The 57671-nt window shown below is 42.5% G+C and carries 53 protein-coding genes, 1 tRNA gene, 1 pseudogene and 1 riboswitch (1 of these 56 running past the window's edge); of the genes and pseudogenes, 26 read left to right on the top strand and 29 right to left on the bottom strand.

Features of this window, described 5'->3' with window-relative positions; all coding sequences use genetic code 11:
* From BA1DRAFT_RS09820 to BA1DRAFT_RS09800, 5 genes are all read left to right on the top strand, one after another.
* Nucleotides 1–1437 carry the 3' portion of an aldehyde dehydrogenase family protein gene (locus BA1DRAFT_RS09820; RefSeq protein ID WP_051560735.1) on the top strand. It extends 1446 nt beyond the left edge of the window, so 1437 of the gene's 2883 nt are visible here — the last part of the coding sequence; its start codon lies off the left edge, out of view; it ends in the stop codon at nt 1435–1437.
* Between the two features lie 218 nt (nt 1438–1655).
* A complete protein-coding gene (rdgC, locus tag BA1DRAFT_RS09815) occupies nt 1656–2567 on the top strand; it encodes a recombination-associated protein RdgC (protein ID WP_036778374.1) in 912 nt (303 codons plus the stop codon).
* A gap of 691 nt (nt 2568–3258) precedes the next feature.
* On the top strand, nt 3259–4110 hold the full coding sequence (locus BA1DRAFT_RS09810; RefSeq protein ID WP_036778372.1) for a class I SAM-dependent methyltransferase: 852 nt from the start codon (nt 3259–3261) through the stop codon (nt 4108–4110).
* Between the two features lie 134 nt (nt 4111–4244).
* Nucleotides 4245–5273: a Fic family protein gene (locus BA1DRAFT_RS09805; protein WP_036778370.1), complete on the top strand. Its 1029-nt coding sequence runs from the start codon at nt 4245–4247 to the stop codon at nt 5271–5273.
* Between the two features lie 261 nt (nt 5274–5534).
* Nucleotides 5535–5828, top strand: coding sequence for a hypothetical protein (locus tag BA1DRAFT_RS09800; RefSeq protein WP_072164789.1), 294 nt, complete (start codon nt 5535–5537; stop codon nt 5826–5828).
* Nucleotides 5829–5912: 84 nt separating this feature from the next.
* Here BA1DRAFT_RS09800 and BA1DRAFT_RS09795 read toward each other — a convergent pair whose 3' ends face one another.
* The 5 genes from BA1DRAFT_RS09795 to BA1DRAFT_RS09775 all read right to left on the bottom strand — a co-directional run bounded on the left by BA1DRAFT_RS09795 (nt 5913) and on the right by BA1DRAFT_RS09775 (nt 12453).
* Nucleotides 5913–6206 (bottom strand): helix-turn-helix domain-containing protein, encoded by a 294-nt coding sequence (locus tag BA1DRAFT_RS09795; RefSeq protein WP_088776123.1) that lies wholly within the window; start codon nt 6204–6206, stop codon nt 5913–5915.
* A gap of 2 nt (nt 6207–6208) precedes the next feature.
* Nucleotides 6209–6538, bottom strand: a complete 330-nt coding sequence (locus BA1DRAFT_RS09790; protein ID WP_036778366.1) for a type II toxin-antitoxin system RelE/ParE family toxin — start codon at nt 6536–6538, stop codon at nt 6209–6211.
* A 600-nt stretch (nt 6539–7138) separates the two neighbouring features.
* Nucleotides 7139–8893: a GH39 family glycosyl hydrolase gene (locus BA1DRAFT_RS09785; RefSeq protein ID WP_036778364.1), complete on the bottom strand. Its 1755-nt coding sequence runs from the start codon at nt 8891–8893 to the stop codon at nt 7139–7141.
* A gap of 533 nt (nt 8894–9426) precedes the next feature.
* Complete coding sequence (locus tag BA1DRAFT_RS09780) at nt 9427–10983, bottom strand: GH39 family glycosyl hydrolase (RefSeq protein WP_235201010.1); 1557 nt, start codon at nt 10981–10983, stop codon at nt 9427–9429.
* A 576-nt stretch (nt 10984–11559) separates the two neighbouring features.
* Complete coding sequence (locus tag BA1DRAFT_RS09775) at nt 11560–12453, bottom strand: LysR family transcriptional regulator (RefSeq protein ID WP_036778360.1); 894 nt, start codon at nt 12451–12453, stop codon at nt 11560–11562.
* A gap of 181 nt (nt 12454–12634) precedes the next feature.
* Between BA1DRAFT_RS09775 and BA1DRAFT_RS09770 the strand changes: the two genes are divergently transcribed.
* The 3 genes from BA1DRAFT_RS09770 (at nt 12635) to BA1DRAFT_RS09760 (ending at nt 15391) form a co-directional block, all read left to right on the top strand.
* The gene (locus BA1DRAFT_RS09770; RefSeq protein ID WP_036778359.1) at nt 12635–13825 is read left to right on the top strand and encodes an MFS transporter; all 1191 of its coding nucleotides are present in this window, start codon (nt 12635–12637) and stop codon (nt 13823–13825) included.
* A 138-nt stretch (nt 13826–13963) separates the two neighbouring features.
* Nucleotides 13964–14254, top strand: a complete 291-nt coding sequence (locus BA1DRAFT_RS09765) for a helix-turn-helix domain-containing protein (RefSeq protein WP_036778355.1) — start codon at nt 13964–13966, stop codon at nt 14252–14254.
* Nucleotides 14255–14275: 21 nt separating this feature from the next.
* Nucleotides 14276–15391, top strand: a complete 1116-nt coding sequence (locus tag BA1DRAFT_RS09760; RefSeq protein ID WP_036778353.1) for a helix-turn-helix domain-containing protein — start codon at nt 14276–14278, stop codon at nt 15389–15391.
* A 107-nt stretch (nt 15392–15498) separates the two neighbouring features.
* Here BA1DRAFT_RS09760 and exbD read toward each other — a convergent pair whose 3' ends face one another.
* Complete coding sequence (gene exbD, locus BA1DRAFT_RS09755; RefSeq protein ID WP_015835631.1) at nt 15499–15924, bottom strand: TonB system transport protein ExbD; 426 nt, start codon at nt 15922–15924, stop codon at nt 15499–15501.
* Between the two features lie 3 nt (nt 15925–15927).
* The gene (gene exbB, locus BA1DRAFT_RS09750) at nt 15928–16890 is read right to left on the bottom strand and encodes a tonB-system energizer ExbB (RefSeq protein WP_036778379.1); all 963 of its coding nucleotides are present in this window, start codon (nt 16888–16890) and stop codon (nt 15928–15930) included.
* 481 nt (nt 16891–17371) lie between these two features.
* On the opposite strand from exbB, the gene metC reads away from it, so the two are divergent.
* Nucleotides 17372–18562: a cystathionine beta-lyase gene (gene metC / locus BA1DRAFT_RS09745; protein ID WP_036778351.1), complete on the top strand. Its 1191-nt coding sequence runs from the start codon at nt 17372–17374 to the stop codon at nt 18560–18562.
* Nucleotides 18563–18711: 149 nt separating this feature from the next.
* Nucleotides 18712–19062 (top strand): type II toxin-antitoxin system PrlF family antitoxin, encoded by a 351-nt coding sequence (locus BA1DRAFT_RS09740; RefSeq protein WP_036778350.1) that lies wholly within the window; start codon nt 18712–18714, stop codon nt 19060–19062.
* A gap of 61 nt (nt 19063–19123) precedes the next feature.
* Here BA1DRAFT_RS09740 and BA1DRAFT_RS24800 read toward each other — a convergent pair whose 3' ends face one another.
* Nucleotides 19124–19456, bottom strand: a complete 333-nt coding sequence (locus BA1DRAFT_RS24800) for a hypothetical protein (protein WP_036778348.1) — start codon at nt 19454–19456, stop codon at nt 19124–19126.
* Nucleotides 19457–19692: 236 nt separating this feature from the next.
* On the opposite strand from BA1DRAFT_RS24800, the gene BA1DRAFT_RS09730 reads away from it, so the two are divergent.
* A complete protein-coding gene (locus BA1DRAFT_RS09730) occupies nt 19693–20364 on the top strand; it encodes a DedA family protein (protein ID WP_036778346.1) in 672 nt (223 codons plus the stop codon).
* A gap of 398 nt (nt 20365–20762) precedes the next feature.
* A complete protein-coding gene (gene dkgA, locus BA1DRAFT_RS09725) occupies nt 20763–21641 on the top strand; it encodes a 2,5-didehydrogluconate reductase DkgA (protein WP_036778345.1) in 879 nt (292 codons plus the stop codon).
* 98 nt (nt 21642–21739) lie between these two features.
* On the opposite strand, the gene ftsP is transcribed toward dkgA, so the two are convergent.
* The 7 genes from ftsP to nudF form a co-directional block, all read right to left on the bottom strand.
* Nucleotides 21740–23161 (bottom strand): cell division protein FtsP, encoded by a 1422-nt coding sequence (gene ftsP, locus BA1DRAFT_RS09720; protein WP_036778344.1) that lies wholly within the window; start codon nt 23159–23161, stop codon nt 21740–21742.
* 388 nt (nt 23162–23549) lie between these two features.
* Complete coding sequence (locus BA1DRAFT_RS09715) at nt 23550–24293, bottom strand: 1-acylglycerol-3-phosphate O-acyltransferase (RefSeq protein WP_036778343.1); 744 nt, start codon at nt 24291–24293, stop codon at nt 23550–23552.
* A gap of 30 nt (nt 24294–24323) precedes the next feature.
* Complete coding sequence (gene parC / locus BA1DRAFT_RS09710) at nt 24324–26573, bottom strand: DNA topoisomerase IV subunit A (protein WP_036778342.1); 2250 nt, start codon at nt 26571–26573, stop codon at nt 24324–24326.
* A 43-nt stretch (nt 26574–26616) separates the two neighbouring features.
* Nucleotides 26617–28512, bottom strand: a complete 1896-nt coding sequence (parE, locus tag BA1DRAFT_RS09705; protein ID WP_036778340.1) for a DNA topoisomerase IV subunit B — start codon at nt 28510–28512, stop codon at nt 26617–26619.
* A gap of 72 nt (nt 28513–28584) precedes the next feature.
* Entirely contained in the window at nt 28585–29193 is a 609-nt protein-coding gene (gene yqiA, locus BA1DRAFT_RS09700; RefSeq protein WP_036778338.1) for an esterase YqiA, read from the bottom strand.
* Nucleotides 29194–29324: 131 nt separating this feature from the next.
* Nucleotides 29325–30164: a 3',5'-cyclic-AMP phosphodiesterase gene (gene cpdA, locus BA1DRAFT_RS09695; RefSeq protein ID WP_036778337.1), complete on the bottom strand. Its 840-nt coding sequence runs from the start codon at nt 30162–30164 to the stop codon at nt 29325–29327.
* A gap of 99 nt (nt 30165–30263) precedes the next feature.
* Entirely contained in the window at nt 30264–30905 is a 642-nt protein-coding gene (gene nudF / locus BA1DRAFT_RS09690) for an ADP-ribose diphosphatase (RefSeq protein WP_036778335.1), read from the bottom strand.
* A gap of 359 nt (nt 30906–31264) precedes the next feature.
* Here nudF and tolC point away from each other — a divergent pair, with 359 nt between their 5' ends.
* Complete coding sequence (gene tolC, locus BA1DRAFT_RS09685) at nt 31265–32653, top strand: outer membrane channel protein TolC (RefSeq protein ID WP_036778334.1); 1389 nt, start codon at nt 31265–31267, stop codon at nt 32651–32653.
* A 122-nt stretch (nt 32654–32775) separates the two neighbouring features.
* On the opposite strand, the gene BA1DRAFT_RS09680 is transcribed toward tolC, so the two are convergent.
* Nucleotides 32776–33177: a DUF2628 domain-containing protein gene (locus BA1DRAFT_RS09680; protein ID WP_036778332.1), complete on the bottom strand. Its 402-nt coding sequence runs from the start codon at nt 33175–33177 to the stop codon at nt 32776–32778.
* Between the two features lie 426 nt (nt 33178–33603).
* Here BA1DRAFT_RS09680 and BA1DRAFT_RS09675 point away from each other — a divergent pair, with 426 nt between their 5' ends.
* The 3 genes and pseudogenes from BA1DRAFT_RS09675 to BA1DRAFT_RS23065 all read left to right on the top strand — a co-directional run.
* A complete protein-coding gene (locus BA1DRAFT_RS09675; protein WP_036778331.1) occupies nt 33604–34308 on the top strand; it encodes a DUF1190 family protein in 705 nt (234 codons plus the stop codon).
* A 6-nt stretch (nt 34309–34314) separates the two neighbouring features.
* On the top strand, nt 34315–35475 hold the full coding sequence (locus tag BA1DRAFT_RS09670) for a glutathionylspermidine synthase family protein (protein WP_036778329.1): 1161 nt from the start codon (nt 34315–34317) through the stop codon (nt 35473–35475).
* Nucleotides 35476–35576: 101 nt separating this feature from the next.
* Nucleotides 35577–35657, top strand: a pseudogene (locus BA1DRAFT_RS23065) (type VI secretion system tube protein Hcp); the annotation flags it as partial.
* A gap of 130 nt (nt 35658–35787) precedes the next feature.
* Here the strand turns inward: BA1DRAFT_RS23065 and BA1DRAFT_RS23530 are convergent.
* Nucleotides 35788–35946, bottom strand: coding sequence for a hypothetical protein (locus BA1DRAFT_RS23530; RefSeq protein ID WP_160169999.1), 159 nt, complete (start codon nt 35944–35946; stop codon nt 35788–35790).
* A gap of 328 nt (nt 35947–36274) precedes the next feature.
* On the opposite strand from BA1DRAFT_RS23530, the gene BA1DRAFT_RS09665 reads away from it, so the two are divergent.
* On the top strand, nt 36275–36523 hold the full coding sequence (locus BA1DRAFT_RS09665; protein WP_036778328.1) for a CopG family ribbon-helix-helix protein: 249 nt from the start codon (nt 36275–36277) through the stop codon (nt 36521–36523).
* 2 nt (nt 36524–36525) lie between these two features.
* A complete protein-coding gene (locus BA1DRAFT_RS09660; RefSeq protein WP_011148093.1) occupies nt 36526–36801 on the top strand; it encodes a type II toxin-antitoxin system RelE/ParE family toxin in 276 nt (91 codons plus the stop codon).
* Nucleotides 36802–36814: 13 nt separating this feature from the next.
* On the opposite strand, the gene BA1DRAFT_RS23525 is transcribed toward BA1DRAFT_RS09660, so the two are convergent.
* The 3 genes from BA1DRAFT_RS23525 to ribB all read right to left on the bottom strand — a co-directional run bounded on the left by BA1DRAFT_RS23525 (nt 36815) and on the right by ribB (nt 38674).
* Nucleotides 36815–36973, bottom strand: a complete 159-nt coding sequence (locus tag BA1DRAFT_RS23525; RefSeq protein ID WP_160169998.1) for a hypothetical protein — start codon at nt 36971–36973, stop codon at nt 36815–36817.
* Between the two features lie 66 nt (nt 36974–37039).
* A complete protein-coding gene (gene ygiD / locus BA1DRAFT_RS09650; protein WP_036778325.1) occupies nt 37040–37825 on the bottom strand; it encodes a 4,5-DOPA-extradiol-dioxygenase in 786 nt (261 codons plus the stop codon).
* 195 nt (nt 37826–38020) lie between these two features.
* Nucleotides 38021–38674 carry a 3,4-dihydroxy-2-butanone-4-phosphate synthase gene (gene ribB / locus BA1DRAFT_RS09645; protein WP_036778323.1) on the bottom strand — a complete coding sequence of 218 codons (654 nt, stop codon included), beginning with the start codon at nt 38672–38674 and terminating at the stop codon, nt 38021–38023.
* 154 nt (nt 38675–38828) lie between these two features.
* Nucleotides 38829–39005: riboswitch (FMN riboswitch) on the bottom strand.
* A gap of 136 nt (nt 39006–39141) precedes the next feature.
* Between ribB and ubiK the strand changes: the two genes are divergently transcribed.
* Complete coding sequence (gene ubiK, locus BA1DRAFT_RS09640) at nt 39142–39429, top strand: ubiquinone biosynthesis accessory factor UbiK (protein WP_036778321.1); 288 nt, start codon at nt 39142–39144, stop codon at nt 39427–39429.
* A 68-nt stretch (nt 39430–39497) separates the two neighbouring features.
* Here ubiK and BA1DRAFT_RS09635 read toward each other — a convergent pair whose 3' ends face one another.
* The 6 genes from BA1DRAFT_RS09635 to BA1DRAFT_RS09610 form a co-directional block, all read right to left on the bottom strand.
* Nucleotides 39498–40160, bottom strand: a complete 663-nt coding sequence (locus BA1DRAFT_RS09635) for a DUF799 domain-containing protein (RefSeq protein ID WP_036778320.1) — start codon at nt 40158–40160, stop codon at nt 39498–39500.
* Complete coding sequence (locus tag BA1DRAFT_RS09630) at nt 40157–40516, bottom strand: DUF4810 domain-containing protein (RefSeq protein ID WP_036778319.1); 360 nt, start codon at nt 40514–40516, stop codon at nt 40157–40159. The genes BA1DRAFT_RS09635 and BA1DRAFT_RS09630 overlap by 4 nt, the downstream gene beginning before the upstream one ends.
* 21 nt (nt 40517–40537) lie before the next feature.
* Nucleotides 40538–41209, bottom strand: a complete 672-nt coding sequence (locus BA1DRAFT_RS09625) for a CsgG/HfaB family protein (RefSeq protein ID WP_036778318.1) — start codon at nt 41207–41209, stop codon at nt 40538–40540.
* A gap of 473 nt (nt 41210–41682) precedes the next feature.
* On the bottom strand, nt 41683–43107 hold the full coding sequence (hldE, locus tag BA1DRAFT_RS09620) for a bifunctional D-glycero-beta-D-manno-heptose-7-phosphate kinase/D-glycero-beta-D-manno-heptose 1-phosphate adenylyltransferase HldE (RefSeq protein WP_036778317.1): 1425 nt from the start codon (nt 43105–43107) through the stop codon (nt 41683–41685).
* Between the two features lie 75 nt (nt 43108–43182).
* A complete protein-coding gene (gene glnE, locus BA1DRAFT_RS09615) occupies nt 43183–46026 on the bottom strand; it encodes a bifunctional [glutamate--ammonia ligase]-adenylyl-L-tyrosine phosphorylase/[glutamate--ammonia-ligase] adenylyltransferase (RefSeq protein WP_036778316.1) in 2844 nt (947 codons plus the stop codon).
* Nucleotides 46027–46041: 15 nt separating this feature from the next.
* A complete protein-coding gene (locus BA1DRAFT_RS09610; protein ID WP_036778314.1) occupies nt 46042–46980 on the bottom strand; it encodes a CYTH domain-containing protein in 939 nt (312 codons plus the stop codon).
* A gap of 262 nt (nt 46981–47242) precedes the next feature.
* Between BA1DRAFT_RS09610 and BA1DRAFT_RS09605 the strand changes: the two genes are divergently transcribed.
* Nucleotides 47243–47863, top strand: a complete 621-nt coding sequence (locus BA1DRAFT_RS09605) for a TIGR04211 family SH3 domain-containing protein (protein WP_036778313.1) — start codon at nt 47243–47245, stop codon at nt 47861–47863.
* Nucleotides 47864–47881: 18 nt separating this feature from the next.
* Nucleotides 47882–49147: a multifunctional CCA addition/repair protein gene (locus tag BA1DRAFT_RS09600; RefSeq protein WP_036778310.1), complete on the top strand. Its 1266-nt coding sequence runs from the start codon at nt 47882–47884 to the stop codon at nt 49145–49147.
* A 59-nt stretch (nt 49148–49206) separates the two neighbouring features.
* Here the strand turns inward: BA1DRAFT_RS09600 and bacA are convergent, their stop codons facing one another.
* Both bacA and folB read right to left on the bottom strand, forming a co-directional pair.
* A complete protein-coding gene (gene bacA / locus BA1DRAFT_RS09595) occupies nt 49207–50025 on the bottom strand; it encodes an undecaprenyl-diphosphate phosphatase (protein WP_036778308.1) in 819 nt (272 codons plus the stop codon).
* Nucleotides 50026–50201: 176 nt separating this feature from the next.
* Nucleotides 50202–50552 carry a bifunctional dihydroneopterin aldolase/7,8-dihydroneopterin epimerase gene (folB, locus tag BA1DRAFT_RS09590; protein WP_036778306.1) on the bottom strand — a complete coding sequence of 117 codons (351 nt, stop codon included), beginning with the start codon at nt 50550–50552 and terminating at the stop codon, nt 50202–50204.
* Between the two features lie 106 nt (nt 50553–50658).
* On the opposite strand from folB, the gene plsY reads away from it, so the two are divergent.
* Nucleotides 50659–51306, top strand: coding sequence for a glycerol-3-phosphate 1-O-acyltransferase PlsY (gene plsY / locus BA1DRAFT_RS09585; RefSeq protein WP_036778305.1), 648 nt, complete (start codon nt 50659–50661; stop codon nt 51304–51306).
* 68 nt (nt 51307–51374) lie between these two features.
* Here the strand turns inward: plsY and tsaD are convergent, their stop codons facing one another.
* Nucleotides 51375–52388: a tRNA (adenosine(37)-N6)-threonylcarbamoyltransferase complex transferase subunit TsaD gene (tsaD, locus tag BA1DRAFT_RS09580; RefSeq protein ID WP_036778303.1), complete on the bottom strand. Its 1014-nt coding sequence runs from the start codon at nt 52386–52388 to the stop codon at nt 51375–51377.
* A 294-nt stretch (nt 52389–52682) separates the two neighbouring features.
* Here tsaD and rpsU point away from each other — a divergent pair, with 294 nt between their 5' ends.
* The 4 genes from rpsU to BA1DRAFT_RS09560 all read left to right on the top strand — a co-directional run bounded on the left by rpsU (nt 52683) and on the right by BA1DRAFT_RS09560 (nt 57330).
* Nucleotides 52683–52898: a 30S ribosomal protein S21 gene (gene rpsU / locus BA1DRAFT_RS09575; RefSeq protein WP_001144069.1), complete on the top strand. Its 216-nt coding sequence runs from the start codon at nt 52683–52685 to the stop codon at nt 52896–52898.
* Between the two features lie 120 nt (nt 52899–53018).
* Nucleotides 53019–54764 (top strand): DNA primase, encoded by a 1746-nt coding sequence (gene dnaG, locus BA1DRAFT_RS09570; protein ID WP_036778302.1) that lies wholly within the window; start codon nt 53019–53021, stop codon nt 54762–54764.
* A gap of 170 nt (nt 54765–54934) precedes the next feature.
* A complete protein-coding gene (rpoD, locus tag BA1DRAFT_RS09565) occupies nt 54935–56785 on the top strand; it encodes an RNA polymerase sigma factor RpoD (RefSeq protein ID WP_036778300.1) in 1851 nt (616 codons plus the stop codon).
* A gap of 468 nt (nt 56786–57253) precedes the next feature.
* Nucleotides 57254–57330 (top strand) — tRNA-Ile (locus BA1DRAFT_RS09560).
* Nucleotides 57331–57671: the final 341 nt, after the last annotated feature.

Raw genomic sequence — 57671 nt, 5'->3', positions numbered from 1 at the left:
TTAGATTTAAATTGCATGCAGCATATTCTAACCCATTTTAACAATCCATATAAAAACCCATCCCCAAAAAATGAGGAGAATATCGTTAATAACGAAATTAATAGACATCAAAAAGAGAGATTAATAAACAATAGCATCGAGGAGGACCAAATATATATGACTAAGTTATACAGTAAAATTAACTTCACCGAAATCAGAAAAAAATGTGATGAACTTTCCTCAGCTTTACAGAAGAATCGCGAGGCGCTAGTTGAAGCACTCTCTGGCTATCAATGTAAAAACGTCACCGAAGATGAAATTCTCCGTTCAATAGACGTCTTGAATAATATTGAGAACAACAGAGCGTATTTCAAAAAGAAAATTTATGGTGTGACATCATTCCTCCCACTTAATCAACCCATTTACGCTTCGGTATGTTTTGGTTTTATCCCTTCACTGATGGCAGAAAACGTGTGCATACGCCCCCCAACAGCAATGCACATACATTACAAAAAACTTGAGGAGGTGATTAATTTATCCGAATTTTCTCCGACATTATCTATTTCTTATGAAGATAAAGAGTTATTTTTAAGTCAACGAGTAAAAATAACGGACGCGGTAATCTTTACGGGAACGCCAGAGAATGCTCTCAAAGTCCGTAAACATTTTAGAAAAAATACCTTATTTATTCTTAATGGCGCCGGTCATAATCCACTTATTATCTCAAAAGATGCGGACATTAATCTGGCCGTTGAAAGTGCAAAACGAGTCGTTCTTTACAATCAAGGGCAGGATTGCGCGGGTCCAAATGCTATATTAGTACACAATGATATATACGATTTATTCAAGCAACGATTAATCTCTGACTTGAAGAATATTGAAGATAGAGTTGGACCTTATAGTGACTATAAAAATATCGTCGGCCCCAATAGCGATATCGATCACAGTATAAAAATTGCTTCAGTATTTAAAGTAAATAGACCCTACTGCACCTATGGAGGAGAAGTTAATCCCATCAATGGCATGATAAAACCGACAGTTTTCGAGAAAGAATTATCGTTAGGAGGTAATTATAAAGAGTTTTTCGCCCCTGTTTTCTTCTTACAAAGATATTATCAGGATCAAGACCTCATCCATTATTTTTCTGACCCTTTGTATTCAGCTAATGCCATGTATATATCTTTGTTTGGCACCAGTGACTATATCCATCATCAACTCAGTGAACGCCTTCACCTGCCAGATAGTATTCTTAATAATACTGACTTACATCTGGAAGAACACGGTTATCTTCCCTATGGTGGTCAAGGCCCGGCGGCTTCATGCCTTTGGTATGAAGGTAATCGGATTAGCGGCAGTACATTGCCACAGCGTGATATATACCACTATTTAATTGAACCCTTTGATCCCCTTCCCACGCCAAAAGGTGAAAAACGTCACTGCGTTCAAGCGGGAATTTAAACTACTCCGGTGAATCTTCACTTCAACGGATGACCTGACCGCGCCGTACTTTCCACAAATAAGCACGGCGTGTCTTAGCTAGCGCTTAATATAATCACGAAACCATCAATCAAGATAATTGACACAATATACTAGGGCTTATCCCTGTGATTCGCTATCATGCTACCTTATGTTGGTCATGCTCACCGATTCATTGAGCAAAAATATGGGGTAATTTTATGTTGTGGTTCAAAAATTTAATGATTTACCGTTTAAACCGGGAAATTTCACTTTCTGCGGATGAACTGGAAAAACAATTGAGTCCGTTAGCATTCACCCCATGTGGTAGTCAAGATATGGCGAAAACAGGTTGGGTGCCGCCAATGGGTTCACACAGTGACGCCTTCACCCATGCCGCGAATAATCAAATTCTGATTTGCGCCCGTAAAGAAGAAAAGATGTTGCCTTCACCTGTTATCAAACAAGCACTACAGGCAAAAATTGAAAAACTGGAAGGAGAACAACATCGCAAACTTAAAAAAACAGAGAAAGACTCTCTGAAAGATGAAATATTGCATACTCTGCTACCACGGGCATTTAGCCGATTCAGCCAAACTTATATTTGGATCGATATCGCCAATAATCTGATCGTTGTTGACGCTGCCAGTGCTAAACGGGCCGAAGATAATTTGGCATTATTGAGAAAAAGCCTGGGTTCTTTACCTGTCGTTCCCCTGACATTTAAAGACCCAATAGAATTAACCCTGACAGAATGGGTACGTTCCGGTGATCTGCCAGCAGGTTTTGCTTTAATGGATGAAGCCGAATTAAAAGCTATTCTGGAAGAAGGCGGCGTGATCCGTTGTAAAAAACAAGATTTGGTTTCTGATGAAATCGCTACTCATATAGAAGCTGGCAAATGTGTCACCAAATTAGCGCTCGATTGGGAAGAGCGTATTCAATTTATGTTGTCAGATGATGGCGCTTTCAAGCGCATAAAATTCAGTGATACTCTGCGTGAACAAAATGATGACATTGATCGGGAAGATTTTGCCCAACGGTTTGATGCTGACTTTATTCTAATGACCGGCGAATTGAGTGCGCTGATTAAAAGCACCATTGAAGCGCTGGGTGGTGAAGCGGAAAAATAACCTCAATTTTTAATACTATTTGCCGCTTTGAACTATTTTTCAAAGCGGTATTTTATGCCTTCCTCAATTCAAGGCCAGATATTTTTTAAAAAGATCCCCTTTTCATACTACCAGCAATATCTTCTTTAATTTACTCTGAAAAAATCATTTGGAGAACAATCAATTCAAAATTGGAAAGTAAGCCATCGCACTAATCAACGAAATAAAGGAAGCACGTAACGTTATTTCAGCAAAAAACGCCATCCATCCTAGTACAATACGAAGCTACCGCAAAAGTTAACCTTTATCAGCTAAGATCTATGTTCCCATGCCAAGCGTATATCCTCCATAACTCCATATTGATTTATCCGTTTAACCACGCTTATCTCTATAAAAAATTATAGTAAACAATATTATTAAATGTAACATGCAACTAAAGTTATATTATTCACCGATAATTTATCAAAAGTAGTTTTTTTAATTGTTATTAAAATATATACAACAATTTTAATTTTTTTATGGCAATATTGTTTTGACAATAAACAAACTTTAATATAAAAATAAATAATTACATGAAGTTACATTACTATTATATATCGAAATACAACTCTCATTTTAGTCAAAAACGTCTTAATTCTCCCTCATCTAACACAGGCAGGATATCTTGACGAAAAACTTGAGTTTATCCTCAATCTGACACAGGTAAAAACAGATGAATAAAAAATTTCATGAGGCAAATCGTTTATCGTGGAATGCCGCTACTGTTGCCCATAATAGTCATAAAGGTGATCAAGCCGCTTTTTTCAGGCAAGGCGGCAACACACTCTATCCAGAGGAACTATCACTACTAGGTGATATAAAAGATCTAAATATCTTACACCTGCAATGTAATTCTGGTCAGGATACTTTAAGTCTGGTGAAATATGGTGCCAATGTAACTGGGGTTGATATTTCTGATGAAGCAATTAATTTCGCCCGTCAGCTATCCAGCGATAGTGGCATTCCGGCCCTATTCCACCGAGCTGATATTTTTGATTGGATGGAACAAGCCATTACAGAAAATTTGAAATTTGATCGGATTTTCTGTTCTTATGGTGTATTAGTTTGGATTTCTGACCTAAAAAACTGGGCCCGACTTATTTCACAATTATTAACACCAGAGGGAAAATTTGTATTGATTGAATTTCATCCGTTCTCCCTCTATTTTAATGCGCAATGGAAGCCTCATTATGACTATTTCAGGGAAGGCGCAGTCATTGATGAAGGCGGAGTTCACGATTATGTCGCTAAATCCGTCGAAACCCTCTATCCAGATGAAGTGATAGAAGAAGGTGTTAAAGATTTCCAGAACCCTCACTATACTTATGAATTTTACTGGGGAATCAATGAAGTACTCAATGCTCTGATACAAGCAGGATTACGAATTGAACAGTTCAATGAATACCCTTACTCAAATGGATGGAGTGGATTTGAAGGCATGCGTAATATCGGTGGCGGAAAAATGGTACAGCCGGAAGGAATGCCTCGTATGCCATTAATGTATGGTGTGCTTGCAGGGAAATAATCAGACAACCCTCGTAACAATCGCCAGTCTGTTGCTCAGTATCACCTTACTGGCGATAATACCGACGCATTCCAAAACTAAATAACAGAATTAAAGCTATTTACCGTAATCCTACAAATCCAATTAGGTATTCAATGAATTCAGCGAAAAAAGGCTATCAACCTCCTTTCTCAATTACAGCTAAAATGATCCAATTAGTTGCCGAAATCAGTGAGAATATCGGGCGATTAAGCACAGAGCAGGAACAAATAAAAGCTTTGCGATTGAGACGAATCAATCGGATACGTACAATTCACGGTTCACTGGCAATTGAAGGTAACTTACTTGATGCAAGCCAAATCACAGCCATTATTGAAGGCAAGCGAGTTATTGCACCGATCAGTGAAATACAAGAAGCACGTAACGCTATCTTGGCTTACGAAAAACTCAACTATTGGCATTTCACATCAGAGCAAAACTTACTGGAAGCCCATTATGTTCTAATGAAGGGATTGCTAGATAATGCCGGCAGTTATCGACACAGCGGCGTCGGGGTGATGGATGGAGAAAAAGTCATTCATATGGCTCCACAGGCAAACCGGATTCCAAAGCTGATGGGTAATCTTTTTCACTGGTTAGGCTCTACTGATATTCACCCACTTATTGCCAGTTGCATTTTCCATTATGAATTTGAATTCATTCATCCATTTGCCGATGGAAACGGCAGAATGGGCCGGTTATGGCAAACATTAATCTTAAACCACTGGAACCCTTTATTTGAATTTATCCCCGTTGAAAGCCTGGTTTATGAACATCAAGCTCATTACTATCAGGCAATTAATCTCAGTAGCCAACTCGTTGATTGTGCCCCATTTATTGAGTTTATGCTGCACATGATCCGTGATGCAATTCTGACATCTACCCATCAGGCTACCCATCAGGCTACCCATCAGGCTACCCAACAAGTTAAACAACTGATTATGGTATTGAAAGGGGAAATGAACCGTGGGCAACTGCAATCAGCCCTTGGATTAAAAGATCGTAATTCATTCCGTCAGCGCTATTTGCAACCCGCACTGGCAGCAGGATTAATTGAAATGAGCCATCCAGAAAAACCGAGCAGCCCATTACAGCGCTATCGCTTGACGGAGAGAGGGGTAGATTTAAAAGCTCACCACAAATAATGAGAACTCATTAAGTGGACATGAATATCATAACTATAGTGCTTTAATGTCCACTTAAAATAACTATAATCAGGTGAACATCAAAACCACAAATACCTAGAGTTGTTGTCTACTCATGGATAGATCTACCGCACTTAAACGTTTTATCGGCTGGGACAAAAAGGGCGATATGTCTTCACCCTTACCGATCTCAGAAAAATCTTTCCTGAAGATAACCCCAAGACACTCTAGGCGGGCTTAAATCGTCTGGTTAAAGAATCGATGCTTTCACGACCTGTACGCGGGATTTATCTGTTTAACTTTGCTCATAGCCACGATAGTTACGCCATTGAACATATTGCCAAAGCTCTACGACGTGGTGAATACAATTACATTAGCCTTGAATCAGCACTAAGTGAATATGGCGTTATTTCACAGATCCTGATCGATAGGCTCACCGTAATGACAACAGGCCGGAAAGGTCTTTATCACACGCCACTGGGTACCATCGAATTCACTCATACCAAACGCCAACAGGAAGATATCTTAGCGATCTGGCGAACGGAACTTCATTAAAACAAAGTACCGGATAAAAAATCAGCACTTTGTCAATAATCTGAGAGCAACCACCAGGTTGCTCTTACCAGCATGTGAGTGAATTCAACCGGCCTGAAAAACAAATCGTCCGCCTAAAACAGCAGCATAGCGATTGAGTGTTCCCAACTGAGGATCAACCTCCCCTCTTTCCAGTCGGCTGATATTCTGTTTCTGGGTTCCCATCCGACAGGCAACATCTTCCTGAGTCATTTTGCAGGCTTTGCGCGCCAGTTTGAGTTGCTGGACAAGAGCCTTGCGAGCCTGAAGATCATCCCATGCCTCCAGCCCTTCAGTTGTTGCCAGGAGCTCAGCCTTAACATCAGACAGCGTAACGAAATCGTAATCATCACTGTTCATTTTCATTCCAGCATCCTCTTTACCACTTTCATTCGTTCCCGGGACAGTTCCAGTGACGTTTTAGGTGTCTTCTGGGTCTTTTTCTGCAAAACATGTACTACAAAAATTTGTCTGCCCGTATGAAAGAAGAAAAATCCACGAGCAATACCTTCACGGGCACTCACTCTCAACTCTTTCAGTCCATTGCCTACATCCCTCACTCTTGGTTCCCTGAGCTCCGGTCCTGAATTTTCGAGTTCCTCCATTGCATCAACAAGCGCGACCTGTAACCCTACAGGAAGTCTTCCTAACTCCTTACGGGCGGCGCCAATTACCGTTACGGTAAATTTCATATCAGCATCCTTGTAATCATATACGATGATTTTACTCCATCAAAACAAAGCAATCAACAATGATTACTTTCAAACATTACTTATCTGATATTCTCCAGTTTGTTTGGTACATAGAGACGTTCACGGGCCCAGATAACCTCGGGTGTATCCCGAACAATCTTTTTATCCAGAATAATCTTATAAATTTATTGAATACACGAATTATTAACGCTGAGTAAAGCCGAATTTAATAATACACCTTAATTTTAGCCGTATTTATTAAATAGTTTAATTCAATAAAATCATAATACATATTAAAAATATATATCACCTTACAACCAAGCAAAAACAATTACTATTAATTCCGAATCAACCTTATTCCAATAAATTATTCACCATGATTAAACAGGCCCTTATAAGAGCCTGTTTAACTTTACTCTCCAATTATTAACGGGAAGAGAAAATAATCTATCCTAATATCTTCATTGCATATATACCCTATAGATTTCAAGATGGATCGCGGCGGCAAGGGAGCGAATCCCCGGGAACATAGATAACTATGTGACCGGGGTGAGTGAGTGCAGCCAACAAAGAGGCAACTTGAAAGATGACGGGTATAAATTAATGATGAATTAGCTCTAACAAATACAGTGTTACCGTTGAAGGTTTCGCGCCTTTATCTACCAACGTTAATTTATTATTAGCTATAGACACATTAATCTGGTCAGTCACCTCTGGTGGCGTGATTTTTTCCAGCGATCCACCTTGTTGAATACGGTACGCTTTAACTTTAAATTTCTTACAACCTATATGATCAATCACCACAGTAACTCCTTGGTCACTATGAGTATAATCGCGAGTTTTAGGTCTCAAAAGAGAATCTTCAGGAAGTTGCTGTACCGGATCTTTTTGCAATACCGCATTATTAGATTGAATGGCTGTCGGATCAACACCACCAAACCATTTATGCCTACTACAGGTATCCGTTAATTGATCTAATGTTCGGCTAGTATCCAAATAGTATTGTCGATATAAATCCGCCGGAACTGGTGGTACACTACCATCAGAAAAGCCCTTATCCACTTTATAATTTGCTGCGAGGATATTAATTTTATTACCTGATTTATTTTCGGCCGCCAAAACCGTTAAGCCGGTTGAAAAATCCTTTTGACCACTTAATATATAAGGGGTTTTTAACATCTTGGCAAAAAGACCAAAAGATTGAGCTGAATAGGTACAGAAATTTCTAACACTTGGGTTGTTAGGATTAGGTTGATCGTTAAATAAACCAAAAGATAAACCATCCCCACGATAATAATGAGCCAAGTCAACTTTGGTATATTGCATATAAATCAATGAAGAAGCGATATATGCCGCGTTTTTAGGACTCTGCACTTTGGTAAATGTATTTCTCGATCCAAAAGGAGTAGAGTTCCACTCAGTACAAATACTCTCAGTCTTAGTAAAATCATAAGTATGCAAACTATTCTGAATGGTATTACCCATATCAATAATGTTTTGCGGGTCTCCAGTATCAACATATCCATGCCAAGAAAAGAAATCTAACGGTACATGGTTATCCCGACAATATCGGAAGAATCCATCGATATAATGTCCTCCTGCATGATTACTAAACGAAATACCTGCACCACCGACTTTAGCATCAGGATCAACCGCCTTAATGACTCTCACTACTTTTTCATATAATTGATAATATTGTTGTGGATTATCAGTATTCCAGAAAAACAGTAAATCAGGCTCATTCCAAATCTCCCAATAGCTTATTTTTCTCGGCAACCCAACACAGGCATAGTCTACACCATAACGATTCACCAAAGCTTTAACTAATGCTGCATAAACATCAAAATCCTCTGGTATTTCATAACCGCCATCAAGTGAACGCCCAATACGAAAAAAGAGTTGTCGCTCAATATTATCTGGGTTCAGATCTGCTTGATTATTCAGAACATCACGCAGATAAGCGTCCGTCATTTCATAATTGGCATCTTTTAATGCAAGATTCACATCATGATTTCTCATTCCGATAGCGGCATTAGGAAAAATACTTCTGACATTTGCAATATCAGCAACCAGCTTTTTAGCCGCGGGTTTATTTTCCTCAGGTACATTGATAATCATTTGATCTTGGTTATTTTTCCTATCCACTTGGAAATAATTATCTATATCCCCAATACCAAAGCCGTCATGGAGCCGAACATGGGTAATTCCCATCTGATTAAATTCATTATCTAAATCCGGGAAACCTGGAGCTATCGACTTAGGAAGACCATTGACACCATTAACAGCTTTAAGACGTGAGTTATACCCTGCTGATAAATCTCGATGATTTTTATTAAATGAAAAAATTTTAGTCATAATACCCTCTATATTAATTAAGAAATTGTATCCCTATAAACCAAAAACAATATCAAAGAATAAATACATTTATCTGGCAACTCAATAACAATAAATGAATGGAAGACCCAGATAATGGTTAAATATCACTTTCAACTACAACTTGAAATTATCCGCTATTACTTTGAATTTATTGCATTAAATAAACAACTACATTAACACAATTATTACTGATAATAAAATTGACCCTATGACTTATTTAACCACAGAATCATTAAAAGAGAAAAAATACATATCAATCAAGAGTGATATTAATAACAATGATAAAATAGCACACAATAAAACCATGCAGAGAGTAGATTATATTTAAAAATATCGTACAAAAGATCATTAACACATATTAAAAACATATTTTTAATCAAAAAAACAACCTTAATAAACCATCACCAAATATAAAAAAACCATATAATTCAATCAATTGATATAAAAAAGGCTCTTAATAAGAGCCTGTCAGATTAAAATAATTTACTATAATATTTCCATTGAATATAAAATTAATTATTCTCTAGCTCCAATGAATATAATGTTACTGTCGCAGGCTTTGCTCCCTTATCCACTAGCGTTAATTTATTATTAGCTATAGACACATTGATCTGGTTAGTCACTTCCGGTGGTATCATTTGTGCCAAAGATCCACCGTCCTGAATACGGAATGCTTTGACTTTAAATTTTCTATAACCTATATGGTTAATTACCACGGTAACGCCTTGGTCGCTATCGGTATAATCACGATTTTTAGCTCTCAACATATTATTACCCGGAAATGGCTTAACAGGTTCATGTTGTACTACCGCGTTATCAACGTGAATGGTTGTCGGATCAACGCCGCCAAACCATTTATTCTTACTCCAGGTATCCGTTAATTGATTTAGTGTTCGGCTGGTATCCAAATAGTATTGTTGATATAAATAATCAGGAGCCGCATTACCATCGGCAAGACTTTTATCAACTTTATAATTTGCAGCAAGGATATTTATTTTATTACCTTCGGTATTCTCGGCTGCCAAAACAGTTAAACCAGTAGAGAAATCCCTATTGCTACTTAAAATATAAGGTGTTTCGAACATTCTGGCAAACAGGTAAAAGGATTGAGCTGAATAAGTACAGAAATTTTTAACACTTGGGTTTTTAGGATTGGGCTGATTATTAAACAAACCAAAAGATGAGCCATCTCCCCGATAATAATAAGCTTTGTCGGCTTTTATATATTGCATATAAATAAATGTAGAAGCAATATATGCCGCATTTTTAATACCTTGTACTTTTGTAAATGTATTTTTTGTCCCAATAGGACAAGAAGTCCATTCAGTACAAAAACTTTCTGCATCGGTAAAACCATAAGTATGCAAACTTTTTTGAACCTTATTTCCTAAATCAATAATGTTTTGCGGGTCTCCGGTTTCAACGTATCCATGCCAGGAAAAGAAATCTAATGGTACATTATTATCTCTACAATACCGTAAAAACCCATCAAGATAATCTTCTTGTGATCTATCAGCAAACGCAATACCCGCGCCACCGACTTTAACCGAAGGATCAACCGATTTAATTATCCTTGCGATTTTTTCATATAATTCATAATATTTTTTAGGATCATCACTATTCCAGAAAAAAAACAAATCAGGCTCATTCCAAACCTGCCAATAAGTTATTTTCCCTGGCAAACCGATTCTGGCATAATTTAAAGTATAGCGATTCACTAACGTGCTGACTAATATGGCATAAATATCAAAATCCTCGGGTATTTCATAACCGCCATCACCGGTACGTCCAATACGAAACATGATTTGCCGTTGAATATTATCTGGATTCAGATCAGCTTTATTATTCATAATGTCGCGCAGATAAGCGTCAGTCATTTTATAATTAGCCTCTTTTAATGCAAGACTAATATCATTACTTCTCATCCCGGCAGCCGCATTGGGAAAAATACTTCTGATATTTGCAATGTCAGCGAGCAATTTCTTAGCAGCAGGTTTATTTTCTTCTGGTACATTAATAATTATTTGATGTTGATCACTGATTCTATCCGCCTGGAAATAATTATCCATATCGCCAATACCAAAACCATCATGAAGCCGAATATGGGTAATTCCCATTTGATTAAATTGCTCATCTAAATCAGGAAAACCCGGCAACAAAGATTTAGGCACACCGTTAACACCATTAACCTCTTTAAGCCGTGAATAGTGACCTGCCAATAAATCTCGATGATTTTTATTAAATGAAAAAACTTTAGTCACAATAAACCTCTATATTCATTAAAAAATGATATTGTTATAAATCAAAAATAATATAGAAGAATAAATATATTTCTTTGACAACTCAACAACAATAAATGAACCGAATAGTTAGAGAATAGTTAAATATCACTTTTAACTATATTTTAAAATTACCACCTATTAATTTTAATTTATTACATCAATCAACAATCACATGGATATAATTATTTTTGCCAATAATCCAACCTATGATTTATTTAAGAAATAAGCATAAAAGAACATATACTTCAATAAGAAATTTATATTAATAACGATAGTAAAAAAACACCCAATAAAATCATATAGTGAGTAAATTATATTAAATAATATCGCATAAAATCATTAATATATATGAGACGGATTCAACTAAATAATCTTGGCAAACCTCTTTTGCAATAACGACATAAATACGGTTAATTTTGCTGGCGGGTGAGCAAGCGCCCGCAATAAATAAATATCTTCTTTACGTCCATCGGGATCATTAAATAAAGGCACAAGTTTTCCAGAATGAATATCTGCTGATACCACCCAATTAGGCAGAAGCGCTATTCCAAATCCACTCACTGCGGCCATTCTCAATGTTTCAAAGTCATCACTACGAAAGATCCTATTATTATCGCTGAAATTAATAACACTGCGATAGCGTGACCAGCAAATGCCCGCGGGGTCATGATGTTTATCAAGCAAATAGTGCTCACCCAGTTCAGTAAGTGTTGTCGGTATTCCATGCTTTCGAATATAGTTTGGACTGGCGCAAATAATCCAAGTTTGTGTGGCGATACGTTTGGAATAAAGTGTACTGTCCTTTAATTCACCAATACGAATAACTACATCAAGGCGATCCCTGACCGGATCAGTCAACCGTTCTGTTTGATCAAGTTCAACCCGAATTTTAGGATACCGCGTGAATAGTTCTGCTAGCATCGGAACAATATGTTGGCGTCCAAACGTTGGCAGGCAAGCTATACGTAATACCCCTTGCGGCTCGCCATTCAACGCCGCTAATTCAGCCTGAACATCGACAAGATCATTGATAATACCTTGCGCCCTGGCAAACAAAATCTCCCCTGCATCAGTCAGCGATAAACCGCGGGTAGAGCGTAAGAATAGTTTTGTCTCTAACACCTGTTCAAGGCTGTCTATCTGACGTGTGATAGAGGATGCAGCCATACCTTGCAAACGAGCAACGGCAGAAAAACTCTGTGAGCGGACAACATGAATGAATGTTGTTAGCATATCGGTACGTAATAAATCTTTCATCGCAATTTTTACCTTCGAATATTCAAACACTTCATATATTACAAATAATAAATAACGCCTATTAGCGCTATCATTTTTGCATTCTATGCAAAACAATTTCGCTCACTCTTTTTATTCCCACGATCTCAATATAGTGCCAGAATCATTTCATCATAATTCCGGCCAAACGCTGAGAGTTCCCATGTCAAATACAGCAACCAAACCAAATCCTATTTCTTCTATCTCTCTCATCTTGTTATCTATTGCTTGTGGTTTTGCTGTAGCGAATATTTATTATAACCAACCATTATTGCCAATAATTGGGACAAGTTTTAGCGTTAATGGTTCAATATCCGGCTGGATCGCGACACTAACGCAGATTGGCTATGCGGCGGGGCTGCTCTTTTTTGGGCCGCTTGGAGATACGATAAGCCGTCGCAAACTAATTTTCTGCCTGTTAATCGGCAATATAATCAGCCTTATTTTATGTGCCACAGCACCAAATTTTACATGTCTTCTGGCAAGTAGCTTGATTGTGGGGCTAACTTCCATTTCAGCACAAATCATCATTCCTGCCGTATCCGGCTGGGTAATACCAGAAAAACGCGGCCGAGCAGTAGGAAGTCTGATGAGTGGCCTTTTCGCCGGAGCACTATTTGCCAGGGCATTAAGTGGTGCAGTCGGAGAGTATTTCGGTTGGCGTGAAATGTTTATATTGGCCGCTTTAATCGATATCTGCCTATTTTTTCTGATCTGGTTTGTGTTGCCAGAAATAGAACCATCACACACGATGACTTACGGCCAACTTCTTATTTCACTCGGTAAATTAGTAAAGCAACAATCCCTTTTGCGTGAAGCCGCATTATCCGGTTTTTTGCTGTTCGCCGCTTTTAATACGATGTGGGGGTCGCTGGCCTTATTACTTTCCCAACCACCTTACGGATGGGGGAGTGATATCGCAGGTCTTTTTGGTTTGACGGGCATTGTGGGAATGCTAGCTTCACCAATAATAGGTTCATTGACGGATCGCTTCGGTGGAAGGGCAATTGTTGCCGCAGGCGCTTTATTAGTAATGCTGGCTTTATGCCTAATTAGCGGCACCAGCCACAGTATTCTATTTTTATTCGCTGGTATTATTCTGTTAGATCTTGGCAGCAGAGCGGGTTTAGTGGCAAATCAAACACGGTTATATACATTATTACCTGATGCTCGCAGTCGGCTAAATACCGTATTTATGACCTGCTATTTCGCCGGTGGCGCAGTAGGTTCCTCTTTGGGAGCTGTCGCCGCTTGGTATTTTTCTTGGTATGGCGTCGCTTTCAGCGGTGGAGGATGCGCATTATTAGCCGCGCTATGGGTTCTATTTAATCCAAATAGCCGCAAGCAAATATGATTTTACACACTGCGCCCCAAGCTATCTTTTGCGATAGATCGCCACCAGCCAGAAGATAACCGGTATCACGGTATTAACCAGTAGAAACGCCAGCTACTGAAATAGCCATAGCCTTAAAGAGGCTTAAGGAGTTGAATGATGAGCATTAAAGGTGTCCCATATTCCGACGTTAAAGCTGAACTGCTTGCTGATCCAGAAGTTCACACCCTTTATATGGCTGAGAAAAAAGAAGAAGAGTTGAAGGAGCTTCTTCTTAATATGCGTAATCAGGCAGAACTAAACAGCACCCAGGTTGCCGAACGAATGGGGATCACTCAACCCGCAGTAAGCAAACTGGAAAGAAATGCCGGGAAGGCCAGTATCTTAACACTTGAGCGCTATGCTGTTGCTTGTGGGGCCAGTTTAAGTATTAGCTTTCAATCCAATTAAAGAACAAGTAGTAGGTGACAAGTGTTCAATGGTTCTAATTTGCGGTTAGCTCGTCTGTATCACGAGCTATCTCTTGAGCAAGTGGCTGAGCGGGTTAATAAAACCCGCCAATACATTCAGCGGCTGGAATCCGGCTTTGCTGTGCCAACTAATGAACTTTCTAATGAATTAGCGACTGTATTGCAGGTTATTCCTGCGTTCTTTGAAACCCAAATACAATCTCCTATGAACGAAGAGATTGTTCATTTCCGTAAACGCAGCGCAATTAGAGTAGCAACAAAATTAGCAGCACTTGCAAAGGCTGAACTATACAGACGATTAATCGTCGTTTTTGAAGAAAATCTAAATTTACCGTCAGTGTTATTTCCTGAATTAAAAGCAAACTCCCCGGAAGAAGTTGAACGAGCAGCAGAGAAATGTCGGATTGATTGGGGATTAGGGTTTGGGCCAATTGAAAATGTGACTCGCCTGGCTGAAAAGCTAGGTGCATTTGTCACCTCGTTTGACTCAGTATCTGATGATGTTGACACGTTATCCGTTCCATTAGATCGACCTTTCATTGTCAGAAATACAGCCAAGAAATCACCATGCCGACAACGGTTTGATATTGCACATGAAATTGGACATCTTGTGTTACACGGCGGAATATCTACTGGTGACAGAACAACCGAATCTCAAGCCAACCAATTTGCCTCTGCCCTACTTTTACCACGAAGTGCGATGGCTAAATATTTCCCTGCACCGATAAGCGGAAGAATCAACTGGCGAGGTCTAAGTGAGTTCAAGTTAACTTGGAAAGTAAGTAAAGCAGCAATTATTTATCGGGCACATCAGCTTTCCCTTTTAACCGATACGCAATATAAAACGGCTTTTTTGGGGCTTAAACGTAAGGGAGAAGCTATTGAGGAAAAAGAGGATTATCTTATTCCCCATGAAAAACCTGAATTATTTCATCGAGCAATAAAAGTGCTTATTAATGATGTTTGTATTGATATTGAAACATTAGCTAAGCGTCTGAAAATTACAGTGCCAATGCTGCTTGAACTCGCTAACGATCGTTCGCTTTATGAGCTTCATGATCAGACAGATTCTGTAAATGTCATTTCGATGTTTTCTTATCGCTCCAGAATAGCGTGATTATCCCCCATCCTGTTTAAATTAAGCTCTTATTAATACAAACCAATTATCATTTTATCTTAACCGCGCTTTCCAGCGCGGTTATTCAATGGAAGAATCAGTGACAATTAACCCGATGAAACCGCTTCCATCCCTACCAAGCCCACTTTCAAATAGCCCGATTTACGCAAAGAATCCATCACACTCATCAGTGTTTCATAATCCACGGTTTTATCAGCCTGAAAGAAGATGGTGGTCTCTTTATTAGATTGGGTGGTCTGATCCAATACCGCCGCCAAAGTATCATGATCGACCTGTTGATCACCAACATAAAGCTGGCGATCAGCTTTAACCGTCAAGAATACCGGTTTTTCTGGCCGCGGCTGCGGTTTTGCCGACGAAGCGGGTAGATCCACTTTAATATCAACGGTTGCCAGTGGCGCTGCTACCATGAAAATAATCAACAGCACCAACATCACGTCAATAAATGGCGTGACGTTGATTTCGTGCAATTCGCCGCTATCGTCCAAATCTTCATTAAGACGTATTGCCATAAATCACCTTGTCCTACTATTTGCTAAATCCAGATCACGGCCAAGTAGTAATAGTGACTGTGCCGCCATATCGCCAACCTGACCACGGTAAGCCGCGATCATGCGGGCGAAGATGTTATAAATCACAACAGCAGGAATCGCCGCCACCAGACCAAGTGCTGTCGCTAATAAGGCTTCCGCAATACCCGGCGCCACAACCGCGAGGTTGGTTGTCTGTGAGTGAGCAATACCGATAAAGCTGTTCATGATGCCCCATACCGTACCAAACAGACCAACGAAAGGAGAGATCGCGCCAATGGTTGCCAGATAGCCATTGCCGCGCCCCATATGACGGCTGATCGCCGCAACAGAACGTTCCAGACGGAAAGAGGCGCGGTCTTTCGTGCTATTCAGGTCAGAGCTCTCAGAAGATAACTGACGTTCTGCCCGCGCTTCACTCAGTAACAAGCGGCTGATACTGAGTTTACTGAAACCTTCGGCAATTTCCGCCGCTTGATCAAGACTTTTAACATCCGCCAAAGCCAGTTGCTCTTTACGTAAACGACGACCAGCCGCCAACAGTTCAGTACCTTTCGAGAAAAATAAAGCCCAAGTAATCACAGAAGCAATCACCAGACCCACCATAACGGTCTTAACAACAATATCAGCGTTCTGATACATGCCCCAAATAGACAGATCAGTCGCAAAGCCACTGGAAAGGCTGGCTTCATCAGCAGGAACGTCAGGTACAGCCTCATCCGTTGCAACCGGCGTCACTTGGGCGGCCTCCGTCGCAGACGCCGTTTGCGGTGCAATTTGATTTGCAGGTGGTGCCGTTGTGTCCGTCGTTGCCGGGGTGGTAGCTGGAGTAATCTGTGCGGTTTTTGCCGTGTTATTGTTATCTGTTGCCGCCGCTGGTGCTGTATCAGCCAATGCTGAACCTGTCAGCCCGAACGCTAGTATTATTGAAGCAGTCAAATTTCGCATCAGTTGGCCTTTACTCCCTTTACGATAAACCTTGTTATTTAGCAGTGAATTACTTTTCGTCATCTCACTAACCTTATTTATACTGAGTCTTTACTCATCTTCACTATACCCGTCATCTTTCAAGTTGCTTCTTTGTTGGCTGCGCTCACTCACCCCGGTCACATAGTTATCTATGCTCCCGGGGATTCACTCCCTTGCCGCCGCGATGCATCTTGAAATCCATAGGGTATAAATTGAATGAAAATGCAGGCTGATAATATCAAACCTTAAGTGATTTGATAGTAATTATCATTATTGTTTAATAAAAAAGTATTACCCCTTCACAAAATAAAGCTGAAGAGCTCCCACTCACAGGTAATCAGAATGAATTTTCGTCAAGTTGTCCTAATCCCTTTGTACAAAAAGGTCTAAATCTTTTAACGTGTTAACTCTATTTTTTACACCATTTCAAAAATTGAAGTGTTTAAGGCAGCAACGGATCATGGCAGAAAAAAAACTGGAAACTTCACTGGTCAATGCTGGTAGAAGTCAAAAATTTACTCAAGGCGCAGTCAATCCCATCATTCAGCGAACATCATCGGTGATCTTCGATTCTGTCGCCGCCAAAAGACATGCGACGCAAAACCGGGACAAGTGCGAACTGTTTTATGGCCGCCGTGGTACACAGACTCATTTCTCTTTTCAAGCAGCAATGGCTGAACTGGAAGGTGGCGCAGGCTGTGTGCTTTATCCTTCTGGCGCTGCCGCGGTTAGTCATGCCATTCTCGCTTTTGCCGCCGCCGGTGATCATATTCTATTAACCGGTTCGGCTTATGATCCGACGCAAGGCTTCTGCGATAAGATATTGTCACGGATGAATATTACTACCGATTATTTCGATCCTATGATCGGCGAGGAGATTGCTGATCTGATTAAGCCCAATACCAAAGTGGTGTTTCTTGAATCCCCCGGCTCTATCACAATGGAAGTACAGGATATTCCCGCGATTGTCCGTGCGGTACGACGAGTCAATCCAGATATTGTCATCATGATCGATAATACCTGGTCGGCAGGCGTGCTGTTTAAAGCGCTAGAATTCGGCATCGATATTTCGATTCAATCCGGCACCAAATATATTATTGGTCACTCAGACGCCATGTTAGGTATTGCTGTGGCGAATGAACGCTGTTGTGTACAACTGCGAGAGAGTTCCTATTTGATGGGACAAATGGCAGATGCCGATACGGTTTATATGGCCAGTCGTGGGTTACGTACTTTAGCCATTCGTCTGAAACAACATGAAAAAAGCAGTATTGAAATAGCACGCTGGCTGCAACAACGAACCGAAGTTGCCGCAGTCTATCATCCTGCTCTGCCCTCCTGCCCCGGCCACAAGAATTTTATCCGTGATTTCAGCGGCAGCAATGGCCTGTTCTCTTTTCAATTGAAAGAAAAATTAACTCCGCAGCAATTTACGGATTATCTGGATAATTTTCACCATTTTAAAATGGCATTCTCATGGGGCGGTTTTGAATCCCTAATCTTAGGTTATCAACCAGAAGAGATAAAAATTATGCGCCAGTATGGTGCGCCGCAAAGAACGGGCACCCTGTTTCGCCTGCATGTCGGGCTGGAAAATGTTCAAGATTTGATTGATGATCTCGCAGAGGGATTTAGTCGAATTTCGACTTGATTAATCTTATTGTTATTCAATGTAATAAACTGAAAAACTTAGCACTTGGAAGTCATAATGAAGCGATAATATAGATATATTGCCGGTACGATGTATTTGCATTACATTTCGTTAAACAGATTCTCAAATCAGCATGACGAGGTAGAAATATGCATGTCTTACCAAGTGTTGAGTTCGAAGTTGGTGCAGAATCCAAGCTTACCAATCGCAGCCAAACAACCATCCCAACATCTGTCCGTAAAGCGCTTAGGCAAAAACCAGACCATGATAGCATCACATATAAGATTTTATCTTCGGATGATGGATTTATTAGTCATAAAAACAGCGAAGAAGAAAAAGATCCTGTCATGGAATCATTTTTGAACTTTTTAGTAAAAGACATTCAGAAACATCCTGAAAAAGTACGACAACTAGATGAACAACTCATTAACCGGGCGAAGTCACTTACCGATGGAATAGACATAGATCTGAACAATCTATTATTCGATGACGATGAGTAAAGAACTATGTATGATCGAATATGTGTAATAAACAGATGGGCTATTTTTGCTTATCCATGCTTTATCGAACAATTAAAACAAGCAATAGATAAGATAGAACAACTTCAACAAAAATATCCAAATGACTACCTGAAAAAAATGATACAAAACGCTTAGCTGCAATCATAAAACTCGTTACTGAAATTATTCCCAGTGACCCAACTAATATAACCTTTCGTTTAAGTGATACATTGGGTAGCAAAAGAAGACACTGGTTCAGAGCAAAATTTTTCCAACAATATTGCTTTTTTTCCGTTTTCACACTGAAAGTAAAATTATTATCTTTGGCTGGGTAAATGATGAGAGAACAAAAGGGGCGGTTATGTGTCTCAATTGATTCATCAGTATCAGCCATTAATTTTCCCTTATCAGGGATAAAGTCAAGCCATGCCAAAGCTTTTACTGTAAACTGACTTTATATATACAGATGCAATAAATTTATTTTATATACCCTATGGATTTCAAGATGCATCGCGACGGCAAGGAAGCGAATCCCTGGGAGCATAGATAACTATGTGACCAGGGTGAGTGAGTGCAGCCAACAAAGAGGCAACTTGAAAGATAACGGGTATAACAGTTACAGGATAAGCAATGGAAGTACTAAACGAAATCATGCAGGCATTATGGCAGCATGACTTTTGCAAACTTACCAACCCCGATGTTCTCTGGATTATCTATGGCATTCTATTCGTGACGCTGGTTCTGGAAAATGGCTTATTACCCGCCGCTTTTCTGCCCGGCGATACATTGTTAATCCTCACCGGCGCATTAATTGCCAAGGGAGTCATGAGCTTTATCCCAACTATTTTTATATTAACAACGGCGGCAAGTATCGGTTGCTGGCTTGGCTATCTTCAAGGGCTATGGCTTGGTGATACCAAACGGGTTAAGAATTGGCTGGCACAACTTCCTATTCAGTATCGCCAACGCGCTAACGAGTTGTTTTTCAAACATGGTCTGGCCGCTTTACTGATCGGCCGTTTTTTGGCTTTTGTCCGCACACTGTTACCAACATTGGCGGGTATATCCGGCCTTAACAGTAAACGCTTTCAAGTTTTTAACTGGTTGAGCGGCTTGCTATGGGTCGTCATCGTGGTCAGTTTTGGTTATCTCCTCAATCAGATCCCGTTTATTAAGAATCACCAAGATCTGGTGATGAACATTTTGATAATTTTACCCATAGTGTTGTTGTTAAGTGGTTTAAGCGCCTCCCTACTGATGTACTGGCGCCACAAAAAAATCTCGGCGACAAAACGTAAATAAAAGTCATCATGGTTTACAAGCAGCAGCAGGGTTTTTATCCTTAACTTAATGTACCAATATTGTATATACCCTATGGATTTCAAGATGCATCGCGACGGCAAGGGAGCGAATCCCCGGGAGCATAGAGAACTATGTGACCGGGGTGAGTGAGTGCAGCCAACAAAGAGGCAACTTGAAAGATAACGGGTATAGGCTAAGGCTCTGCCACTAAGTGATATTCTTGGTATCGATGCATCACCAGACCGGTCAATCTATGTACTTGGCCATGTGTTGATCACAATCATGGCTTGGATCACGCCAATTGTATTACTTTCTTCAATTACTCTTAATATCAACTTAATATCAATCGTCATGATTTTAACTGATATTTTAAGTCTATCTTTTTATAGGAGTTAGTAATGGATAATCAACCTATTATCAGACTTGCTGATGGGAATCATATGCCACAATTGGGACTTGGATCATGGGCCGCAGATGACCAACAGATAGCAGAAACAATCCATGCTGCATTGGATATCGGTTATCGGGCAATTGATACCGCCGCTATCTACAACAATGAGAAAGGTGTAGGCAACGCATTACAAGAAACAGATATCCCCCGCGAAGATATCTTTATCACCACCAAATTGTGGAATGACAGACATAATGATGTCCGCGCCGCCCTGTCAGAAAGTCTGGAAAAGTTGCAACTGGATTACGTTGACCTTTACCTCATTCACTGGCCTGCACCACCGCAAAATCAATATGTTAACGCCTGGCAACAATTGATTGAATTGCAAAAAGAGGGGCTTATTCGTAGTATCGGTGTTTCTAATTTCCAACCTGAACATATCCAGCGACTGATCAATGAAACCGGCGTTCATCCCGTTATTAATCAGATTGAGTTGCACCCGCTGTTACAGCAACGTCAGCTTCATGCCTGGAATGCTACACATAATATCGTTACCGAATCCTGGAGCCCACTGGCGCAAGGCGGTGAAAATGTATTTGATAATCAACTGATTCAACATCTAGCACAGAAGTATGGCAAAACACCCGCGCAGGTTGTTATCCGCTGGCACATTGATAACGGCATGATTGTGATCCCAAAATCAACTACGTTATCAAGAATTAAAGAGAACTTTGATGTGTTCGACTTCAAACTAGAAAAAGAAGATCTGACCGCGATGACTACGCTAGATATCGGTAAACGTCTGGGGCCAACCCCTGAAACATTCGTTGATTTCAGTGAATTCCTTGAGCTTCTTGAGCAAAGGAATGCTAATGATAAGTGCTGAAAAACAGCGGATAAAATTGATAAGGTGATAGTGGGCAAAGCAGAATTAAAACGCGCGCGGCATCAACGCCGCGCCCCGATTTTGCTGAGTTATTTTCATTATTGATTGACCGGTATAGTCACTAATTGCCCAACAGAGCCGCGATCAGCCATTTCCAGAATCTGGCTGTAATAGAGGAATGGGAAGTGTTCATAAGAGGGCTGGTTCATATAAACCAGTAATTCCACCCGCCCATCAACCCAAACGGTATCCTTCCAACCATAATCTTGCGGTTGAGGTGTCCCACCATTGTGGTTAATCACCTTAAACTGTACGCCTTCAATGTGGAACGGTTGTGGGACAGAAGCATTTACGATCCAACGCTCCCAAGTTCCTTGCTGGCTCGTAATATCTACCCGATTCATATCCCATAACGCACCGTTAATTCCCGGCATATTACCATCAAGGTAAATTTCCCGGTTACGGATTGCATTGGAAACCGGCGTCACATCATCAACCAGACGAGATGGGAGATCATCTGTCACCAAAGATAATAAACCTGTTGCCTTAATGGTCAGAACGGTGCTGGAAACCAACACAGTGGAAGGTTCAAACAGCCCACGTAACTTATCAAGTATCCCGGCTGATTCACCGGCGGTAACAACAACTTCTTCCTCTTTGGACATATCAATCAATACTTCACGCCGTTCTCCTGGCGCAAGGGAGAGTTGCTGAACAGCTATCGGCACAGGCAACAGCCCCAAATCAGTGCCTATCATATAGAAAGGACGACCATCGCTGATCTGTAGCTGATATCGGCGGGCATTGGATGCATTTAGTAACCGTAAACGAATCCAGCCACGAGATACTTCAATGAAAGGATTTTGTACGCCATTCACTAACAGAGTATTACCAATAAATCCGCTATCAGAAGCTGGCTGATATTCAGGAACCCCAAAGTTATCCAACCGTTTATCTTGAAGAATAATCGGGAAATCATTAACGCCATAATGTTTTGGCAACGGCAAATGGCGGCTGGTTTCATCTTCCACCAACCACATGCCAGCTAAACCCTTATAAACATGCGGCGCCATCCGATTAGGTGTATTAGCATGATACCAGCAAGTTGCCGCCTGCTGACGAATAGGCAACACTGGCGACCAATCAGACCCCGGAGAAATCTGACGGGCAACCCCACCAATCAATGTACCCGGTAATTGTAATCCGCTGACGGTCATCGAAACCGGCTCTGATAGCCGATTGCTGTATATCAGTTTGACATCATCGTTTTTATGAACCCGTACAGTCGGACCAAGATATTGGCCATTAATCCCCCACACACTGGTTTTATATTGTCCATCAAAAGTCCAATGCGCTTTTTGTAAAGTTAGAAATAACGGTTGCCCACTACGGGATTCCAATAAAGGGGGAACCGGCAAAGCAGTCTGATGATTTTTGCTGGCCCGAACCCATAAAGGAGCGGCGCCGATACACATCGCCAAGCCTGATACCTGAATAAATTGGCGCCGACTAAATGACATATTTTCTCCGCGATAAACCTAATTAAATTCCGGGTTTATATGGCTCAAAAATAGTTGAGACACTGCAATCATTCACCCCGGCAGCGAATAACTCAATATTGAAGTTATTGAAGCTGATTATCCTCTTGATTGCGCTTAATAAAAACATTATTTATCAAGCGCTCATCATAACGCGAATATGGAGGGAATTAAACTATCTGAATGCATTACATGAATCTTTCCCAGCTAGCGAAGTACATGTGATTTCTAACTAATAATAAATTGTGGTCATGGACAACGAACAAAAATCCTCACATATACTAAATATGTGAGGATTAAAGTACGTTTAAAAGCTATCGCCTTTGTCAGTCCCACACTTTATAATCAAAGAGTGGTCAAGAATAACCTGTTATGAGTACTTATCCTGTTTCTCCATTGCAGCCAATTCCTCATCCAGCTGCTCTATTTTAGCTTTCATTATCTGATGACAATATTCCGCCAGTTCACGCACCTGATCTTTGGTATATCCAGAAGTATCAATGGGCGGCAACATTTCAACAATGACTGAGCCATTATTCCAGCGATTCAACTTAATATTGTCATTAGTAATGGAAGAAACGCAGACCGGGACAATCGGTACTCCCGCCGAGATCGCAGCGTGAAAAGCACCGGTTTTAAACGGCAACAAACCTCGGCCACGACTGCGGGTACCTTCCGGGAACATCCAAACAGAAAGACGACGATTTTTAATCTGCTCCACAACCTGGGCAATCGTGCCATGTGCTTTAGCACGGTTAGCACGATCAATTAGGATATTACCTGCCAGCCAATAAAGCTGACCAAAAAATGGGATCAGCACCAGACTTTTTTTACCCACCGTCACAGTACCAGGCTGAACCGCATTGGACATGGTTATCATGTCATAGTTGTTTTGGTGGTTGCCAATGTAGATACTCGGACCATAATGCCTGGCTTCCGCAGGAATACGTTCAATAATTTTGACGCCAAATATTTTCGACAACCGACCAAACATATTCCCAAACACCATAACATGGTCAGGATGACGTGGCCTGAATAAACAGTAAATAGCACCAGAGACACACACTACAATCGAAAACAGAATAACAATAATGCCGCGAATAATTGCTAACATAATCCCCTCTTATTTAATCCTACTATTTAGTTACGCAATAGCAGATGGTGTCTCAACCTGAACCCGTTCAATACGCTGCAACCCTCGAGGTAGAGGGGTTCCCTTACGACCACGTTCTGCCCGGAATTTCTGAAGATCTTCAGGACGCAGCGTCAATTTACGTTTGCCAAAGTAAAGTGTAATAGACGATTGTGGCGATAGTATCAATAACCAACTCAACAGGTCATTTTCTGAGACTGACTGAACAGAAATTATCTTATTCCCTTTCCCTTTAGAAAGCTGAGGCAAATCTGCAACCGGGAACATTAACATTCGACCTGAGCTGGTTATTGCCAGCAACATATCATCCTGCGGGTGAGTTATTTCCAGCGGCGTCATGACGCGAGCATTTTCCGGCAAGGTAATCAGTGCCTTACCCGCTCGGTTTTTAGCGACCAAATCACTAAAATTACAGATAAAACCATAACCTGCATCAGAAGCCATCAGAAACTTCTGTTCATCAGGCGCCATCAATACATGCTCCACCGTTGCCCCAGCAGGTAAAGTCAGTTTCCCCGTCAGTGGCTCCCCTTGCCCTCTGGCAGAAGGCAAATCCCGTGTATCAAGCGAGTAACTGCGACCTGTTGTATCAATAAAAACAACCGGCTGATTGCTCTTACCACGGGCTGCGCCACGGAAACTATCGCCCGCTTTGTAATTCAACCCGGCCGGATCGATATCGTGGCCTTTCGCACTACGAACCCAACCCATCTCAGACAATACGATGGTCACCGGCTCAGAAGGCGCAATGTCATGCTCACTCATCGCTTTGGCTTCATCACGCTCTCTCATTGGAGAACGACGCTCATCACCATAAGTGGCGGCATCAGCCACGATCTCTTTCTTCAACAGCGTGTTCAGTTTGCGCTCAGAACTCAGAATCGCCTGTAACTTATCGCGCTCTTTTGCCAACTCATTCTGTTCGCCACGGATTTTCACCTCTTCCAGTTTAGCTAAGTGGCGTAATTTCAGCTCAAGAATGGCTTCTGTTTGCGTCTCACTTAAACCAAAACGTGACATTAATACCGGTTTTGGTTCATCTTCACTACGGATAATGTGAATAACTTCATCAATATTGAGAAATGCGATCAGTAAGCCTTCCAGCACATGCAGGCGCTTAAGGACTTTTTCCAGACGATGGTTCAGACGCTTACGAACGGTTTCCCGGCGGAATATCAGCCATTCGGAGAGGATCTCAACCAACCCTTTCACGGTCGGACGGTTATCCAACCCAATCATATTCAGGTTGACGCGATAACTCTTTTCCAAATCTGTGGTCGCAAACAGATGATTCATCACCAGTTCCAAATCAACCCGGTTTGTGCGAGGGACAATAACCAGACGCGTTGGATTTTCATGATCCGATTCATCACGCAAGTCATCAACCATCGGCAGCTTTTTAGCCCGCATTTGGTTAGCGATCTGTTCCAACACTTTGGCGCCAGAAACCTGATGCGGCAGCGCAGTGATCACGACATTGCCATCTTCTTTCGACCAAACAGCACGCATCCGTACTGAACCACGGCCATTTTTATAAATCTTACGGATATCTTCGTGAGAAGTGATGATCTCTGCTTCAGTCGGATAATCAGGGCCTTTAACATGTTCCATCAGATCATCAAGGGAACTCTGAGGCTTATCCAGCAGCGTGACCAGCGCATTCACCACTTCACGAGCGTTATGGGGTGGAATATCTGTCGCCATCCCCACCGCAATACCGGTGGTGCCATTCAGCAAAATATTTGGCAAACGCGCCGGCAGCATTTTCGGTTCCTGCAACGTGCCGTCAAAGTTTGGCACCCAGTCAACAGTACCGTGCCCTAATTCAGTCAACAGCAACTCAGCATATTTGGACAGTCGGGACTCGGTATAACGCATCGCGGCGAAAGATTTGGGATCATCCGGCGCACCCCAGTTTCCTTGTCCATCCACTAAAGGATAACGGTAAGAAAATGGCTGCGCCATTAGCACCATAGCTTCATAACAGGCACCATCGCCATGTGGATGGTATTTACCCAGTACATCACCTACGGTGCGGGCGGATTTCTTAAATTTGGCGGTATTGTTCAAGCCCAATTCCGACATGGCATAAACAATACGGCGCTGAACCGGTTTCAAACCGTCACCGATAAAAGGCAGCGCCCTATCCATGATGACGTACATGGAGTAGTTCAGGTAGGCGGTTTCCGTAAATGAGTGGAGCGGCAAACGCTCCACGCCATCGTGAGTTATCTCACTCATTCGTTAATTTCCTCAAAATCTTCTTTGACTATCCCTGTGGGTGTTACACTTCAATTTCTACACTATCGCCCTTCTCTTGCAGCCAATTTCGCCGATCTTCTGAACGCTTCTTCGCCAGAAGCATATCCATCACAGAGAAGGTTTCTTGATAGTTTTCATCATCGATAGTCAATTGCACCAGACGGCGGGTATTCGGGTCTAACGTTGTTTCACGCAATTGCATTGGATTCATTTCACCCAATCCTTTAAAACGCTGTACGTTAGGCTTACCCCGTTTGCGGCTTAGGCGATCCAACACCGCGCTTTTTTCCTCTTCATCCAGTGCGTAATACACTTCTTTACCTAGATCAATACGATATAAAGGCGGCATTGCCATATAAACATGGCCATTTTTAACCAATGTTGGAAAATGGCGGACAAACAGTGCGCACAACAGCGTCGCAATATGCAAACCGTCTGAGTCTGCATCCGCCAGAATACAGATTTTACCATAACGTAACTGGCTGAGATCGTGGCTATCCGGGTCGATCCCAATCGCAACGGAAATATCATGGACTTCCTGTGATGCCAACACTTCATCCGAAGAGACTTCCCAAGTATTCAGAATCTTCCCTTTCAGCGGCATGATCGCTTGATATTCACGGTCACGCGCCTGTTTTGCCGAGCCTCCCGCAGAATCGCCTTCCACCAGAAACAGCTCCGTGAAATTGAGATCCTGTGATGTGCAATCAGCCAGTTTCCCCGGTAACGCCGGGCCGCTGGTCAATTTCTTACGCACAACCTTTTTCGCGGCACGCATTCTACGTTGTGCGCTGGCGATCGCCAGTTCAGCCAGTTGCTCTGCCTCCTGAACGTTCTGGTTCAGCCACAAACTGAAAGCATCTTTAACAACACCAGAAACAAAGGCGGCAGATTGGCGCGAAGAGAGGCGTTCTTTTGTCTGACCAGCAAATTGCGGGTCCTGCATTTTTACCGACAGAACATAAGTACAGCGATCCCAAATATCATCGGCGGCAAGCTTCACGCCACGTGGCATGATATTGCGAAATTCGCAAAATTCACGCATTGCATCCAGTAATCCCTGACGCAGCCCGTTTACATGTGTTCCACCCTGCATCGTCGGGATAAGGTTCACATAACTTTCAGCCAGTAATTCTCCCCCTTCCGGCAGCCAAAGCAACGCCCAGTCAACCGCTTCGGTTATGCCACTGAAAGTACCGACAAAAGGTGCTGCCGGCAATGTTATCAGGCCATTAACCGCCGCCATGAGATAATCAGTCAGACCATCGGCATAACACCATTTCTGTTCTGTATCGTTGATCTTGTCTTTAAAAACAATTTCTACTCCCGGACATAAAACCGCTTTCGCCTTCAACAAATGAGTCAAGCGAGAAACCGAGAAACGTGGGCTGTCAAAGAAACTTTCATCAGGCCAGAAGTGAACACTGGTACCGGTGTTGCGTTTACCACAACTGCCTATCACTGTCAGTTCCTGCACTTTATCGCCATTTTCAAAAGCAATCTGATAAACCTGACTATTACGGCGAACAGTGACTTCAATCCGCTTGGACAAAGCGTTAACCACCGAGATCCCCACACCGTGGAGGCCACCAGAAAACTGATAGTTTTTATTCGAAAATTTACCACCGGCATGTAAACGGCTCAGGATCAATTCAACCGCTGAAACCCCTTCTTCTGGATGAATATCAACCGGCATGCCGCGGCCATCATCAATGACCTCCAGTGACTGATCGCTATGAAGGATCACTTCAATATGTTTAGCGTGCCCCGCCAAAGCTTCATCCACGCTGTTATCGATCACTTCCTGTGCCAAATGGTTCGGACGAGTTGTATCAGTGTACATTCCCGGACGACGGCGAACCGGCTCCAGACCACTGAGAACTTCAATGGCATCTGCGTTGTAACTAGATTGAGTCATGTTGTAATTCTGTTGGTTGCTTCTTGATTAAAGGGCTAATCAGTTTTGTATACTGTTGATAATACCAGTCGTTCAAACATTTTTGGCAAGTTTTTTCTCACCATCATTAGAAAGCCCAAGAAAATTGATGATTTGTGGGAAATAGTGTTCAAACCCGATAAAGGCATGATTACCGCCAGATTCAATAGTTTGCTTACATAATACCAGATAAGCAACCGCCTGGCGGTAATCCAGTACCTCATCTCCGGTTTGCTGCAATAACCAGATAAGATCCGGTGACTCCAGCGGTTCAATCTGCATGATTTTGAGATCATGAACATGGCGCGGTTCCAACGTATATCGTTGGTTGGTATAGGGATTAATATTTTCCCCAAGATAATCCCGCAGTAACTCAAACGGACGCACGGCTGGATTGACAACGACAGCAGGCAAACTGAAACATTGTGAAAGCCATATCGCCAGATAACCACCGAGAGAAGAGCCGACAATACCAAAATTATCTCCGGCATGCTCCATCACCAAATTTTCCAGCAACTCAGCCGCTTCTTCCGGATAAGGCGGTAACTGAGGCACCAGCATTTCAATGTCAGGATGGTGCTGATGCAGCCACGCTTTTAGGGCATTTGCTTTTGCAGACTGTGGGGAGCTGTTAAAACCGTGCAAATAGAGTAACGTTGACATCAGGCCGTACTCCTCAATTGTGCGTAAATACCACCGGCCACTACACTCCTGTGCAACAAGCCACAAATGGTGAGGCTTGACAAATCCAATAAACAGAGAGTAACACAGCGGCACAAAGAGACAAACACAACCTAATATCCATCCGAATCCAAATCAGGGCAGAACTCATTGCTCTCCAGTCGATGGACCTGAGTTGTCAGACCAAATTCGCCACGGTCAGAAATAGACAATTCGAGATAACGCCACCCCGGCGCGACCGTATCAAGCGTAAAATTAGTGCAATGTGGCTTGAATTGCACGCTTGTTGATGGTGTCGCCATCATACGGATGCCATTCCAATCCATATCCATCTCCTGATGGATATGTCCACAAAGCATCGCCTTAACCCGTGAGTAACCTTGCAGATACTGGGCCAGAATATGTGAATTGCGCAAACTATGCTGATCCAGCCAAGTACAACCTGATGGTAATGGATGATGATGAAGCAGGATCACCGTGTAACGTTCAGGGTACTGATCCAGGCACTTTTTCATCCATTCAAGCTGATATTCCGACAACTCCCCATGAGGAACGCCCTGCACCTGACTATCAAGCATCAGAAGTTGCCAGTGCTTACCGACTAAAATTTGTTTCGACGGAGAAACGCCAGCCGCCGCCAAGGCATCCACCATCGCGGGCTGGTAATCATGATTACCCGGCAACCAGACACAAGGCGCCGGTAAACGGACAATACCATCAGCGAAATGTCGATAAGCTTCCAGCGACTGATCTTGCACCAAATCACCTGTCGCTACGATTAAATCAATATCAGCATTTTGCTTGAGGACGGCATCCAGCACCGCCTGGTAACTGCGATACGTATTGATACCCAATAAAGTATCTTCTTTGCTGGCAAAAAGATGCGTATCTGTTATTTGCAATATTTTGGCTGTGGTTCCCTCTACCACAGGCAGTTCAAACTGGCTTTCCAAATGGTTTCCTTGTCCTATAAGTCATCGGCGAGCATCATAACTCGTTTTAACGCAAGAGATCTGCTGACTGGCACACACTTCCCTTTTCTCGGTTAAAAATTAGGAATTATCTGAATTCCACTCTTTTTTTAATTTTTCATGGTGTAATGCCAGCCATTGTATCGCAATAACGGAAGCAGCATTATCAATAATTCCTTCTTCCATCCAATGATAAGCTTGTTCACGACTGACTACATGCACCCGAATATCTTCATGTTCACCAGATAATCCATGAATACCCGTCGCTGTCGTAGCATCCACTTCCCCCACCATCACCGAGATACGTTCAGTTGTTCCTCCTGGGCTGGAGAGATAACTCAACACCGGCTTGCAACGTTTAACTTCAATTCCTGCCTCTTCCATTGTTTCGCGGCGTACCACCTGTTCCACCTCTTCGCCCTCTTCAATCATACCGGCAACAATTTCCAGTAACCACGGCGTTGCTCTCGTCTCTATTGCCGGAATACGTATCTGCTCTATCAATACAACCTCATCACGACGTGGATCATAAGGCAACAATGCACCGGCATGGCCCCGCTCAAAAACTTCACGGCTAACCTCTTCACTCCAACCACCAGCAAACAAGCGATGACGGAAGCGGTAATTTGTCAGTTTAAAGAACCCATTGTATAAACTTTTTTTCGTGATAATTTCCACATCCTGCTTATCTAATATGACTGGTGTTGACGGCTTCTTATGCATAAAATTCTCCTAAATAGTTTCTTACTTGCTAGCCACTAAGATGATATTAATCAAGCGGAGTTAAAAAATTCATCCTTTGGTGGTGTAAAGTTAAGCTAAATTAAGGCAATATGGCACAAACGGCTACCTTTGGCTGATAGCATACTCTGCTAGAATCAGTAACATTTCGTTTTTCACCAAGGCAACGTAAGAGTCTATCCCAATAGGCGTAATTGGTGCAGGCCGTTCTTGTAAATGAATAGTGAACTCGGGCCGCGGGCAGCCCCCGGAGCATTCACTCTTTATTACAAAGCATGGCAAATAAAATAGCCTAATGGGACAGACAACGAGCAAAATAGCTGTGCAATCAAGGAATTACAATGAAGAAACTGCTCTCCATTTTTATCGCTATGAGCCTGACGGGATTTAGTTCGATGAGTCAGGCGGAAGATCTTTTGCAAGTTTATAAGCAAGCAAAAGAGAGTAACCCTGAACTACGTAAATCAATGGCTGAACGTAATAAAGCTTTTGAAAAAATTAATGAATCCCGTAGCCCATTATTACCTCAGTTGGAATTAAATACCGGATACTCCTATAACAGTGGTTACCGCGATCAACGTGATACAGAAAGCAATACATTGAATGCGAAGCTTGGCTTGAGTCAGACCATTTTTGATATGTCTAAATGGCGCCAATTGAACTTAGAAGAAAAAACGGCAGGTATTGCTGATGTTACCTATCAAAGCAGTGAGCAAAAACTGATTCTGGATAGTGCAACAGCTTATTTCAAAGTACTACGCACCATTGATACGCTCTCCTACATTGAAGCTCAGAAAGCGGCCATTTACCGCCAGTTGGACCAAACGACTCAACGTTTTAATGTCGGTCTGGTTGCAATTACTGATGTCCAGAACGCCCGTGCTAACTACGATGACGTACTCGCTCAGGAAGTTGTCAGCCGTAATGATCTGGACAATGCACTGGAAGCTCTGCGTCAGGTAACGGGTATTTATTACCCTCGCCTAGCCTCGCTGAATATTGATCATTTCAAAACACAGAAACCAGCAGCAGTGGATATTCTGCTAAAAGAGGCAGAGAAACGTAATTTAAATCTGCTATCTGCCCGCTTAGGTCAGGATCTGGCTCGTGAACAAATCAAAGCAGCCCAAACCGGCCATATGCCAACTATTGATTTAGGCGCTTCTACCAATGTTTCAAATAGCCAGTTTCATGGTTCTAATCGTCAAGCAGGCAGCAAAGAAAGTGCCTATAATGGCGAGAACAGCGTTGCCCTGACGCTTCGTCTGCCAATTTATAGCGGAGGCGCAACCAGTTCCCGAGTTGAACAGGCACAATATGGTTTTGTCAGCGCCAGTGAACAATTAGAGAGCGCTTACCGTAATGTTGTACAGACTGTCCGTTCTTCCTTTAACAACATATCTGCTTCCATCAGCAGTATCGACGCCTATAAACAGCTTGTTGTTTCGGCGCAAAGCTCTCTCGACGCAATGGAAGCAGGTTATCAAGTTGGTACACGTACCATTGTGGATGTACTGAATGCCACTACCAAGTTGTACGATGCCAAACAAAAGCTATCCAATGCTCGCTATGATTATCTGATTAATCAACTGAATATTCAGCACGCACTTGGTACGCTAAATGAGAAGGATTTAGTTGCTCTGAATCATTCGCTAGGTAAACAGCTCTCAACTTCCGCTAACAGCATTGTTCAAGAAACAGCAGAACCAACAACATCTGGCCGTAATTAATTCACTCTTTCACCTTCACTAATTAACGGCCCGCCAGAAAAGCGGGCTGTTTTATTTCCAATCAGCAGCAATTTACTCCGAAATAAAATCCGATATTTACCTTAATGCAGAAAATATATAACTCAGAAAAGCCCTTCAAATGGATTCCAGCTCTTGCTATTCACTGTTTCTTTCAAATAATAAGCATAATTAGCAGTAGTACTCCATATTGCCGCAAAACTAAACTGAACTGCCAAAATAGTAGCAAAAGGAAGCTCAATCCCCAGAACGCCTTCCATAACCCCCAATATCATCATCACTACAACAGCAATGCCAAATAACGTCAGATTTTTCCGCCATAATCCTAGAACAAAGAAATAAATAAAACCAAAAAAGAAGGCAATAAAATTCATGTTCAACAATATACGACGCATAGAGGGTTCTACTTTCATGGCAGCTTTGTGCTCAGGCGTTTTAGGGGCGCCATGCTGTTCAAAGAATGCAAAACGTGTCTGCCACCTTTCTGAATAATGACTCTTCTCCATACGACTTAATTTCCTTAATTAAAATAGAAAATACAACACCAATAATATAATAATGCCTGTTATTAATTTAAGATTATATTCCTAGGATTATTTTCTGGAGATATAAAATAGAGAATATAATTAGTAGATTCACTTACATCATCATGTCACATATTCAATCACCCTTAATTTACCGTAATTAATTGATTTCAGATTAATACCATAAAATATTAATTACAGCACTATTTTTCTAAAAAATGGAGGTTTTTCAACATTAAAACCAGATTAAACAGAACACCAGACACTCAATATCCGGCAATCCCTTTATCAGACAAAAAATCAGGCTAGCAATTTGAAGGTTTATGCTTTAATTTTGTTCATATTTCCCCTATCCTTAAGACTATTTCATGCAAGAATTATAGACACCTAAAATCTGGGTATACGACTATGACAATAAAGCGGACCAAAGATATTAACCACGGCACCTTCCGTAAGGCTTGGCGTAACTATCGCCTTGCACCTGTGGCAATGGCTGTCAGTGCGGTTTTCATGTTATCTGCCTGTGAAAAGAGTGATGAAACTGTCTCTCTTTACATGAATGCAGATGAATGTTCTAAAGCCAATCCATCACAAAGTGAGCAATGTACTACTGCTTATAACAATGCGTTGAAAGAAGCGGAAAAAACAGCGCCTAAATATGCCACCAAAGAAGACTGTATTGCTGAATTTGGTGAAGCACAATGTACTCAAACTCCGGCGCAGGCTGGCCTTGGCACTACTGCTTCCAGTACCACCACCAATGGCGAAGCACAGGCACAGCAGCAAAGCGGCAGCTTCTGGATGCCGCTGATGGCAGGTTATATGATGGGGCGTCTAATGGGAGGTGGTTCAGCGCCATCACAGCCTCTGTTTAGCTCCAAATCCGCCGCCAGCCCGGCAAATGGTCAATTCGTTGATGCGTCGGGTAAAAGCTATGGCCCGGCAACCGCAGGTGGGCGTTCCATGACAGTGCCTAAAACAGCTATGGCGCCAAAACCAGCAACAACCACAACCATTACCCGTGGCGGCTTCGGTGACTCTGTTGCAAAACAGTCAGCCATGCAACGCAGCAGCGCCTCTTCGGGCTCCACATCTCGTTCAGCGGGAGGCTAACCAAGGATGAAACGTATTGCTATTACTGAACGCCCGGACTGGCGTGAAAAAGCGATAGAATATGGCTTTAATTTTCACACCATGTATGACGAACCTTACTGGTGTGAAGATGCTTATTACCAGTTTTCTCTTGCCCAAATTGAAGAAATCGAAGCTACCACCGCTGAACTACACCAAATGTGTTTGCAGGTAGTTGAGAAAGTTGTCAATAGTGAAGAGTTGCTGACTAAATTTCAGATTCCAAAGCATTGTTGGGATTTTGTTCGTAGCTCCTGGATTACCAGTCAGCCATCACTCTATTCCCGTTTAGATTTGGTTTACGACGGTAAAAGCCCGGCAAAATTGTTGGAAAATAATGCTGATACACCAACTTCGCTGTATGAATCCGCTTTTTTCCAATGGATCTGGTTAGAAGATCAGATGAATGCCGGGTTACTACCAGCACATGCCGATCAATTCAACAGCATGCAAGAGCAATTGATCGAACGCTTTGCTCAGTTGCGTGATGAACATGGCTTTGGCTTACTGCACATGGCCTGCTGTCAGGATACGGAAGAAGATCGCGGTACTGTTCAATACTTGCAAGATTGTGCGCTGGAAGCGGGTGTTCCAACAGAGTTCTTATTTATTGAAGATATCGGTCTGGGGGAAAAAGGCCAGTTTACTGACCTGCAAGACCAGGTGATCAGTAATTTGTTCAAACTCTACCCTTGGGAGATGATGTTCCGTGAGATTTTCGCGACCAAATTAGAAGACGCCGGTGTTCGCTGGTTAGAACCGGCCTGGAAAAGTATTATCTCCAACAAAGCATTGCTACCAATGTTGTGGAAGATGTTTCCAAATCATCCAAACTTGTTACCCGCTTATTTTGCCGATGATAATTATCCGGCAATGGATAGCTATGTTATTAAGCCGCTGTTCTCACGGGAAGGGGCTAATATTCGTATTATTGAAAAGGGTAAGGAAATTGCCAACGTTGATGGTCCTTACGGTAAAGAAGGTATGATCGTTCAGCAATTTCATACACTGCCAAAATTCGGGGACAATTATACGCTAATTGGTAGTTGGCTGGTGAATGATCAACCTTGCGGTATTGGTTTACGGGAAGACAGTAAACTCATAACTCAGAATTTATCCCGCTTCTACCCACATATTATTTTGGATTAATTCTCAATAGGGAGGAATGAGGAAAATACCCAAAACTCCTCCCTTAAATATCCAGTGAAGAAACTTTGTACCCTTATAAATTTATAATAAAGGTAAATACTATGGCGAACACAATATATTTAACTATTACAGGTAAGAAACAAGGACTTATATCCAGTGGTTGTTCTACCTATGATTCTATACCCGTCATCTTTCAAGTTGCCTCTTTGTTGGCTGCACTCACTCACCCCAGTCACATAGTTATCTATGCTCCCGGGGATTCGCTCCCTTGCCGTCGCGATGCATCTTGAAATCCATAGGGTATATAATAGACTAAGAAATAGCTTTTTTATAAGGTGAGTTATTACCTTCAGTGACCAATTGATTCCACAACATCTTAGAATCATCACCTTTCGCATGACCTAAATCAATCCATCCCAAATCTTCAGTATAGATTAACCTACCGATATCAATGTCAACCTTATTCGTCATTTTTAAATATCTCTGTACTGTAGCTCATGATATTAAAATTGCAGCCATAACTGTCCATATTTTTAAGCTAAAATTTAGTGTTATCACTTTACAATCTTTTTTGACCTTATTCTATTAGACTGCTCACGAAATCGATTCCTTTGTATATAACACAAAGATAATTGAACCAATGAAATTTTTGGTGACGAAACATCAATGCATTTTCACACAATGGGCAAGAAAATCTCTGTCTCACCGGTCAGCTATCAAGTCTTAAAAAATAAAGAATCCAGCCGTTATTGATGCTATAGTGTTCAATAACTATTATTGGTTTTTATTGGGAGCTCTTATGTCCATATCAGCAAAACAGACGATTACCGCACAGATACCTATCAAACTAGCTACAGCCATAAACGATTTAGCCAAAGAGTTAGACCGCTCAAAATCGTGGATCATTAAAGAGGCTCTTACCTCAATGATTGAGGAACGTGAACATCGCCACCAAATGATTTTGGCTGGTCTCGCGGATGTCGATACAGGCCGTATTGTGAATCATTCAGATGTTATTAATTTTGCATCCAAGCTGAAAAAATCATAATCATGGAGGTTTATTGGACACTTAAAGCTCAAAATGATTTGGAGCGCATCTATCATTTTGCCTGTCAATACAGTAAATCACATGCTAATAATGTGTTAGACCATCTAATTATCAGCACTACAGATCTGGCACTGCAACCTAAGATAGGAATTCCTCAGCCTAGATATAAGCCCCGCGAGGTACGTAAGGTACTTTTTAGTGATTACGAAGTCCATTACGAGATATCCAACGATACAATTTACATTGTAGACCTTTGGCATACCCGCGAAAACCGTTAGTTAAAAACCATCCTCACAAAAGGATATGCAGTATAACAAGTTCATGATCTGGTGCTAAATTCTGAATTTGACTAGCCATTCTGACCTGTTCCAGTACGTCGACATGGGCTTTCAGTTTAACCCAACTTGAAAGCCCCAATTCACGGGCAATTACCCCCTGAGCATCACTCAACCAGCTGTGCTGTTGAATGAATTCCTCTTGTGTCAAATGCGGATAATAACGACAAGAACGTTCAATTCAACCAACCTGCACAGACAACATACTCAGCGAGCCAGACTCAATGCCATCCACAGGAATGGAAACCGTTTCTTTTCTATCCCACGTTCCCATGATATACAGCAACGGTAAAAAGTGTTCAGGAGATGGGTTCGATAATAGGCCATCTTCTCTATCCAGTGCATGAATCAAAGGATAAGGTTGCTCATAACTGGTAAGGTTATCACGCACATAATGGTTAAATGATTCTGCCCAAGGATACGGATCAGCATTAGGTTCCTGCCTCTTCATGGTACGAAGATTGTGTACCACATTACCACTCCCCAAGATTAAAACACCTTCATCTCGTAAAGCAGCCAGCTTTTTCCCTAATTCATAGTGGTACGTCGCTGGTTTGGTATCATCTATACTCAGTTGAATGACTGGAATATTAGCCTGAGGATACATCTTAACCAGAATTCCCCAAGTCCCATGATCCAACCCCCATTGATGATGATCAGCATAAACTTCCACAGGTTCCAGCATCTCTTGCACTAAAGCGGCCAATTCAGGCGAGCCCTTAGCCGGATACTGAATTTCATACAATTCCTGTGGAAAGCCACGAAAATCATGAATAGTCCTCGGTTGACTCATGGCGGTTACCGCTGTGCCATTGGTATACCAATGAGCAGAAATCGCCAAAATCGCTCTGGGTACAGGCAGTCTTTCACCAAGTTCACGCCACACATTGGTATAGCGATTTTCTCCCAGTACATTCATTGGACTGCCATGACCAATAAACAGTGCCGGCATTCTGGAAATATTCATAACGACCTCTCACACCAAAATATAGGTAATTTTAATACTTGCGGACAGGTTACGCCTTTCAGATCAGCAAAACAGTGGGCTAACGGTGATGGAGTTTTTCAAAAAAATTGAAAAGTCACAGCTTGCGTAAACTGTGACTTTAGAGAACATGTAGGTTATAACTGATATTTCGTCCGTTTATCAGACAATTACGACTCAGCTTGCTTTTTGTTCCATTGCCTGGCGATAAATTACCAGATCTTCAATAGTGACTACCGGCATATTATGCAGTTTCGCAAATTGCACTACCTCAGGAGTACGCGCCATTGAACCGTCATCATTGGTTAATTCGCACAATACACCTGCCGGTTTAAAACCAGCCAAGCTGACTAAATCAATTGCTGCCTCAGTATGCCCCTGACGAACCAACACGCCACCAGGTTGAGCGCGTAGTGGAAAAACATGTCCCGGCCGGTTCAAATCACTGGGTTTGGCATTATCTGCAATCGCAGCACGAATAGTCGTGATACGGTCAGCCGCAGAAACCCCCGTCGTCACTCCCTGAGCGGCCTCAATAGTTACGGTGAATGCGGTCTGGAACGGGCTAGAGTTATTTTCCACCATCATAGGCAATTGCAATTGCTGGCGGCGCTCTTCTGTCAGACATAAGCAGACAATGCCACTGCCATGACGAATAGTCAGCGCCATTTGCTCTACAGTCATTGTTTCGGCCGCAAAGATAATATCACCTTCATTTTCACGATCTTCATTATCCAGCACCATCACCCCCCTTCCATCACGCAAAGCGTCAATGGCGTGTTCAACACGTTCTGATGATGTGCCATATTCAGAAAGTAGCGTCTGATTCATGGTAAAGAAACCTCATTAAAATTTATGGATTACCAGAATCAGGGCGGTCTTGAGGAGTTCTCGCTATAACATCACGCCATAACATTAATATTATTAATATCATGTGTGAATACCATAGCCGGAACAACAGACGAGCACAAAGCCCGACAGATGCCGTTATTCTCTCCCATCCGGACTATCACCGTCGGCTCCAGAGTCACACTGGATCTGCTGACCTCCGCTTTATCATAAAGATAACTACAAACGGAGCGCTCGCGGGCTTCACTATACCATCCATAAGATAGCCTAATGTTACCGCCGGTGGGGACTTTCACCCCGCCCTGAGATAAGCTAGTGAACTATAACGCTAATATTTGCCGGCGGCAATCAACAAAATCAAATGTGAAACCTGGCTCACAATGGCTTGTGGTTTTACTATCTGGTATTACACTATTCAGAAATTATTTATATCATAAAAAGGATGCATCATGCTCGATCCCAAAAAAATTGAACAAATTGCCCGCCAGATCCAGGATTCTTTACCAAAGGGGGTTAAAGAGTTCGGTGGTGATGTAGAGAAAAAATTACGGATGATTTTGCAATCCCAACTTGGCAAGCTTGATTTAGTGAATCGTGAAGAATTTGATATTCAAACTCAGGTTCTGTTACGTACCCGTGAAAAATTGACCGCAATGGAACAGCGTTTAAGTGAATTGGAAGCGAAGTTTGAAAATAAAAATACCCCATCTGCTGATAACACGGCAAAAGAAGAATAATTATTACTATACATAAAAACAACCGTGATAATGAGCAGAATGTGATATCTGCTCATTATTATTAGAGATTAATGCTGCTGGTTTTCCTTACCGTAATGCTCAGAACGTGGACCATACAGCAAACTGTGACTACCACCAGCTGTCAGTAAGCGGTTACTTGTAATGCCAGCGATTTCATGACCTCTATCCATAATGGTATCAGCGATTTGTGAAACTACGGCAGACACCAACATACCAACAAGACTATTCGAACTGTTTTGATTTTCAGTCGATGAGGCAACGGCCCGTCCATGCCACAATTGTTTACCATTACGCAAATCCACCAGCTTCGCTGAAGCCGTTACACGCGTATCGCTGTTGATAATCTGATATTGCGTACCATATTCCTCAATATCCAAATAGAGCGCTGAATCTGCACCGAAAATATCATGCAATTTTTTGTAACTGATATTCTGAACATCCTGTGCGGCTGTCACACCATTTTGCTGAAATGTTTCTTCCACAACAGCAACCGGAAAGACATAATAACCAGATTCCGCCAATGGATATGTCACATGAGAAATTAGGCTGTGCCCTGCTTTTACTTCCACAGATTTGTTCACCGCCGGCAGAACCAGAATAGATTTTGGTTTGCTTTCTTTAAATGCAGTGTAATCATAAGGAACAGATTTACTACATCCTGTCAGCACAAATGCCGCCAGTAGACTTAACGCGACGAGAATACGGTTCATTGCATAGTTCCTTTATTTTTACTTAATAAAAAGTCCATAAATGGCGCTGACTCAGGAAACAATTTTTTCTCTATTTCAAACTGATGGAACGCTTCTGAAACACGACCTGTTTTGCTATAAAGCAGCCCCATCTGTGCATGCAGACCAGGTGGTACAGGCTTATCTTTGGCTTTCGCTCTTTCAATTACCTGCTGCAAAGCCTGTAACTGCTCTTCAAACCCTATCTTATCCTGCTGATAATACTGATAAATTGTAGGTTGGTATTTATCCCACTCATAAATTGTTTTTGGCTGCGTGGCACAACCCGCTAAAGCCATAGCTGCCAGCAATAAGCCCGCTTTTTTCATTAATATCATGAACATATATCCCTATATTTATTAATTAGATGGCTTCCATGCACCGGTTTCAATGCTTTCAACCAGACGGTTTACCGCTTCACGAATAGCCAGATCCAATACTTTACCATTCAGCGTGGAATCATAGCTGGCAGTGCCACCGAAACCGATAATTTCACGGTTGGATAATTTATATTCTCCTGCTCCCGCTACAGAAAAAACTACTTCGGAAGTCTCTACATTCACGACATTCAGCGTGACTTTAGAATAAGCCACCTGTGATTTACCGCGCCCTAACAACCCCCATAACTGATGATCACCCACTTCTTTGCGGCCAAATTCAGTCACATCACCAGTAATAATGTAGTTGGCACCTTTCAACTTCTGCGATTTACCTTGTAAGCCCGCTTCCGCTTTCAGTTCGGCCATATTGGTACGCTCCAGCACCGTAAAGCGTCCAGTCTGCTGTAAATGTGAGATTAAAATCGTTTTAGATTGATTACCGAGGCGATCAACGCCATCAGAGAAAATCCCATTTTGATAACTGGAACGGTTTTCAAACTTACCGATCGCAATTGGGCTACGAACCCCTTGATATACGGTATTGTAAGAATTAACTTTTTGTACTTGAACGGTATTAGAAGATTCAGTCGCACACCCTGCTAATATTGCCGAAGCTAAACAAATTGAAGATAAAATCAACTTACCTTGCATAAAGACTTATTCCTGCGTAAAAAATTTATCCGTTTATCTACTAACTTTAAAAGGTAAAAGTTATAGATAACATATTTCATTAAAAAATCATTTACATCAGAAATCATTATGAATAAGACAGCGTTATGTGACCAGTATTTTATGCCACAAAGATAAAAAACTATCTGTTACATCACATTTCATCAGATTAATCCTCCACCGATCCAGATAATAAAATCACGTTAATTTGAATTATTATTATAATATTTTGATAATGTTTATGTCGTTAATTAAATTACTCGTACCTGATATTACAAATATCCATTTATTTATGGTTAAATATCATTCAACAAACACAAATTAAATAAAAAATAACCGGGAAGATTTCATCTCTTACCCGGCTTTCATTCAAATAATGTGATCAAATAAATAATCTACAGCGTTCAATGTAGTAATATCTTCTGGCTGTTTTTAATGACAAGCTAAAGCCTTATTTACTGATTTTTAATCGCCTTGATGATATTGGTTGTTGAAATACCATCTTCAAAGTTCAATACTTTGACTTCTCCGCCCGCAGCCCAAACTTCTTCACTGCCAGCAATTTCTCCCGGTTTATAATCGCCCCCTTTTACCAATACATCCGGCAAAACATCCGCAATCAATCGCTGTGGCGTATCCTCCTCAAACGGCACAACCCAATCCACCGCGCCCAGAGCAGATAACACAATCATGCGTTGTTCTAATGGATTAACAGGACGGCTCTCACCTTTCAGACGTTTAGTCGATGCATCACTGTTAACAGCAACAATTAACCGATCACCCAGTTTACGAGCATTCTCCAGATATGAGACATGACCTGCATGCAGAATATCAAAGCAGCCATTAGTCATCACAATCCTTTCACCACGTTGACGAGCATCAGCAACAGCCTGTTTAAGCTGAACTTCAGTCATCACACCAAAACCCGTTTCAGCACGACCACGGATAGCATTCTCCAGTTCAATCGGCGAAACAGTCGATGTACCCAGTTTGCCAACAACAACACCCGCAGCAACATTCGCCAAGAAACAGGCTTCATTCAGTAACTTTCCAGCCGCAATCGCCGTTGCCAACACACCAATAACCGTATCACCGGCACCAGTGACATCAAACACTTCTTGCGCCTGCGTAGGCAAATGTAATGGCGGTTGATCAACACTTAATAAACTCATCCCTTGTTCAGAACGGGTAATCAGTAATGCCTGGAGATCCAAATCCCGAACCAATTGAGTTCCCTTCTCAACTAATTCATTGTCATCTTTGCAGTGGCCCACGACCGCTTCAAATTCAGACAGATTTGGCGTTAGCAAAGTTGCGCCACGATAACGCTCAAAATCATTACCTTTCGGATCGATCAACACCGGGACTTTGGCCGCGTTTGCCAGTTTAATCATGTCCTGAACCTGACTCAGCGCACCTTTGGCGTAGTCAGATAGAACCAATGCGCCAATATGGGGTAACGCCTGTTCAATGCGTTCAAACATCGGCTGCGCATCGACATTATCGAAACCTTCTTCAAAATCTAAGCGAATTAATTGCTGGTTACGGGAAAGTACCCTCAGTTTGGTAATTGTCGGATGGGTTGGAACAGAAACAAAATCACAGCGCACCTTAACACTGCGCAGTTTCTCATTCAGTGCATGTGCGGCGTCATCAATCCCAGTCAAACCGATTAAATGTGAATTTGCCCCAAGAGCCGCAATATTCATAGCAACGTTAGCTGCGCCTCCCGGACGTTCTTCAATAGTATTTACTTTTACTACAGGCACCGGCGCTTCCGGCGAAATCCGGCTAGTCGGCCCATACCAGTAGCGATCTAACATAACATCACCAACGACTAAAACCTCTGCGCAGTGAAAATCCGGGAGTGTCATTTTCATCCCTTGCTCCAAATATTAGATATTAAATTGGTGCCAAATATTATCATACGACCATAAAATCCCTACACCAAACCGTTATTGTTCACCTAACCACTGTTGCCAACTACGACGTACCCGCTCTTGTTGCTCACTGAAACAATGGGTTGATACTCGACTGGAAAGCGTCTGTAACGCCAAATGATGTAGTTCATCACGCATAGAAACGTAAGCCTGTGTTAATGCGGCTGCCTCATCTTCATCCATAATTTCATAAGCCGCCATTAATTGGAAAATCCGTACATTATCCGACCAACGCACCAAACGCTCATTTTCAGCAGCATAACGAAGCACCAAATATTGAGCGATAAATTCGATATCAGTGATCCCCCCAGGATCAGCTTTAATATCAAATTGATCTGAATGGTGACTGCCTAAATGTTTATGCATCTTTTCCCGCATTTCCCTTACCTGCTGACGCAACAAAGCGGGTTCTCGTCGCGTACATAACGTCTGATGGCGTATCCGCTCAAAATCCCGGTGCAAGTTTTCATCACCAAATACCATACGGGCACGTACCAACGCCTGATGTTCCCAAGTCCACGCTTGATTCTGCTGATAATCTGCAAATGCGCCGATGGTACTGACTAACATGCCTGATTCCCCGGAAGGACGCAGGCGGACATCCACGTCATACAACACGCCAGAGGAGGTTCGAGCGCTGAACAAGTGCATAATTCGTTGGGCCAGACGCAAATAAAATTGCCGGGCATCAATCGCTCGATCGCCATCGGTCATCACATCCACCGGGCAATCAAGCAGGAAAACTAAATCAAGATCAGAACCGTAACCCAACTCCCAACCACCCAATTTGCCATAACCAATCACAGCAAATCCCAGACCTTGCCGCTGACTCAAATGTGATGGAACACCATAACGTTTTGCCATTTGTCCCCACGCCTGTTGAACGACTGCTTCAATAATCGCTTCTGCCAAGTAAGTAAGATGATCACTGACTTTCATCACCGGCAACACGCCAGTGATATCCTCCGCCGCAATCCTCAATAATTGCGCTTGCTTAAACTGGCGGAGCGCCTCTAGTTGCTGCTCTTCATCATCCTCAGGTATCCGCAACAAATATTGTCGCAATTCATCTTTGTAAGCATTCAATGGCAAAGGTTGATACAGGAATTGTGGATCAAGCAGTTCATCCAGCAACAATGGATGGCAGGCAAGCTGAGTCGCAATCATCGGTGAAGCAGCACACAACCGGATAACATGTGTTAATACAGCTTCCGATTCAAGTATCAGTTCCAGGTAAGTTGTACGGCTGACAATACTTAATAACAACGGAATAACCCGCTCTAGCACGATATTGGCATCTTGTCGCAAACAAACTTTTGCCAACAAACGTGGCATCAGATGGTCAAGCACATCACGCCCACGCGGGCCAATGGTTCTTTTGCCCACATCATGACGGAACACAGAAATGATATGCAATATCTGTTGTGCAATCGCTTCATCCAAGTGCGGAGCTAGTATGATCAACTCTTCTTTTTCGAGATTTTCCAGCCACAGACTTTTAAATGGCACATGACAAGGTTCCTCTTCACAATTATCACTGTCATCGCCAATTAATTGCGTAAAAATGGCCCGAACAGCCCCCATCTGACTGTTCAATTCAATTGTCAGAGCTTCCCAATTTTCAAATCCCATGCCCCACGTCAGTCGTGCACAATTCAATTCATCTTCTGGCAGAGTCTGGGTTTGTTGATCGTTAATTGACTGTAAAAGATTTTCTAGCCGCCGCAAAAAGAGGTAACCGTCAGTAAGTTGCTTCACCTGTAATGGTTGCAAAAACGCTAACTGCGCTATTATTTGCAGAGTTGGTAACAACGCCTGAGATTGCAAACACAGTTCACGCCCACCACGAATAAGCTGGAACACCTGGGCGATAAATTCGATTTCACGAATACCACCAGCGCCTAGTTTGATATTGTCTTTCAAACCACGGCGACGCACTTCCCGTTCAATCATACCTTTCATATTTCTCAGGGATTGAATCACACTGAAATCAATGTAACGGCGAAAGACAAACGGTCTCAGCATCCGGCGTAGCTCTTCACCATACTCTTGGTTGCCATAACCCATAATCCGCGCTTTCACCATCGCATAACGTTCCCAATCACGCCCTTGCTCTTGATAGTAATCTTCCAATGCAACAAAACTGAACACCAATGGGCCACTATCACCGAATGGACGCAAACGCATATCCACCCGATACACAAAACCATCCTCAGTTTGCTGATCGAGCACTTTGATAAGACGCTGCCCCAAACGGGTAAAAAACTGAGCGTTATCCATTTCACGACGGCCGCCTTGGGTAAGACCGTTTTCAGGATAGACAAAAATCAAATCAATATCAGAAGAAAAGTTCAGCTCGCCACCGCCGAGTTTTCCCATACCGAGAATTAACAGTGGTTGCGGCTCGCCCCGCTCATTACAAGGGGTTCCCCAATCCTGACAACAACGCTGATATAACCAGTCACGGGCCGCAATAATCAACGTTTCAGCCAACATACTGAGTTGTTGCAGCGTCTCCTGAGTCGTAATGCTATGCAGTGCCTGCAACCAAGCTATTCTCACCAGTATCTTGTTACGAAACTGACGTAAAACCCGCATAAGAGTATTTTCATCCTCTACTGATGCGAGTAACTGTTGCAACCATTCAGTATATTGGTGCCACTCCTGCGCTTTAGGTGGATGTTGGCGGATCTCAACTAACCATTCAGGATGAGCTTGCAGATTTTCAACAACAAAATCACTCAGTAACAACACAGCCTGCTCATGAACAGAAAAAGGCTCAACACTTAACGTCAGTTGTTGAAAATGTTCAGTCACACGTTGTAACTGAGCCAGAAGCGGGGTTGAAAGTGGCAACATAGAGAATTCCTTTATTTAAGCGGAGAGATTTATTAACCACATAGTCAGTGCCAGCTTACATTGCAAATAGAGCGAGCTATAACATAGCGTTTCAGTTTCTGTTTCCATATCTAATAATTTCTGGTTAATAGCAACTAATTGGTTATCCAACTGTTTCGGCGCACTAGGATATTCGATCGTCTGATGAATCAAAGTCAGTACTTGCTTTAAACCATCCCGACCATCCGATAAACCGGCCAACCAGCGTTCCTCTTGTTCTTGCCAATGGGCCAACATTGACGTAAGTACCGAAGATAATGACTGCTGCATATCAATTTCTACCTGAGTTGAAAGCAAAGCTGCCTTTGGTTTTCCCTGAGCTAACTGATAACCACGAGCGGCTTTACTTTTATTTCCTTGCCGCAAGCCGTTTGATTTTGCCAACTCAACCGCCAATGCTAATACATCGGTTATAGTTCCTTGCTTTAACTCCAATTCAAACTCACAAATTGGCTCCTTGCGATTGGCGGCGATAATTTCTCCCTGATCGAGCACCACTTCAATCTCACTTTGTCCATAAGTTACCACCCACTTCTCCCGCATAAAGTCAGTACTGAATAACGCATTCAAGCGGGATTGCAACGCTTCCACATCACAGTTGTCAGGCCAGATGTGCCGTGGAAACAGGGTCAATGCCAGTTCCGGCTTTACCAATGGCACATTATATTCCGGTCGCTGATGCAACCCGCCAACCACCTTACCGGCTGTTTTGATCGTCATCTCATACTGGTCATCAAAACCACGTATCCGCAACCCCATATCAAGACTGCGCAGTTGGTTATCCGACGTTTCAAAATAGATATTGGTTAACTTTTGGGGAGAAAAATAGTCATGAGGAAATAACAGTAACTGCTGACGAATTGCGGGAATAGCTTGTGGTCTGGCGATAAGTTTTAATTCAATTTCTACACTCATATCTGCACCATTGATGGCAATCTTTGCCCTGCATCTTACCTTGATTTCGCTTTTTTCCACGATGAGTAAGAAGAAAATTAAAATTTCTCTTTACTGCAAGTTATGATAGTAATTAACAGGAAATGTTTCGTTCAACAGACAACAAGCCCTGTATTCAATCGATTAGAAAAGTGTCATTTTGGTTTACCGATTGCTCTAGCAAACTTAACTCTTTACTATCAAATTCTAAACTCACCATATATAAAGAACAGTTGAAATCACAATGCGAAAATTACCTTTACTTCTTACGGCGCTATTGAGCCTAAGCTTTTCGCTGACTACCCACGCGGAAGAAAAGCGCTATGTATCTGATGAGTTATCTACCTACACACACGCCGGGCCGGGTAACCAATACCGTATAGCCGGTACACTCAATGCCGGTGACGCAGTCACGTTGATAAGCATCAATCGGGAGAGTAATTACGCTCAAGTTAAAGATGATAAAGGCCGTCTTGTCTGGCTACCAGTTAACCAGCTTAGTCATAAACCCAGCCTGCGTACCCACCTGCCGGAGTTAGAACAGGAAGTGAAAACATTGACGGATAAGTTAGCCAATATAGACAATAACTGGAATCAACGCACTGCCGATATGCAACTGAAGGTTGCCAATAGCAGTAACATTCTTGCAGAGTTGAAAAAAGAGAATGAGAAGTTGAAAAACAAACTGACGGTAGCAGAAAAAAAGCTCGATGCTGCAAATCTGCAACTTGATGACAAACAACGCAATATCATTCTGCAATGGTTTATGTACGGCGGTGGTGTTGCAGGCGCTGGTTTAATCTTTGGGTTATTACTGCCACATATGCTCCCACGCCGTAAGCGTAATGACCGTTGGATGAGTTGATTTTAAGGAGCATATTAGGTGAGAGTCTATCTAGTTGGCGGCGCAGTACGTGATCGCCTGCTAAATTTTCCTGTAAATGAACGGGATTGGGTTGTTGTGGGTGGAACGCCAGAAGAATTGCTATCCCAAGGATATCAGCAAGTTGGCAAAGATTTCCCGGTGTTCCTGCATCCCCAAACCCACGAAGAGTATGCGCTGGCACGCACTGAAAGAAAATCCGGCCAGGGATATACCGGTTTTACTTGTTATGCTGCGTCGGATGTCACACTGGAAGACGACTTGCAGCGCCGTGATCTGACAATTAATGCGATTGCTCAAACATCCACGGGTGAACTTGTCGATCCTTATCATGGTGTTGATGATTTAAACAATCGTATCTTACGCCATGTTTCTGATTCTTTCTTTGAAGATCCACTAAGGGTATTACGAGTGGCTCGTTTTGCCGCTCGTTTCGCCCACTTAGGGTTTACCATCGCCCCAGAAACACAGGCGTTAATGTCAAATATGGCAATTAACGGCGAGCTATCAGCACTCACACCAGAACGTGTCTGGAAAGAGACCGAAAAAGCCCTTATTACCCATTCCCCTCAGATCTTTTTTCAGGTTTTACGTGATTGTGGCGCATTGTCGGTGTTGTTTCCTGAAATCGATAATTTGTTTGGCGTTCCCGCACCAGAGAAGTGGCACCCTGAGATTGATACCGGTATTCATACGTTAATGGTGCTGAAAGTAGCGACTGAATTAACAGATGAAGTCGATAGCCGTTTTGCTGCTCTATGCCATGATCTTGGTAAAGGGCTGACTCCGCCAGAACGGTGGCCTCACCATTATGGACATGGGCCAGCAGGCGTTAAGTTAGTCGATCAATTATGCCAACGTCTGCGCATTCCTAATTCTGCCCGTGATTTGGCAAAATTAGCTGCTCAATATCATGATTTAGTACATACCGTTGCTCAATTGCGGCCAAAAACATTACTTAAATTGTTTGATGCCATTGATGCATGGCGTAAGCCTCAGCGAATAGAGCAATTGATTATCATCAGTGAAGCCGATGCACGGGGTCGTACCGGTTTTGAAGATACGCCATATCCGCAAGGCGATTATCTGCAACAGGCATTCAAAGTTGCCTGCCAGGTTCAAGTGAAAAACATTGTAGACAGTGGGTTACGTGGCGCGGACATTGGTCATGAGCTACGACGTCAACGTCAGCACGCATTGGCAGAATGGAAACAACGAGACAATACTGTTCAAAACAATGCTGTTCAAGGTAATACTGTTACCTGAAACATCCCCTGATATCAAACATTAGGCAATCTTCGAATTGATATCAGGGGAACCATTCTCTACATAAATACCCAGTAAACAGCGGCTGCCACAATAAAGCGGTAGATAGCAAACGGGATAAAAGATATACGTTTAATCAATGCCAGAAACGTTTTAATGGCGACTAACGCAACAACAAATGCAGTAATAAAACCGACAGCAAACATTGGGATATCAGAAGCACTCAAAAAGTGTAGGCTCTTATATAAATCTAATCCACTTGCCCCCATCATCATTGGTACAGCCAGAATAAACGAGAATTCTGATGCAGTATAACGATTAACCCCCATCAGCATTCCACCAGAAATTGTCGCGCCTGAACGGGAAAATCCCGGCCACAACGCCAGACACTGGAAGCAACCAATCATAAAAGCCTGGCGATAAGTAATATCATCCAGTCCTTCTGCTCTCGGTGTTTTAGGTTTCAAAATTTCGGCTGTAATCAGCAACACACCACCAATAACCAAGGCGTACATCACGCTTTGTGGGTTAAACAGCGATTTGATGACATCATGGAACAGCAACCCAAGCGTCACCGCAGGTAGCATTGCTAAAATAATATGGCTCAGTTTCAATTTGCCATTGGTTTTACCTTCGTGGGGAACGTCACCAAAGTGGATACCAATGAGTCCAAATAAGCGACGCCAAAACACTACTACCACAGCAAGGATAGATCCAAGCTGGATAATAACTTCAAATGTTTCAGCTTTATCGCCAGTAAATCCCAACATATGGCCAACGATAATCATATGGCCGGTAGAGGAAACAGGAAGAAATTCAGTTAGCCCTTCAACAACACCAAGAATAGCTGCATGAAACAAGGTAGAAAGGTCAGTCATATAGAGAAGTCGCCCATTAATAAATATCCGAAACAAGTAGCATGGAATAAACTCAGCTACCATTATTCCCATTGTCATTAATCAATTGACATAATTATCAAGCCTGGCATCACTGCATGCCAGTCTATGTAAGAACAATGACAATAATATGGCAGCCGAATTCACTACTGATCAGATTATTTTTTTCTTTCAATAATAACACCAACTTGACGAGCCTGCGCGACAGCGCCCGGTTTACTGACTTTTACCCGTACCCACGGCGAATTAAAACGGTTTAACAACAGATCCGCTACCTCTTCAGCCACTCTTTCAACCAGAGCAAAATTCTGATTTTCTACATGATTGATGATCGCTTCGCTAACTTTGGCATAATCCAGACAATATTCGACATCATCACTGGATGATGCGCGTTTATTATCCCATCCCATTTCGATATCGAACACTAACTTCTGTTTAATGGTCTGTTCCCAGTCGTAAACACCAATTGTGGTAATAACGACTAACTCCTCAATAAATACGATATCCATCACGTCATTTTCCTGTTTTTCAATTTGTCGGATACCACTTCCGACTAAATATGCGTATTATCCATGACTAGACTAAGAAAACGACCATTATTATTGGGGAGACATTATGAGTGCTATCGCGCTTGGCATGATCATCTTCGCGTATCTCTGCGGTTCAATTTCCAGCGCAATACTTATTTGTCGTCTGGCTGGGTTACCTGATCCTCGTCAACACGGTTCAGGCAACCCAGGCGCGACAAATGTACTGCGGATTGGTGGCCGCAGCACTGCGGCAATAGTACTAATGTGTGATGTTCTGAAAGGGATGATCCCCGTCTGGTTGGCTTATCAACTCTATGTTCCCCCTTTCTATTTAGGAATTACAGCAATCGCGGCTTGTCTCGGTCATATTTACCCGATCTTTTTCCAATTCAAAGGCGGTAAGGGTGTCGCAACCGCTTTTGGCGCTATCGCGGTAATCGGTTGGGATCTAACAGGTTTGATGATGGGTACCTGGTTGTTGACTATATTACTAAGCGGCTATTCCTCTTTAGGGGCAATTATTAGTGCCTTGATAGCACCGTTCTATGTCTGGTGGTTTAAACCTGAATTTACTTTCCCCGTCGCCATGCTCTGCTGTCTGGTGTTACTACGTCACCATGATAATATCCAGCGCCTGTGGCGCGGCCAAGAAAGTCGTATTTGGAACAAGCTCAAAAAGAAAAAAGAGATGACCGAAAAAGAAAAAAACCAAACAGAAAAAGAGCAAAGATAAAGACGATCAACAACAGAATCGGATAAAAACCAGCAACTCATTGAGTTACTGGTCTTTTATTTGAAGATTTATAATGCGGGTAATTCCGACAATGGCCAGCGGGCTTTGACTGTCACACCAAGTGAATCACTCACCTCTCCTTTTAGACGGATCATACCGGCAAGCGCAATCATGGCACCGTTATCTGTACAGAATTCAGGACGCGCATAAAATACTTCGCCACCCAATTTTGCCATGACTTCTTCCATCTTGGTGCGCAATGTACGATTGGCGCTGACACCACCTGCCATTACCAGTCGTTTGAATCCGGTCTGCTCAAGCGCTCTTTTACATTTAATCGCTAATGTATCAACTACCGCATCTTCAAAGGCACGGGCAATATCCGCTCTAGTCTGCTCATCATTGCTATTGCTATGAATAGTATTAGCAGCAAAAGTTTTCAATCCTGAAAAACTAAAATCCAGCCCAGGACGATCTGTCATCGGGCGAGGAAACACAAAACGCCCAGTTTCTCCTTTCTGAGCCATCCTGGAGAGTATCGGCCCCCCTGGATAATCCAATCCCAGTAACTTAGCGGTTTTATCAAATGCTTCACCGGCGGCATCATCTATTGATTCACCAAGCAGCTCATACTTACCAATACCCGTTACACTAATGAGCTGTGTATGACCACCAGACACCAGCAAAGCCACAAACGGGAATTCAGGACTGTTATCTTCCAGCATCGGGGCTAGTAGATGCCCTTCCATATGATGGACAGGAATCGCAGGAACATCCCAGGCAAACGCCAAAGAACGGCCAATCGTCGCCCCTACCAACAACGCGCCAACGAGACCAGGACCTGCCGTATAAGCCACCGCATCAATATCTTTACGGGTTAATCCTGCCTCTTTCAAAGCAGCTTGAATCAAAGGTACTGTTTTGCGGATATGGTCACGTGAAGCCAATTCAGGCACGACACCACCGTAATCAGCATGCAGTTTAATCTGACTGTATAATTGATTTGCCAATAAACCGGCTTTGTCGTCATAAATTGCGATTCCGGTTTCATCGCAAGACGTTTCTATACCTAAGACTCGCATTACACTACCTATATTTCACAGAAGAGAGCCAGTTTATCATTAATAAGATAATTTGCGCGGCTTACATGCTGACTATTTTTGCTGCTTAGTCTATAATCAGCCCTCTACGTAAAACTCCTGTGTGGTTATCGTCAATATTACGGAACTGATTTGCAGATCACCGTCGTAATGTTATTGTTTCAATTTGCGGCGGCGCTTTACAAAGCCGTGTTCATTGAAGTAAAATTCCGCACCATTTTAAGATGGCTGGCATCCCACGCCAGCAAGACCGATTTCTATTGAGGTGAGAGGCACATGCCGGTAATTAAAGTACGTGAAAACGAGCCATTCGACGTAGCATTGCGTCGCTTTAAGCGTTCCTGCGAAAAAGCAGGTGTATTAGCAGAAGTTCGCCGTCGTGAATTCTATGAAAAACCAACGACTGAACGCAAACGCGCTAAAGCTTCTGCTGTAAAACGTCACGCTAAAAAGCTGGCTCGTGAAAACGCACGCCGCACTCGTCTGTACTAATCCTTGCGGTTGATCCGCATAGTGATTGAATTTGCAGACAACAGTAGTTGCAGATAAAGGCCGTGCTTTCCGAAAGGGAGCGCGGCTTATTGTCGTTCATCAACAGGCGTAAAAGGGCTTATGGCTGGACGAATTCCGCGCGCATTTATCAATGATTTATTAGCTCGTACCGATATCATCGATCTGATCGATGTTCGTGTGCCACTTAAAAAACAGGGTAAAAATCACCACGCGTGCTGTCCATTTCATAACGAAAAGACACCCTCGTTTACTGTTAATGGCGATAAACAGTTTTATCATTGCTTTGGTTGCGGAGCTCACGGCAACGCCATCGATTTTCTGATGAATTACGATAGACTTGAGTTTGTCGAATCCATCGAAGAATTAGCTGCTATGCATGGTCTGGAAGTCCCTTATGAAGCAGGTTCCAGTAGCAGTCAGATAGAACGTCACCAAAGACAAAACCTTTATCAACTGATGGATAAGCTTAACAGCTTCTATCAAAATGTATTAAACACTCCCGCAGCACAACAAGCCCGGCAATATCTGGCTCAGCGTGGGCTTAGTGAAGAAATTATCCACCGTTTCTCGATTGGTTTCGCTCCCGCAGGTTGGGATAACACCTTGAAACGGTTTGCTCATAATGCAGAAGAGCATAAACAGTTAAATGACGCCGGAATGCTGGTCGCAAATGATAATGGCCATACCTATGACCGCTTCCGCGAACGAATAATGTTTCCAATCCGTGACCGCAGAGGGCGCGTGATTGCATTTGGTGGGCGTGTTCTGGGAGATGCACTCCCAAAATACCTCAACTCACCAGAAACTGAAATTTTCCATAAAGGCCGTCAGCTATACGGTCTCTATGAAGCACAACAAAATTACAGTGATCTTTCACGGTTATTAGTGGTTGAAGGTTATATGGATGTGGTAGCACTGGCGCAGTTTGGTATTGATTATGCTGTTGCCTCACTAGGTACTTCCACTACATCGGAACATATTCAATTACTTTTTCGTGCTACTGATAACGTCATCTGCTGTTACGATGGCGACAGAGCCGGGCGTGATGCGGCATGGCGAGCATTGGAAACAGCGCTACCTTATCTGAATGATGGTAGGCAGTTACGTTTTATGTTTTTGCCTGATGGCGAAGATCCTGATTCACTAGTCCGTAAGGAAGGCCGGAAAGCATTTGAACAAAGAATGGAACAATCTCATACATTGTCTGAATTTCTGTTTGAATCATTACTGCCACAAGTTGACCTGAGTAGCCCTGAAGGAAAAACAAAACTCAGTTCACTTTCTGTACCATTGATTAACCAGATCCCTGGAGAAACTTTGCGTCTCTATATGAGACAAGAACTTGGCAATATGATAGGCATTCCTGATGCAGTACAGTTGGAACGTTTATTACCGCAGCGTCTGGAGAGTGGGAATAATTATCAGATGCCGCAGCTAAAACCGACAACTATGCGTATACTTATAGGACTGTTGGTACAAAACCCACACTTAGCCGCTTTAGTTCCCCCCCTACAGGGAATTATGCAGGCCAAAATCGCAGGCTTACCATTATTCATGGAGCTTGTGGAGGTTTGTCTTACTCAGCCAGGGCTGACAACTGGACAACTGCTAGAACAATATCGTGATAATAAATTTAGTAAACAACTTGAAAAATTAGCTACATGGAACGATATACAAGTAGAAGAAATAGCAGAAAATACATTTCGTGACGCATTGGATCATCTCGTTGATTCAGCGTTAGAAGAACGTTTAAACATTCTTATCGCCAGGGCAAGAACAGAAGGCCTGACACCGGAAGAGCGCGAAGAAGTTCGCTTGATTAATGAATCCCGTGCCAGAAAGTAAACACTGAATTCACGGCTTAAGTGCCGCATTTGGTAGGGAAATAACCCTACATTTTGCCGCTATAAGTGGGCAGCGGCAATATAACGAAAACGCCCTTAAAAGTTATTGTTGGCAGATTAGTTTCGCCGACCGACACCAACCCAAATACTCTGAAGTGTGGATACCGTCTTATGGAGCAAAACCCGCAGTCACAGCTAAAGCTACTTGTCACCCGTGGTAAGGAGCAAGGCTATCTGACCTATGCTGAGGTCAATGACCATCTGCCGGAAGATATCGTCGATTCCGATCAGATCGAAGATATCATCCAGATGATCAATGACATGGGCATTCAGGTAATGGAAGAAGCACCTGATGCCGATGATCTGATGCTAGCAGAAACCGCTAACGACACAGATGAAGACGCTGTGGAAGCTGCTGCGCAAGTCCTGTCTAGTGTTGAATCTGAAATCGGTCGCACCACCGACCCGGTACGTATGTACATGCGTGAAATGGGTACCGTTGAGCTATTGACCCGGGAAGGTGAAATTGACATTGCTAAACGCATTGAAGATGGCATCAATCAGGTACAGTGCTCCGTTGCTGAATACCCAGAAGCAATCACCTATTTACTGGAACAATATGACCGTGTGGAAGCAGATGAGGCTCGCCTGTCAGATCTCATTACCGGTTTCGTTGACCCAAACGCAGAAGAAGACCTTGCGCCCACTGCTACTCACGTTGGTTCTGAGCTCCCACAGGAAGAACTTGATGATGATGAAGACGACGATGATGAAGACAGTGATGACGATAGCGATGGTGATGATGACAACAGCATCGATCCAGAATTAGCGCGCCAGAAATTCCAAGAACTACGACAACAGTATGATATTACCCGTCAGGAAATTAAGGATAATGGTCGCAACCATCCAAATACTGCGGCCGAAATTTTAAAACTTTCAGAAGTTTTCAAACAGTTCCGTCTGGTGCCAAAACAGTTTGACTATCTGGTCAACAACATGCGTTCTATGATGGATCGCGTTCGTCTTCAAGAGCGCCAAATCATGAAAATGTGTGTTGAACAGTGCAAAATGCCGAAGAAGAACTTCATCACTTTGTTCTCCGGTAATGAAACCAGCGACATTTGGTTTACTGCTGCAAAAGCAATGAACAAACCGTGGTCTGAAAAACTACTTGAGGTGGAAGAAGAAGTACAGCGCAGCCTGCAAAAACTTCGTCAAATTGAGGAAGAAACGGGTTTAACCATTGAACAGGTAAAAGATATCAACCGTCGTATGTCCATCGGTGAAGCAAAAGCTCGCCGAGCGAAAAAAGAGATGGTTGAAGCCAACTTACGTTTGGTTATTTCAATTGCCAAAAAATACACCAACCGTGGCCTGCAATTCTTGGATCTAATTCAAGAAGGCAACATTGGCCTGATGAAAGCGGTTGATAAATTTGAATATCGTCGTGGTTATAAGTTCTCAACTTACGCCACATGGTGGATACGTCAGGCAATTACACGTTCAATTGCTGACCAAGCTCGTACCATTCGTATACCCGTTCATATGATTGAGACAATCAACAAACTCAATCGAATTTCCCGTCAAATGTTGCAGGAAATGGGACGTGAGCCAACGCCGGAAGAGCTGGCAGAACGAATGTTAATGCCGGAAGACAAGATCCGTAAAGTACTGAAAATTGCCAAAGAACCTATCTCAATGGAAACGCCAATTGGTGATGATGAAGATTCACATTTAGGTGATTTCATTGAAGATACAACACTGGAACTGCCACTGGATTCTGCAACCTCAGAAAGCCTGCGTTCAGCAACCCATGATGTTTTAGCGGGTCTGACCGCGCGTGAAGCAAAAGTACTGCGTATGCGTTTTGGTATTGATATGAATACTGACCATACATTGGAAGAAGTCGGCAAACAGTTCGACGTTACCCGTGAACGTATCCGCCAGATCGAGGCGAAAGCACTACGTAAACTGCGTCATCCAAGCCGTTCTGAAGTTCTACGTAGCTTCCTTGATGAATAATTACAAATTTTATTCATTCTGACTAAAAAGCGTCTGCTTCGGTAGACGCTTTTGTCTTTTATATCGGAGACACTTTTTAAATCCTCTGACAATATGGTGTTTACACAGAAATATCATCACAAGTTCTCTGATATAACTCAATTAACACTCTCTCCAATCGATAGATAAAAAAATCGTTTTCCATTTGGTGATTAAAGAGGAATGAAAGGGACATAGTTATCATTAAAATAATCACGTATAGAATAGCTTTTTATCGGAATAATAATATGACCAGATGACGCAAAATCGCTTCTGAAAAATTAATCCAGTGACGGATAAAAACGTTAAATAGGCTATAAAAACAACTGACATATATCACTCCCCGTTTTCACTACTTACTAAAAACGCAATTTTGCACATAAAATGATCATACGAATTTACAAAGCTAGACCGCGAGCAAAACTGTACGTATAATCCCTTCCATCCAACGGCCCCTTAGCTCAGTTGGTCAGAGCAGGCGACTCATAATCGCTTGGTCACTGGTTCAAGTCCAGTAGGGGCCACCAGATTTCCTCTGTAAAAACAGATAGATAGACCACTCAAGCAAGAGTGGTTTTTTTATGTCTTTTAGCCAGTGTCCCCTTTTTGTCCCCTGAGAAAATTTTCATGTCCCTGTTGTGCCATTGTTCATACACAAGGAAGATTGTTTTTTGACCTAACGAACCAAACGCGAAAAAAATTTTCTGCCAATGAAAATATATCTACTTAACTTAGTTGATTTCAATTTTCTAATAGCCACGAGACCGCTCTAGCTGTCATTCCGCACCGTATTTCTGATTTAAAAATAGTGTGATCTTACACAGGTTTTTTGTATTGATGACATCGGTGGGGTTGACGGTAATCGCCA

The sequence above is a fragment of the Photorhabdus aegyptia genome (assembly GCF_000612035.1).
Classification (GTDB): domain Bacteria; phylum Pseudomonadota; class Gammaproteobacteria; order Enterobacterales; family Enterobacteriaceae; genus Photorhabdus; species Photorhabdus akhurstii.
The sequence above is the reverse complement of the archived record's forward strand: the minus strand, read 5'-3'. Positions and strand labels throughout refer to the sequence as shown.

Excerpts from the sequence above, each read along its gene's own strand:
- rdgC (WP_036778374.1), top strand. The coding sequence starts at position 1,656 with ATGTTGTGGTTCAAAAATTTAATGATTTACCGTTTAAACCGGGAAATT.
- BA1DRAFT_RS09810 (WP_036778372.1), top strand. The coding sequence starts at position 3,259 with ATGAATAAAAAATTTCATGAGGCAAATCGTTTATCGTGGAATGCCGCT.
- BA1DRAFT_RS09805 (WP_036778370.1), top strand. The coding sequence starts at position 4,245 with ATGAATTCAGCGAAAAAAGGCTATCAACCTCCTTTCTCAATTACAGCT.
- BA1DRAFT_RS09800 (WP_072164789.1), top strand. The coding sequence starts at position 5,535 with ATGCTTTCACGACCTGTACGCGGGATTTATCTGTTTAACTTTGCTCAT.
- BA1DRAFT_RS09795 (WP_088776123.1), bottom strand. The coding sequence starts at position 6,206 with ATGAACAGTGATGATTACGATTTCGTTACGCTGTCTGATGTTAAGGCT.
- BA1DRAFT_RS09790 (WP_036778366.1), bottom strand. The coding sequence starts at position 6,538 with ATGAAATTTACCGTAACGGTAATTGGCGCCGCCCGTAAGGAGTTAGGA.
- BA1DRAFT_RS09785 (WP_036778364.1), bottom strand. The coding sequence starts at position 8,893 with ATGACTAAAATTTTTTCATTTAATAAAAATCATCGAGATTTATCAGCA.
- BA1DRAFT_RS09780 (WP_235201010.1), bottom strand. The coding sequence starts at position 10,983 with ATGGATAATTATTTCCAGGCGGATAGAATCAGTGATCAACATCAAATA.
- BA1DRAFT_RS09775 (WP_036778360.1), bottom strand. The coding sequence starts at position 12,453 with ATGAAAGATTTATTACGTACCGATATGCTAACAACATTCATTCATGTT.
- BA1DRAFT_RS09770 (WP_036778359.1), top strand. The coding sequence starts at position 12,635 with ATGTCAAATACAGCAACCAAACCAAATCCTATTTCTTCTATCTCTCTC.
- BA1DRAFT_RS09765 (WP_036778355.1), top strand. The coding sequence starts at position 13,964 with ATGAGCATTAAAGGTGTCCCATATTCCGACGTTAAAGCTGAACTGCTT.
- exbD (WP_015835631.1), bottom strand. The coding sequence starts at position 15,924 with ATGGCAATACGTCTTAATGAAGATTTGGACGATAGCGGCGAATTGCAC.
- exbB (WP_036778379.1), bottom strand. The coding sequence starts at position 16,890 with ATGCGAAATTTGACTGCTTCAATAATACTAGCGTTCGGGCTGACAGGT.
- metC (WP_036778351.1), top strand. The coding sequence starts at position 17,372 with ATGGCAGAAAAAAAACTGGAAACTTCACTGGTCAATGCTGGTAGAAGT.
- BA1DRAFT_RS09740 (WP_036778350.1), top strand. The coding sequence starts at position 18,712 with ATGCATGTCTTACCAAGTGTTGAGTTCGAAGTTGGTGCAGAATCCAAG.
- BA1DRAFT_RS24800 (WP_036778348.1), bottom strand. The coding sequence starts at position 19,456 with ATGGCTGATACTGATGAATCAATTGAGACACATAACCGCCCCTTTTGT.
- BA1DRAFT_RS09730 (WP_036778346.1), top strand. The coding sequence starts at position 19,693 with ATGGAAGTACTAAACGAAATCATGCAGGCATTATGGCAGCATGACTTT.
- dkgA (WP_036778345.1), top strand. The coding sequence starts at position 20,763 with ATGGATAATCAACCTATTATCAGACTTGCTGATGGGAATCATATGCCA.
- ftsP (WP_036778344.1), bottom strand. The coding sequence starts at position 23,161 with ATGTCATTTAGTCGGCGCCAATTTATTCAGGTATCAGGCTTGGCGATG.
- BA1DRAFT_RS09715 (WP_036778343.1), bottom strand. The coding sequence starts at position 24,293 with ATGTTAGCAATTATTCGCGGCATTATTGTTATTCTGTTTTCGATTGTA.
- parC (WP_036778342.1), bottom strand. The coding sequence starts at position 26,573 with ATGAGTGAGATAACTCACGATGGCGTGGAGCGTTTGCCGCTCCACTCA.
- parE (WP_036778340.1), bottom strand. The coding sequence starts at position 28,512 with ATGACTCAATCTAGTTACAACGCAGATGCCATTGAAGTTCTCAGTGGT.
- yqiA (WP_036778338.1), bottom strand. The coding sequence starts at position 29,193 with ATGTCAACGTTACTCTATTTGCACGGTTTTAACAGCTCCCCACAGTCT.
- nudF (WP_036778335.1), bottom strand. The coding sequence starts at position 30,905 with ATGCATAAGAAGCCGTCAACACCAGTCATATTAGATAAGCAGGATGTG.
- tolC (WP_036778334.1), top strand. The coding sequence starts at position 31,265 with ATGAAGAAACTGCTCTCCATTTTTATCGCTATGAGCCTGACGGGATTT.
- BA1DRAFT_RS09680 (WP_036778332.1), bottom strand. The coding sequence starts at position 33,177 with ATGGAGAAGAGTCATTATTCAGAAAGGTGGCAGACACGTTTTGCATTC.
- BA1DRAFT_RS09675 (WP_036778331.1), top strand. The coding sequence starts at position 33,604 with ATGACAATAAAGCGGACCAAAGATATTAACCACGGCACCTTCCGTAAG.
- BA1DRAFT_RS09670 (WP_036778329.1), top strand. The coding sequence starts at position 34,315 with ATGAAACGTATTGCTATTACTGAACGCCCGGACTGGCGTGAAAAAGCG.
- BA1DRAFT_RS23530 (WP_160169999.1), bottom strand. The coding sequence starts at position 35,946 with ATGACGAATAAGGTTGACATTGATATCGGTAGGTTAATCTATACTGAA.
- BA1DRAFT_RS09665 (WP_036778328.1), top strand. The coding sequence starts at position 36,275 with ATGTCCATATCAGCAAAACAGACGATTACCGCACAGATACCTATCAAA.
- BA1DRAFT_RS09660 (WP_011148093.1), top strand. The coding sequence starts at position 36,526 with ATGGAGGTTTATTGGACACTTAAAGCTCAAAATGATTTGGAGCGCATC.
- ygiD (WP_036778325.1), bottom strand. The coding sequence starts at position 37,825 with ATGAATATTTCCAGAATGCCGGCACTGTTTATTGGTCATGGCAGTCCA.
- ribB (WP_036778323.1), bottom strand. The coding sequence starts at position 38,674 with ATGAATCAGACGCTACTTTCTGAATATGGCACATCATCAGAACGTGTT.
- ubiK (WP_036778321.1), top strand. The coding sequence starts at position 39,142 with ATGCTCGATCCCAAAAAAATTGAACAAATTGCCCGCCAGATCCAGGAT.
- BA1DRAFT_RS09635 (WP_036778320.1), bottom strand. The coding sequence starts at position 40,160 with ATGAACCGTATTCTCGTCGCGTTAAGTCTACTGGCGGCATTTGTGCTG.
- BA1DRAFT_RS09630 (WP_036778319.1), bottom strand. The coding sequence starts at position 40,516 with ATGATATTAATGAAAAAAGCGGGCTTATTGCTGGCAGCTATGGCTTTA.
- BA1DRAFT_RS09625 (WP_036778318.1), bottom strand. The coding sequence starts at position 41,209 with ATGCAAGGTAAGTTGATTTTATCTTCAATTTGTTTAGCTTCGGCAATA.
- hldE (WP_036778317.1), bottom strand. The coding sequence starts at position 43,107 with ATGAAAATGACACTCCCGGATTTTCACTGCGCAGAGGTTTTAGTCGTT.
- glnE (WP_036778316.1), bottom strand. The coding sequence starts at position 46,026 with ATGTTGCCACTTTCAACCCCGCTTCTGGCTCAGTTACAACGTGTGACT.
- BA1DRAFT_RS09610 (WP_036778314.1), bottom strand. The coding sequence starts at position 46,980 with ATGAGTGTAGAAATTGAATTAAAACTTATCGCCAGACCACAAGCTATT.
- BA1DRAFT_RS09605 (WP_036778313.1), top strand. The coding sequence starts at position 47,243 with ATGCGAAAATTACCTTTACTTCTTACGGCGCTATTGAGCCTAAGCTTT.
- bacA (WP_036778308.1), bottom strand. The coding sequence starts at position 50,025 with ATGACTGACCTTTCTACCTTGTTTCATGCAGCTATTCTTGGTGTTGTT.
- folB (WP_036778306.1), bottom strand. The coding sequence starts at position 50,552 with ATGGATATCGTATTTATTGAGGAGTTAGTCGTTATTACCACAATTGGT.
- plsY (WP_036778305.1), top strand. The coding sequence starts at position 50,659 with ATGAGTGCTATCGCGCTTGGCATGATCATCTTCGCGTATCTCTGCGGT.
- tsaD (WP_036778303.1), bottom strand. The coding sequence starts at position 52,388 with ATGCGAGTCTTAGGTATAGAAACGTCTTGCGATGAAACCGGAATCGCA.
- rpsU (WP_001144069.1), top strand. The coding sequence starts at position 52,683 with ATGCCGGTAATTAAAGTACGTGAAAACGAGCCATTCGACGTAGCATTG.
- dnaG (WP_036778302.1), top strand. The coding sequence starts at position 53,019 with ATGGCTGGACGAATTCCGCGCGCATTTATCAATGATTTATTAGCTCGT.
- rpoD (WP_036778300.1), top strand. The coding sequence starts at position 54,935 with ATGGAGCAAAACCCGCAGTCACAGCTAAAGCTACTTGTCACCCGTGGT.